This is a genomic window from Aquirufa sp., from assembly GCF_964796385.1.
Genome location: NZ_CBAUBA010000006.1, coordinates 1 through 57,671, shown reverse-complemented (window position 1 = coordinate 57,671; position 57,671 = coordinate 1). Strand labels below are relative to the sequence as shown.

The 57,671-nt window shown below is 38.9% G+C and carries 51 protein-coding genes, 1 tRNA gene and 1 other RNA gene (1 of these 53 running past the window's edge); 25 read left to right on the top strand and 28 right to left on the bottom strand.

The genetic code is table 11. The features are described 5' to 3' along the window. Positions 1-208, top strand: partial view of a VIT1/CCC1 transporter family protein gene (locus AC1W6K_RS03580; RefSeq protein WP_481719597.1) — the 3' end only. It extends 494 nt beyond the left edge of the window; the window shows 208 of its 702 coding nt (coding positions 495-702); the start codon falls outside the window, past its left edge; it ends in the stop codon at positions 206-208. Here AC1W6K_RS03580 and ggt read toward each other — a convergent pair. Further along, entirely contained in the window at positions 202-1,887 is a 1,686-nt protein-coding gene (ggt, locus tag AC1W6K_RS03575) for a gamma-glutamyltransferase (protein WP_481946465.1), read from the bottom strand. The genes AC1W6K_RS03580 and ggt overlap by 7 nt on opposite strands. A gap of 145 nt (positions 1,888-2,032) precedes the next feature. Here ggt and AC1W6K_RS03570 point away from each other — a divergent pair, with 145 nt between their 5' ends. Both AC1W6K_RS03570 and AC1W6K_RS03565 read left to right on the top strand, forming a co-directional pair. Then, positions 2,033-3,280: an aminotransferase class I/II-fold pyridoxal phosphate-dependent enzyme gene (locus tag AC1W6K_RS03570; protein WP_481946464.1), complete on the top strand. Its 1,248-nt coding sequence runs from the start codon at positions 2,033-2,035 to the stop codon at positions 3,278-3,280. Between the two features lie 163 nt (positions 3,281-3,443). Next, complete coding sequence (locus AC1W6K_RS03565) at positions 3,444-3,623, top strand: histone H1 (protein WP_395785160.1); 180 nt, start codon at positions 3,444-3,446, stop codon at positions 3,621-3,623. 58 nt (positions 3,624-3,681) lie between these two features. On the opposite strand, the gene AC1W6K_RS03560 is transcribed toward AC1W6K_RS03565, so the two are convergent. After that, positions 3,682-4,086 (bottom strand): MaoC family dehydratase, encoded by a 405-nt coding sequence (locus tag AC1W6K_RS03560; protein WP_481719600.1) that lies wholly within the window; start codon positions 4,084-4,086, stop codon positions 3,682-3,684. A gap of 57 nt (positions 4,087-4,143) precedes the next feature. Between AC1W6K_RS03560 and AC1W6K_RS03555 the strand changes: the two genes are divergently transcribed. Further along, positions 4,144-4,998 carry a diacylglycerol/lipid kinase family protein gene (locus tag AC1W6K_RS03555; RefSeq protein ID WP_481719601.1) on the top strand — a complete coding sequence of 285 codons (855 nt, stop codon included), beginning with the start codon at positions 4,144-4,146 and terminating at the stop codon, positions 4,996-4,998. Positions 4,999-5,413: 415 nt separating this feature from the next. Further along, complete coding sequence (gene dnaA, locus AC1W6K_RS03550; RefSeq protein WP_481946463.1) at positions 5,414-6,841, top strand: chromosomal replication initiator protein DnaA; 1,428 nt, start codon at positions 5,414-5,416, stop codon at positions 6,839-6,841. Between the two features lie 42 nt (positions 6,842-6,883). Here the strand turns inward: dnaA and recA are convergent, their stop codons facing one another. Then, positions 6,884-7,945 carry a recombinase RecA gene (gene recA, locus AC1W6K_RS03545; RefSeq protein WP_481719603.1) on the bottom strand — a complete coding sequence of 354 codons (1,062 nt, stop codon included), beginning with the start codon at positions 7,943-7,945 and terminating at the stop codon, positions 6,884-6,886. A gap of 149 nt (positions 7,946-8,094) precedes the next feature. Here recA and AC1W6K_RS03540 point away from each other — a divergent pair, with 149 nt between their 5' ends. Further along, positions 8,095-8,889: a DUF3108 domain-containing protein gene (locus AC1W6K_RS03540; protein WP_481946462.1), complete on the top strand. Its 795-nt coding sequence runs from the start codon at positions 8,095-8,097 to the stop codon at positions 8,887-8,889. On the opposite strand, the gene AC1W6K_RS03535 is transcribed toward AC1W6K_RS03540, so the two are convergent. Further along, on the bottom strand, positions 8,886-10,187 hold the full coding sequence (locus AC1W6K_RS03535; RefSeq protein WP_481946461.1) for a cryptochrome/photolyase family protein: 1,302 nt from the start codon (positions 10,185-10,187) through the stop codon (positions 8,886-8,888). The genes AC1W6K_RS03540 and AC1W6K_RS03535 overlap by 4 nt on opposite strands. Positions 10,188-10,346: 159 nt before the next feature. Here AC1W6K_RS03535 and queA point away from each other — a divergent pair, with 159 nt between their 5' ends. The 5 genes from queA (at position 10,347) to AC1W6K_RS03510 (ending at position 17,570) form a co-directional block, all read left to right on the top strand. Further along, entirely contained in the window at positions 10,347-11,399 is a 1,053-nt protein-coding gene (gene queA, locus AC1W6K_RS03530; protein ID WP_481719606.1) for a tRNA preQ1(34) S-adenosylmethionine ribosyltransferase-isomerase QueA, read from the top strand. 17 nt (positions 11,400-11,416) lie between these two features. After that, a complete protein-coding gene (locus AC1W6K_RS03525) occupies positions 11,417-12,112 on the top strand; it encodes a 2-C-methyl-D-erythritol 4-phosphate cytidylyltransferase (protein WP_481719607.1) in 696 nt (231 codons plus the stop codon). Next, positions 12,105-14,474, top strand: coding sequence for an efflux RND transporter permease subunit (locus AC1W6K_RS03520; RefSeq protein WP_481719608.1), 2,370 nt, complete (start codon positions 12,105-12,107; stop codon positions 14,472-14,474). The genes AC1W6K_RS03525 and AC1W6K_RS03520 overlap by 8 nt, the downstream gene beginning before the upstream one ends. Further along, a complete protein-coding gene (locus AC1W6K_RS03515) occupies positions 14,474-15,643 on the top strand; it encodes an MFS transporter (RefSeq protein WP_481946460.1) in 1,170 nt (389 codons plus the stop codon). Before AC1W6K_RS03520 ends, AC1W6K_RS03515 begins: the two co-directional genes overlap by 1 nt. 295 nt (positions 15,644-15,938) lie before the next feature. Continuing rightward, positions 15,939-17,570 (top strand): NADP-dependent glyceraldehyde-3-phosphate dehydrogenase, encoded by a 1,632-nt coding sequence (locus AC1W6K_RS03510; protein WP_481946459.1) that lies wholly within the window; start codon positions 15,939-15,941, stop codon positions 17,568-17,570. A gap of 51 nt (positions 17,571-17,621) precedes the next feature. Here AC1W6K_RS03510 and AC1W6K_RS03505 read toward each other — a convergent pair whose 3' ends face one another. Further along, on the bottom strand, positions 17,622-19,235 hold the full coding sequence (locus tag AC1W6K_RS03505; protein WP_481946458.1) for an ABC-F family ATP-binding cassette domain-containing protein: 1,614 nt from the start codon (positions 19,233-19,235) through the stop codon (positions 17,622-17,624). 100 nt (positions 19,236-19,335) lie between these two features. Here AC1W6K_RS03505 and AC1W6K_RS03500 point away from each other — a divergent pair, with 100 nt between their 5' ends. Both AC1W6K_RS03500 and coaD read left to right on the top strand, forming a co-directional pair. Then, positions 19,336-20,058 (top strand): DUF3822 family protein, encoded by a 723-nt coding sequence (locus AC1W6K_RS03500; protein ID WP_481946457.1) that lies wholly within the window; start codon positions 19,336-19,338, stop codon positions 20,056-20,058. A 4-nt stretch (positions 20,059-20,062) separates the two neighbouring features. Next, positions 20,063-20,521 carry a pantetheine-phosphate adenylyltransferase gene (gene coaD, locus AC1W6K_RS03495; RefSeq protein WP_395785188.1) on the top strand — a complete coding sequence of 153 codons (459 nt, stop codon included), beginning with the start codon at positions 20,063-20,065 and terminating at the stop codon, positions 20,519-20,521. Here coaD and AC1W6K_RS03490 read toward each other — a convergent pair. Beyond that, positions 20,500-21,201 carry an NUDIX hydrolase gene (locus AC1W6K_RS03490; protein ID WP_481946456.1) on the bottom strand — a complete coding sequence of 234 codons (702 nt, stop codon included), beginning with the start codon at positions 21,199-21,201 and terminating at the stop codon, positions 20,500-20,502. The genes coaD and AC1W6K_RS03490 overlap by 22 nt on opposite strands. Before the next feature lie 95 nt (positions 21,202-21,296). Here AC1W6K_RS03490 and pyrE point away from each other — a divergent pair, with 95 nt between their 5' ends. Next, positions 21,297-21,935: an orotate phosphoribosyltransferase gene (gene pyrE / locus AC1W6K_RS03485; RefSeq protein WP_481719614.1), complete on the top strand. Its 639-nt coding sequence runs from the start codon at positions 21,297-21,299 to the stop codon at positions 21,933-21,935. 1 nt (position 21,936) lies between these two features. On the opposite strand, the gene dprA is transcribed toward pyrE, so the two are convergent. Together dprA and AC1W6K_RS03475 are read right to left on the bottom strand one after the other, a co-directional pair. After that, positions 21,937-23,040 carry a DNA-processing protein DprA gene (gene dprA / locus AC1W6K_RS03480; protein WP_481946455.1) on the bottom strand — a complete coding sequence of 368 codons (1,104 nt, stop codon included), beginning with the start codon at positions 23,038-23,040 and terminating at the stop codon, positions 21,937-21,939. Positions 23,041-23,071: 31 nt separating this feature from the next. Continuing rightward, entirely contained in the window at positions 23,072-23,419 is a 348-nt protein-coding gene (locus tag AC1W6K_RS03475) for a MerR family transcriptional regulator (protein ID WP_481946454.1), read from the bottom strand. A gap of 83 nt (positions 23,420-23,502) precedes the next feature. Between AC1W6K_RS03475 and alaS the strand changes: the two genes are divergently transcribed. From alaS to AC1W6K_RS03455, 4 genes are read left to right on the top strand one after another with little or no spacing between them, the layout of a single operon-like run. Further along, positions 23,503-26,130: an alanine--tRNA ligase gene (gene alaS, locus AC1W6K_RS03470; RefSeq protein WP_481946453.1), complete on the top strand. Its 2,628-nt coding sequence runs from the start codon at positions 23,503-23,505 to the stop codon at positions 26,128-26,130. A 1-nt stretch (position 26,131) separates the two neighbouring features. Then, positions 26,132-27,106 (top strand): aminodeoxychorismate synthase component I, encoded by a 975-nt coding sequence (locus tag AC1W6K_RS03465; RefSeq protein WP_481946452.1) that lies wholly within the window; start codon positions 26,132-26,134, stop codon positions 27,104-27,106. Between the two features lies 1 nt (position 27,107). Continuing rightward, positions 27,108-27,707: an aminotransferase class IV gene (locus tag AC1W6K_RS03460; protein ID WP_481719619.1), complete on the top strand. Its 600-nt coding sequence runs from the start codon at positions 27,108-27,110 to the stop codon at positions 27,705-27,707. A 9-nt stretch (positions 27,708-27,716) separates the two neighbouring features. After that, positions 27,717-29,150 carry an ATP-dependent DNA helicase gene (locus AC1W6K_RS03455; RefSeq protein ID WP_481946451.1) on the top strand — a complete coding sequence of 478 codons (1,434 nt, stop codon included), beginning with the start codon at positions 27,717-27,719 and terminating at the stop codon, positions 29,148-29,150. Here AC1W6K_RS03455 and ald read toward each other — a convergent pair whose 3' ends face one another. Beyond that, on the bottom strand, positions 29,151-30,236 hold the full coding sequence (gene ald / locus AC1W6K_RS03450; RefSeq protein WP_481946450.1) for an alanine dehydrogenase: 1,086 nt from the start codon (positions 30,234-30,236) through the stop codon (positions 29,151-29,153). Between the two features lie 204 nt (positions 30,237-30,440). Between ald and AC1W6K_RS03445 the strand changes: the two genes are divergently transcribed. Continuing rightward, the gene (locus AC1W6K_RS03445; RefSeq protein ID WP_481946449.1) at positions 30,441-30,914 is read left to right on the top strand and encodes an Lrp/AsnC family transcriptional regulator; all 474 of its coding nucleotides are present in this window, start codon (positions 30,441-30,443) and stop codon (positions 30,912-30,914) included. Between the two features lie 22 nt (positions 30,915-30,936). After that, positions 30,937-31,306, top strand: a transfer-messenger RNA (tmRNA) gene (ssrA, locus tag AC1W6K_RS03440). Positions 31,307-31,400: 94 nt separating this feature from the next. Here the strand turns inward: ssrA and AC1W6K_RS03435 are convergent. After that, the gene (locus tag AC1W6K_RS03435) at positions 31,401-31,784 is read right to left on the bottom strand and encodes a hypothetical protein (RefSeq protein WP_481946448.1); all 384 of its coding nucleotides are present in this window, start codon (positions 31,782-31,784) and stop codon (positions 31,401-31,403) included. 373 nt (positions 31,785-32,157) lie between these two features. Here AC1W6K_RS03435 and AC1W6K_RS03430 point away from each other — a divergent pair, with 373 nt between their 5' ends. Further along, entirely contained in the window at positions 32,158-33,183 is a 1,026-nt protein-coding gene (locus tag AC1W6K_RS03430) for a DUF6268 family outer membrane beta-barrel protein (protein WP_481946447.1), read from the top strand. Between the two features lie 57 nt (positions 33,184-33,240). Here AC1W6K_RS03430 and AC1W6K_RS03425 read toward each other — a convergent pair whose 3' ends face one another. The 12 genes from AC1W6K_RS03425 to AC1W6K_RS03370 all read right to left on the bottom strand — a co-directional run bounded on the left by AC1W6K_RS03425 (position 33,241) and on the right by AC1W6K_RS03370 (position 44,974). After that, on the bottom strand, positions 33,241-33,720 hold the full coding sequence (locus AC1W6K_RS03425; protein WP_481720913.1) for a DUF2147 domain-containing protein: 480 nt from the start codon (positions 33,718-33,720) through the stop codon (positions 33,241-33,243). Between the two features lie 72 nt (positions 33,721-33,792). After that, a complete protein-coding gene (locus tag AC1W6K_RS03420) occupies positions 33,793-35,187 on the bottom strand; it encodes an aminopeptidase P N-terminal domain-containing protein (protein WP_481946446.1) in 1,395 nt (464 codons plus the stop codon). 8 nt (positions 35,188-35,195) lie between these two features. Beyond that, entirely contained in the window at positions 35,196-36,686 is a 1,491-nt protein-coding gene (locus AC1W6K_RS03415) for a hypothetical protein (RefSeq protein ID WP_481946445.1), read from the bottom strand. A 125-nt stretch (positions 36,687-36,811) separates the two neighbouring features. Continuing rightward, positions 36,812-37,921: a glycoside hydrolase family 88/105 protein gene (locus AC1W6K_RS03410; protein WP_481946444.1), complete on the bottom strand. Its 1,110-nt coding sequence runs from the start codon at positions 37,919-37,921 to the stop codon at positions 36,812-36,814. 3 nt (positions 37,922-37,924) lie between these two features. After that, positions 37,925-38,242 carry an L-rhamnose mutarotase gene (gene rhaM, locus AC1W6K_RS03405; RefSeq protein WP_481946443.1) on the bottom strand — a complete coding sequence of 106 codons (318 nt, stop codon included), beginning with the start codon at positions 38,240-38,242 and terminating at the stop codon, positions 37,925-37,927. 39 nt (positions 38,243-38,281) lie between these two features. Next, a complete protein-coding gene (locus AC1W6K_RS03400; protein ID WP_481720923.1) occupies positions 38,282-39,286 on the bottom strand; it encodes a threonine aldolase family protein in 1,005 nt (334 codons plus the stop codon). Between the two features lie 7 nt (positions 39,287-39,293). Then, a complete protein-coding gene (locus AC1W6K_RS03395; RefSeq protein WP_481946442.1) occupies positions 39,294-41,483 on the bottom strand; it encodes a carbohydrate binding family 9 domain-containing protein in 2,190 nt (729 codons plus the stop codon). Next, positions 41,484-42,587, bottom strand: coding sequence for an Lnb N-terminal periplasmic domain-containing protein (locus AC1W6K_RS03390; protein WP_481946441.1), 1,104 nt, complete (start codon positions 42,585-42,587; stop codon positions 41,484-41,486). It abuts the gene before it with no gap. After that, positions 42,588-43,259 (bottom strand): 16S rRNA (cytidine(1402)-2'-O)-methyltransferase, encoded by a 672-nt coding sequence (gene rsmI, locus AC1W6K_RS03385; protein WP_481720929.1) that lies wholly within the window; start codon positions 43,257-43,259, stop codon positions 42,588-42,590. A 58-nt stretch (positions 43,260-43,317) separates the two neighbouring features. Continuing rightward, a tRNA-Ser gene (locus AC1W6K_RS03380) sits at positions 43,318-43,405 on the bottom strand. A 65-nt stretch (positions 43,406-43,470) separates the two neighbouring features. After that, a complete protein-coding gene (locus AC1W6K_RS03375; protein ID WP_481946440.1) occupies positions 43,471-44,214 on the bottom strand; it encodes a tRNA (adenosine(37)-N6)-dimethylallyltransferase in 744 nt (247 codons plus the stop codon). After that, a complete protein-coding gene (locus tag AC1W6K_RS03370) occupies positions 44,204-44,974 on the bottom strand; it encodes a hypothetical protein (RefSeq protein ID WP_481946439.1) in 771 nt (256 codons plus the stop codon). The genes AC1W6K_RS03375 and AC1W6K_RS03370 overlap by 11 nt, the downstream gene beginning before the upstream one ends. Positions 44,975-45,048: 74 nt before the next feature. Here AC1W6K_RS03370 and kduI point away from each other — a divergent pair, with 74 nt between their 5' ends. Both kduI and AC1W6K_RS03360 read left to right on the top strand, forming a co-directional pair. Further along, positions 45,049-45,879 (top strand): 5-dehydro-4-deoxy-D-glucuronate isomerase, encoded by an 831-nt coding sequence (gene kduI, locus AC1W6K_RS03365; RefSeq protein ID WP_481946438.1) that lies wholly within the window; start codon positions 45,049-45,051, stop codon positions 45,877-45,879. Between the two features lies 1 nt (position 45,880). Beyond that, positions 45,881-47,752, top strand: a complete 1,872-nt coding sequence (locus tag AC1W6K_RS03360) for a glycoside hydrolase family 88 protein (RefSeq protein WP_481946437.1) — start codon at positions 45,881-45,883, stop codon at positions 47,750-47,752. Positions 47,753-47,871: 119 nt separating this feature from the next. Here AC1W6K_RS03360 and AC1W6K_RS03355 read toward each other — a convergent pair whose 3' ends face one another. The 3 genes from AC1W6K_RS03355 to AC1W6K_RS03345 are packed head-to-tail and all read right to left on the bottom strand — an operon-like array spanning position 47,872 to position 51,184. After that, positions 47,872-48,525 (bottom strand): DNA/RNA non-specific endonuclease, encoded by a 654-nt coding sequence (locus AC1W6K_RS03355; RefSeq protein ID WP_481946436.1) that lies wholly within the window; start codon positions 48,523-48,525, stop codon positions 47,872-47,874. Next, positions 48,522-49,274 (bottom strand): carboxylesterase family protein, encoded by a 753-nt coding sequence (locus AC1W6K_RS03350; RefSeq protein WP_481720941.1) that lies wholly within the window; start codon positions 49,272-49,274, stop codon positions 48,522-48,524. Before AC1W6K_RS03350 ends, AC1W6K_RS03355 begins: the two co-directional genes overlap by 4 nt. Next, on the bottom strand, positions 49,274-51,184 hold the full coding sequence (locus AC1W6K_RS03345) for a beta-N-acetylhexosaminidase (RefSeq protein WP_481946435.1): 1,911 nt from the start codon (positions 51,182-51,184) through the stop codon (positions 49,274-49,276). The genes AC1W6K_RS03350 and AC1W6K_RS03345 overlap by 1 nt, the downstream gene beginning before the upstream one ends. A 103-nt stretch (positions 51,185-51,287) precedes the next feature. Here AC1W6K_RS03345 and AC1W6K_RS03340 point away from each other — a divergent pair, with 103 nt between their 5' ends. Then, complete coding sequence (locus tag AC1W6K_RS03340; RefSeq protein WP_481946434.1) at positions 51,288-52,541, top strand: ammonium transporter; 1,254 nt, start codon at positions 51,288-51,290, stop codon at positions 52,539-52,541. Between the two features lie 5 nt (positions 52,542-52,546). Further along, positions 52,547-52,888, top strand: coding sequence for a P-II family nitrogen regulator (locus AC1W6K_RS03335; protein WP_377982844.1), 342 nt, complete (start codon positions 52,547-52,549; stop codon positions 52,886-52,888). 119 nt (positions 52,889-53,007) lie between these two features. Here the strand turns inward: AC1W6K_RS03335 and AC1W6K_RS03330 are convergent, their stop codons facing one another. The 3 genes from AC1W6K_RS03330 to AC1W6K_RS03320 all read right to left on the bottom strand — a co-directional run. Then, positions 53,008-53,691: a spheroidene monooxygenase gene (locus AC1W6K_RS03330; protein WP_481720947.1), complete on the bottom strand. Its 684-nt coding sequence runs from the start codon at positions 53,689-53,691 to the stop codon at positions 53,008-53,010. 262 nt (positions 53,692-53,953) lie between these two features. Then, positions 53,954-55,039 (bottom strand): phytase, encoded by a 1,086-nt coding sequence (locus AC1W6K_RS03325; protein ID WP_481946433.1) that lies wholly within the window; start codon positions 55,037-55,039, stop codon positions 53,954-53,956. A gap of 64 nt (positions 55,040-55,103) precedes the next feature. Next, positions 55,104-57,671, bottom strand: a 2,568-nt coding sequence (locus tag AC1W6K_RS03320; RefSeq protein WP_481946432.1) for a TonB-dependent receptor, incomplete at its 5' end; no start/stop codon positions are given.

Below are 57,671 nucleotides of genomic sequence, written 5' to 3'. Positions count from 1 at the left end.
TATTCCTTTGGCACCTTATTTCTACGTATCAGAACCTGTAGACGGATTAAAGTATTCTGCAGGTGTAACCATTCTGGCTCTACTCGTATTTGGCTATTTTAAAAGCAAAATAACAGGACAAAATCCGGTTATTGGCTCACTAAAAGTTACATCTATCGGTGCCACCGCGGCTGCAGCTGCGTTTATGGTTGCCAAACTTTTTCAATAGGCCTTTACCGTATCATCTCCTCTTGAATCTGCGCCTCCTTGTAATCGGCCATCTGGGAGGACTAATATACCTTCGACTAATCCAATACCACCAGAGGTCTCAAATTCATAACCTTTTGCTTTTAACCTGACCATTTGCTCCTCAGAAAAACGCTTCGCTTCAACGCGTGTATTATCTGGTAACCACTGATGATGAAAACGAGGAAATTCAACTGCCTGTTGCATATTCATCCCCATTTCTAGCGAATTTAAAACAACTTGGAAAACACTTGTAATGATGGTTGAGCCACCTGGAGTGCCAACAACCATCTTTAATTGGCCATTACTTTCAATAATCGTTGGCGTCATACTAGACAACATCCGTTTTCCTGGTTGGATTTCATTGGCTTTGGAACCAACTAATCCAAATATATTAGGAACGCCAGGTTTAGAGCTAAAATCATCCATTTCATCATTTAGTAAAAAACCTGCACCTCCGACGAAGACTTTACTTCCATACGAATTGTTAAGCGTTGTTGTAATTGAAACAGCATTTCCTTCCTTATCTACAATAGAATAATGTGTTGTTTCGGGACTTTCATAACCAGCAAAAGTACCAGCTTGAATGTCTGCACTTTTTGTTGCCTTTGTAAAATCCAAAGATTTCATTCGATTAGCTACATAGTCGGCATCCAATAATCCAGATACAGGAACCTTAAAAAAATCAGGATCACCTAACCATAAAGCACGATCCGCATAGACACGTCTTTCTGCCTCAATCATAACTTGAAGCGTAGAATCTGAACTAGGGCCCCATTTAGATAATGGAAACGATTCAACCATTTTCATCAATTGCGCTAAGGCAATACCGCCACTAGAGGGAGGTGGCATACCAATAATTCGGTAATTTTTATAATTAGAAATAAGAGGTTTACGCCAAACTGCCTCGTATTTCCGCAAATCTTGATGCGTTATTAGTCCATTTTGTTTACGCATTTCCTCCACAATCAAATCTGCTGTTTTTCCTGCATAAAATCCTTTGTTTTTATCTTGAGCAATTCGAATAAGCGTTTGTCCTAAATCAGCCTGTTTAACGAGTTGGCCTTTAACAAACTCGTGCCCATCTAAGGAGATCAAATATGATTTACCGGGATTTTCTCTACTAAAATCCAACCGATTCCGATTTAATCCACGCGCCTCTTTCTCGGTTAATACGACACCGTTTATGGCTAAATCAATGGCAGGCTGAAGAACTTCTGCCCAAGCTAATCTTCCAAACTTACGATGCATGGCAACCATCCCATTTACCGTTCCTGGTACTCCCGATGCAAAGATTCCAATTAAACTTTTACCCGGTATAACATTACCTGAGGAATCCAAATACATATCACGACTAGCTTTTGCTGGTGCTTTTTCCCTGTAATCCAACGTGAATGCTTTACCTTTGGCAGTCCGATATACTAAAAAACCACCACCACCTATATTACCCGCAGCTGGGTGACAAACGGCCAAAGCAAAATTTACTGCCACGGCTGCATCAATTGCATTTCCCCCTTTTTGTAGTATTTGTAGGCCTATTTCACTGGCAATAGGGTGTGTAGAAACAACCATGCCATTTTTTGATTCAATCAAAGGTTTCTGGGTACTTTGTGCGCAAACGGTAAAGCTTACGAACAATAGAACAACTAATTTATGATACATAGTAAGTTTCAGGGTATGAAGAAATAAATGCTTAAAATTAGTTATAAAAATACAAGTTTGGTGAATTCAGGTATGCCGAGAAAAGAAAAATATAAATTACCTTTGTGCCTATAACCCAAATTTTTAATTAAAACGATTAGTTAACGTGGATATTTTCGAAAAAGTAGTCAATAATATGGGGCCAATCGGTGCCCATGCACATTATTCACATCATTATTTTTCTTTCCCAAAATTAACGGGGGACTTAGGGCCTCGCATGACATTTATGGGAAAAGAAATGTTAAACTGGTCTTTAAATAACTATTTAGGTTTAGCGAATCATCCAGAAGTAAGAAAAGCAGACGCAGATGCAGCAGCTAAATACGGTTTAGCCTATCCGATGGGTGCACGCATGATGTCGGGAAATACAGATGAACATGAAGAATTTGAGCGCCAATTAGCTGAGTTTGTTGGCAAAGAAGACTCCTTCTTGCTAAACTATGGATATCAGGGGATTATGTCAGTCATCGAATGTATGGTTGACCATCGTGATGTTATCGTATACGATGCAGAGTCACATGCCTGCATCATTGATGGAATTAGATTACATAAAGCCAAAATGGGTGATTACTATAAGTTTAATCACAATGATATGGATTCATTGCGTAAAAACTTAGATAGAGCTACGAAACGCATACAAGAAACAGGTGGAGGTATTCTTGTGATCACTGAAGGAGTATTTGGTATGTCAGGCAAAGTTGGATCACTCGATAAAATTGTTGAACTTAAATCAGATTATAATTTCCGTTTATTAGTAGATGATGCACATGGATTTGGCACTATGGGTGCCAATGGTCGTGGTGTAGGCGAACATTTAAATTGTACTGAAGGTATTGATTTGTATTTTTCCACATTTGCTAAATCTATGGCGGCCATTGGTGGATTTGTGGCTGCGCCAAAAGAGATTATTATGTACCTCAAATACAATATGCGTTCTCAAACCTATGCAAAGGCACTTCCTATGCCGTATGTAATTGGCGGAATGAAGCGTTTGGAGTTAATTAAAAAGCATCCTGAACTTCGAGATCAACTGTGGGCCAATGTGAAAGCGTTGCAAAAAGGTTTAATTGAAAAAGGATTTGATATTGGGGAAACAACTTCACCGGTGACACCTGTATTCTTGCATGGTGATTATGATATAGCGTCAGTAACCTCTTTAGTTAGAGATTTACGTGAAAATATGGGAATCTTCTGTTCAATTGTCGTTTATCCAGTTGTCCCGAAAGGCCAAATTATGTTACGTATTATACCAACGTCCTCTCATACGATAGCAGATATCAATTACACGACTACGTGTTTTGCGGAGGTTCAAAAAAGGCTCCAAGCGGGTTATTATCGTGATTTAACTAAGTAATTGATAAATTTTAAGCAGTTTTTTCACTTTTTTAACTTTTTTTTGGCTTTTTTTTGCTTAATAATTTGCAGGATATACATTTTTTGCTAAATTTCGCCTTATAAGCGCTTCAAACGGCGAATAAAGACAATCTAATTTTTTTACAACCAAAATTCAACTTATTATGAGCAGATTTGCACAAGTGAAAGATCTAATTTTATCATTAGAGTCAGATTTCGAAAAGTTCTATGACAAAGGAAATCAAGCAGCTGGTACACGCGTTAGAGGTGGCTTGCAACAATTGAAGACTTTATCTCAAGAGATTCGTACTGAGGTACAAAACAAGAAAAACGCAACAAAGTAATTTTTACTTTAACGTTACTCTGTAAAAAAAGCTCGATAAATCGAGCTTTTTTTATGTCCTAAAATAAGTTTGCATGCATAACAGTAGCAATGCCGTCAACCATTATTTTTCCTCGTTCCAATTCAAAGACTTGCGTGCTTAGTTCAGCCGTGTGCTTCATATCATTAATTGATACTACTTGAAAAAAGGCACGATATGTTTGTCCTACATACAAAGGACGTTTGAATTCCGATACCTGCTTTAAATAAACACTTCCGGAACCCGGAAAATCCATTCCCATGACTTTCGAGAAAACACTTGCGATTAATGCTCCGTGAATAATTGGTTTCTTAAATGGCGTAGTAGCAGCAAATGACTCGTCCCAATGCAAAGGGTTGAAGTCTCCCGATATTTTACAAAAATCATTTACTTGCTCTTGTGTAAATGAAAACTCAATTTCAAAACTTGCTCCCAGTTGGATCATCTCGTAAACTATTAAATTTGATAAAATGCGGGTACCTTTGTAAACAAACCGAAAAACATGATTTGTTTTATTTTAAATCCCAATTCCGGAAACAAAAGTAATAGATATCGCATGGGGATTTTGGAAAAACTACAAAAGATTCCAAATAGCCAACTCTACATAACGCAATATCCAGGACACGCTAAAGAAATTGTTCAGAAACTAATCAACGAACATAAAGCTACTCGAATCGTCGCTATAGGCGGAGATGGAACTGTCAACGAAATAGGTGCATGCGTTCAGGGAACCAATATAGCCCTAGGAATCATTCCAATCGGTTCTGGAAATGGACTAGCCAGACATTTGGGAATTTCAATGCAATTTAACAAAGCACTTAAACAAGCTCTTCAAGGAAATGAACATCTTATCGATACATTAAGTTGGAATGATAAACCATTCTTCTGTACAGCAGGAATTGGATTTGATGCGGAAGTCGCCTCCAAATTTGCACGTGGAAATGGTCGTGGGCTATTAAATTACATTAAAGCAACCTTACAAACATTCAAGACCTATCAGTCGACAAAACTAAATCTTGCAAATGGTGAATTAGCAGATCTTTTTTCCTTGACAATTGCCAACGCAAATCAATATGGGAACAATGCGTTTATTTCGCCATTTTCCAACTTACAAGATGCTCAATTTGAAGTAGTTAAAATAAAAAAAGGTAATATTTGGCAAATAGGCCAACTTGGAATTAGTCTATTTTTGAAAACCATAAATAAGCAACATATAGTGGATATTTTCAGCACAGATTCGTTTGAAATACGTGTAGCAATCGGCACCAAATTTCACTTAGATGGAGAGGGCCTACGAACTGAAGATGAAATCATAAAAATAAAAATATTTGCAAAAAATTTAAAAATAATTATTTAGTTAAAATAAACTAGTATTTAAATTACAATTCATTGATTTTCAATAAGTTATATTAAAGTATTTCGACTAAAAATTTCCGCATACCTATAATAAATACGTTTTTTATTCAAAAAAAATGTATTTATTTTTATTTGATTTTTTAAAGGGGAAAAGCCATTAAGCGCCTATATTATTGGACATTTTTTAGTTCCAAATTTTTAGGCAATTTTATTCAAGTAAAATCAACATTTATTTATTTTTTGAAATTTGGAAGACCCCCGAATTTTACTATTTTTGTCTCCCCGCTAAAAAAACGAATTCGTTTTTCGTAGTAAAAAAAACACTTCATTGAAGTTATAAATAAACCAACTTTTGAAGGTTAACCTTTAATTAGTTGGCATGGAATTTTTGTCTCTAAAAATACGTAAACAAATAAATGCAAACTGAATTAAAAGACTTATGGCTACGATGTTTGGAAATTATCCGAGAGGATGTTTCTAGCCAAAGTTTTTCAACTTGGTTTGTACCAATCGTCCCTTTAAAATTTCAGCATAATACATTAACGATTCAAGTTCCTTCCCAATTCTTCTATGAGTGGTTGGAAGAAAACTATGTTGCCGTTTTACGCAAAGCTATTGACCAGACGATTGGTAAACGTGGTATGTTAGAATATTCGATCGTCATAGATAAAGGAGATCGAAAAAATCCACCAATTACGTTTAATCTACCGACTGTATCACAAGGTTTTAATAACCTATCGAACCAGCAAAACGATCAACAGACTTCAACAAGAAATCCATTTCAATTTAAAGATTTAGATTCATTGGCATTAGATTCATATCTAATTCCAAAATATACATTTGATAAGTTTATTGAAGGAGATTGCAATCGATTAGGCCGTGCGGCAGGTATGGCTGTGGCCAATAAACCTGGATTAACTTCATTTAACCCACTGATGATTTACGGAGGAGTAGGATTAGGTAAAACACACTTAATTCAGGCAATCGGAAATCAGATTAAAGAAGAATTTCCAGAGAAATTTGTCTTGTATGTATCAACTGAAAAATTCACAAATCAATTTGTCAATGCGATTCGGAATAATTCAATTGAGACATTTACCAACTTTTACCTTCAGGTTGATGTATTAATTATTGATGATGTACAATTTCTTTCTGGAAAAGAAAAAACACAAGAAACGTTCTTTAATATATTTAATCATTTACATCAATCAGGAAAACAAATAATTCTGTCTTCTGACCGCGCACCTCGAGATTTGGCAGGTATGGAAGACCGTTTATTAAGTCGGTTTAAATGGGGCTTGACTGCTGATTTACAACAACCTGATTTTGAAACTCGTATTGCTATTATACAAAAGAAATTGCAGGACGATGGAATTCAAATCAATTTTGATGTTTTGGAGTACTTAGCGCATTCGATCCAAACGAATGTACGCGAGTTGGAGGGCGTCATCATCTCATTAATGGCGCAAGCCTCTTTAACTAGAAAAGAAATTGATCTGGAATTAGCCAAGTCAACATTAAAATCGATTGTCAACGATCAAGAAAAAGAACTTAGTGTCGACAATATCTTGGAGGCAATTACGACACACTTTGATGTAGATATGCAAACGCTTAAAGGAAAATGTAGAAAAAAACAAAATGTTTTTCCTAGACAAGTAGCCATGTACATGCTGAAGGAGCTTACAAATCTACCCTTAAAATCAATTGGTTATCATTTTGGGGGCCGTGACCATAGCACGGTTATTCATGCAGTACAATCTATTTCCGAGGCAATAGAATCCGACAAGAATGTAGAGAAAACGGTTAAAAAACTCTTTAATCGCTTTAATATAGCATTAAACTAAAAAAAGAGGCTTAGGCCTCTTTTTTTAGTTTACTAGATAAATCTATTCTTCTACAACGACATCTTTATCAATTAAAGCTTTATCGTCACCTTTGACCTTTTCCTTAATCTTTTGCTCAAGCTCATCCATCAATTCAGGATTATCCTTAATCAAATCTTTTACGGCATCACGGCCTTGTCCTAAGCGATTCCCATTATACGAAAACCAAGACCCCGACTTATCAACTACACCTAAATCTACACCCAAGTCAAGCACTTCACCTGCTTTCGAAATTCCTTCACCATACATAATATCAAACTCAACCACTTTAAAAGGAGGAGCCATTTTATTTTTCACAACTTTTACACGCGTACGATTACCTGTAATAGAATCAGCACTTTCTTTGATTTGACCAGCCCGACGAATATCTAAACGAACAGAAGCATAAAATTTCAGAGCATTACCCCCTGTAGTTGTTTCTGGACTTCCAAACATAACACCAATCTTATCACGTAGTTGATTGATGAAAATACAGCAACAACCCGTTTTGTTAATTGTACCAGTCAATTTACGTAAAGCCTGTGACATCAGTCGAGCCTGAAGACCCATTTTTGAATCCCCCATCTCCCCTTCTATTTCAGCTTTAGGAACTAATGCCGCAACCGAATCAATAACAATAATATCAATAGCACCAGAACTAATCAAATGCTCCGCAATCTCAAGTGCTTGCTCGCCATTATCTGGTTGTGAAATCAATAAATTCTCCGTATCAATACCTAGTTTTTCGGCATAAGATCGATCAAATGCATGTTCTGCATCGATAAAAGCAGCTAAACCACCCGCTTTCTGTGCCTCAGCAATACAATGTAAGGTTAATGTTGTTTTACCAGAGGATTCTGGTCCATAAATTTCTACTACACGACCACGCGGTACACCACCAATACCTAAAGCTAAATCCAAACCTAATGAACCTGTTGATATGACGGGAACATCCATAACTTTACTATCTGACAAACGCATCACAGTCCCTTTCCCGTAAGCCTTATCTAATTTTTCCAAAGTAGTCTGCAGTGCCTTTAATTTCTCAGCTGCAAGACCTTGTGCGCTGTCCGATTGTTTTGCCATGTTATATTTATTGATAATTTTGAATGTTCCTTGTAGATTTAATGTCTTTCATCTAAATCCAAACAAAAATAGGAAATACCACGTAATGAAAAAACAAATAAATTGATATTCTGTCGTCAAATAAATCCTTTGTAATTAAAACCAAGCTCTTGCAATTCAAACCATCTTTTTTCAGCAAACACTTACATGTAATTATCATATTATTGGTTACCATCCACCCAAGTATATGCCAAGAAAATTCCAGTATTTTAGCTAACGAACATTTAAAATACCGCATACATCTCGGTTTTATTAATGCCGCAGAAGCAACAATTCACACAAGTGGACAAACGCAACAAGTAAATGGCCAAGAAACTCGAAAAATTGAAATAACGGGTAAAACTGTTGGTATACTAGATATCATATCGCCCGTAGTTGATTATTGGTCTGCTTACCTAGATACCGACTCCCATCTACCAATTAAAACAGAGATGCGTAAAAAGGAAGGTCGATACCGAAAAACAGAAACAGTCATATTTGATCATGCCAATTCAGTAGCTAAAATAAACTCACCACAAAACAAGCCAACAGTCAAAAATTTAGCAATAAATAAATCAACTTTGGATTTAATCGGGGGCTATTTTTTCTTACGCGATAAGCCTTTAGGTGAAATGAAGATAGGCCAAAAGCAGAAAGCCAACATATTAGTTGACGGAATTATCTATGAAATTTGGTTTATCGTGAAAGGATTCGAAAAAATCGAAAGTCCTTGGGGAAATAAAAATTGTATACGAACCACCTTAGTGCTACCAAAAAACAAGATGTTTAAAGAAGAGGATGCAATTCAACTGTGGATAACCAATGACAAATATCAGTTACCCTTCAAAATGGAAGTTAACTTAAAAATCGGGTTCCTTTCGATAGATTTAACCGACTATACGATTGAAAATAAAAATGTATACTAAGCTTTAGCTAGTGCTTTTTTGTATGCCACTAAAACACGCTCTCGTGCCATTTCATGATTTACAATAGGTTTAGCATAACTTAACTCTTGAAATTCTGGTACCCATTTACGAATATATGCCAACTCACCATCAAATTTTTTAGTTTGTAGAGTGGGATTAAATACGCGAAAATAAGGAGCCGCATCGCAACCAGAACCAGCTGCCCATTGCCAACCACCATTATTGGCAGAAAAATCAAAATCTACTAATTTGGCAGCAAAATAGGCTTCTCCCCAGCGCCAATCAATCAATAAATGTTTGACCAAAAAACTCGCTACAATCATTCGAACACGATTATGCATAAATCCGGTCGCATTCAATTCTCGCATTCCAGCATCTACAATCGGATAACCCGTTTGGCCTTGCTTCCAAGCATCAAACTCTTCTTCATTATTTCGCCATTCCATACGATCATATTCTTTGCGAAAAGCATGACCAATGGATATATGTGGAAAATGATGTAAAATGTTAAAATAAAAGTCCCGCCAAATTAATTCATTCAACCATACTTCTGATTTTCCTATCGCTCGCAAAACAAGACTTCGAATCGAAACTGTACCAAATCGCAAATGGACAGATAACCTACTCGTCCCCGGTAATGCAGGAAAATCCCTACGCTCTCCATAATTACGAATTAAATCATCTGCAACTGTTGGCTTAGGAAAAGCCAATCCCGTCGATTCAAATCCAATTGATTCTAAACTCAAAAAATCAAATTTCGCTGATAAATAGTTTTGAAGTACTTCAGAAGGAAACTGAACGATAGGTTCTGCACGAAGGCGCTCTTTCCATTTTCGCGAATAAGGAGTAAATACGGTATAAGGAGTCCCTTGTCCGCTTAAAACCTCATTTTTTTCAAAAATCGCTTGATCTTTATAGGTATGAAATTTAATTTGCTGAGATTCAGCCCAACGCATAATGACATCATCGCGATCACACCCATACTTCTCATAATCATGATTAGTGTAAATAGCACGAATCGTATAATGAGATTGTAAATTCTTAAATGCCTCCAATGGTTGCGCATGTAACACACAAAGATCTCCACCTTGTTTCTGAATATTCGACTTTAATTCAGATAAAGAATTATGAATAAACTCAACTCGGGCATCCCGGTGATCTTCCAACCGTTCTAAAATAGTGGGATCAAAAATAAATAGTGGCAATACGGGATTTTCTCCTTTCAGAGCTGCCCAAAGGCCATGATTATCCGTAATTCGTAAATCACGCCGAAACCAAAAAATAGAAACTGACTGCATAGGATAGTTCTTACTAATTTAAAACCTGACTTTTTTCAAATTGTTTAAAATATACCTTGACAAGCCCCCCTTCAAAAGTGTATATTTGTAAAATTGCAAATTTTATGCACCAATTGCGCACGCAATTGGAATCATAAATTCATTTCAAACCCCATCCGAATGAAATTATCTGAATTCAGATTTGATTTACCACAAAACTTAATTGCTTTAAACCCCACAGAAAATCGCGAAGACGCTCGCATGATGGTCATTAACCGAAAGGAAAAAACTATTGAGCATAAGAAATTTACAGATATCGTAGATTATTTTGGAGATGGAGATGTTTTAGTAACGAACAATACCAAAGTTTTCCCTGCCCGTCTTTATGGAAACAAAGAGAAAACAGGCGCTCAAATCGAAGTTTTTTTGTTACGTGAATTAAACCGCGAACACCGTTTATGGGATGTATTGGTCGACCCAGCAAGAAAAATTCGAGTAGGAAATAAATTATATTTTGGCGATTCAGATTTAGTAGCTGAGGTTATTGATAATACCACATCGCGTGGCCGTACGATTCGTTTTTTATACGATGGCGATCATGAAGCGCTCATGGCGGCAATTCACGAATTAGGTGAAACGCCACTTCCAGATGAGATTCGTCTTAAGCGCGCGGCGACAGAAGAAGATCGTGACCGTTTTCAAACAATTTATGCAGAGCACGTGGGTGCGGTAGCAGCACCAACTGCCGGATTACACTTCTCCAAAATTATCATGAAGCGTATGGAGTTAAATGGAACCCAATTTACGCCACTTACTCTTCATATCGGATTAGGAACTTTTCGCCAAGTAGATGTTGAAGATCTTACAAAACATAAAACCGATTCAGAACATTTTATGATTAACCAAGATACATGTGATTATGTCAATCAAGCTATTGATGGCAAAAAACATGTGTTGGCCGTAGGAACTACAGTTATGAAAGCCTTGGAGTCATCTGTATCAGCTAGCGGTCACTTAAAACCGATTGATTCTTGGACAGATAAATTTATCTTCCCGCCGTACGAGTTTAAAATACCAACTGCCCTTTTAACAAATTTCCATTTACCTGAATCTATTTTATACATGATGTCATGTGCTTTTGGTGGATATGATTTGGTTCAAGATGCATACCAACAAGCCATTAAGGAGAAATATCGCTTTTTCAGTTACGGCGACGTAATGTTAATAATTTAATTGTAAATGGGTTTATTTTGAAAAAAATAGCAATTATAGTTGCGGGAGGTAGCGGACAACGCATGAATTCGTCGGTACCGAAGCAATTTTTACTGCTTCAAAATAAACCCATTCTTTTTCATACCTTGGCAGCATTCAAAGCCGCCATTCCAGATATTGAATTAATTCTAGTCTTACCACAAGATCAATTTGATCATTGGGCCACACTAGGAAAGAAATATCCTGAAATTCTTACACAAACTCCTCACAAATTAGTTGCCGGAGGAGAAACCCGATTTCATTCGAGCTTAGCTGGTATTCAAGCCATTACCTATGGGACTGAATGTTTAGTTGCAATCCATGATGGCGTGCGTCCATTGATAAGTAAACAAACGATCCAACACGCATTTGAGGAAGCATCCAAATACGGCAATGCGGTCGTTGCAATGCCATCAAAAGATTCAATTAGAATGTGGAACGACGAAAAAAAAGCTTTTATAGCTGTAAATCGTGCCGATATACGTGTTATTCAAACACCTCAAGTTTTTAAATTAAACACGCTACGAAAAGCATACGCAAATGGATATAATTCCCATTTTACAGATGATGCGAGTGTTGTTGAAAATATAGGAGAACATATTCATGTAGTAGAAGGGACATATGCCAATATTAAAATAACAACGTCAGAAGATTTAGCGTTGGCTGAAATATTAAAAGGAGAAGTCAATGAATAAATCATGGAATTGGATTGGGACTCAAATCCTCAAATTCAAATTAGCCATTCTAGGTGTTTTATTTTTTACGACGATATGGTTAGCATACACAGCTAGCCAAATTCAACTTAGCTATGAATTAGCTAAAATTCTTCCTCAATCGAACGAACAATTTCAGTTGTACGAATCATTCAAGAAGAAATATGGTGAGGATGGCAATGTAATGGTCATCGGATTGGAAAATCCAAATTTGTTTAAACCAGCTGAGTTTGATGCATGGAATAACTTGTTTACCGAAATCAAAAAAGAGGCAGGCATCAAGTCCATGTTAGCATTACCCAATCTACCTGAAGTCTATATTGATACGACAAGAAAAATCTTTAAAACAAGACCACTGTATGTGGGGTCAACAAATAGCTCGCAAGCTGAATTAGATTCATTAAAATCCAAAATCAACAAATTACCGATTTATCGAAATTTCCTTTTCACAGAAGATCTCCGGGTTCATTTGATGTTGATTACGCTTGATCAAAAGACTATCAACAATAAAAATAGAATTTCACTCGTAAAAAAAATCAAATCCCTTGGTGAAAACTATTCAGCTAATACAAAAAATAAGTTGCATTATTCTGGAATGCCATTTATCCGTACAGAATATACGTCACAAGTAACGAATGAATTGGTATTATTTCTGTTGTTGGCAATCGCAGTAACTTCCCTCATTTTATTTTATTTTTTCAGGTCAATTCAAGTTGTCTTTTTCGCACTAATCGTAATTCTAATTGGCATCGTAGCCTCACTCGCAACTATAGTTCTTTTTGGATTTAAAATCACACTATTATCGGGATTAATCCCCCCACTCATTGTGGTAATAGGCGTACCAAATGTAATTTTTTTACTGAACAAATACCACGAAAACTATGCTGAAACTAACGATAAAGAAGCATCACTGCTGGGGAGTATAGCAACTGTGGGCCGAACGTTATTTTTAGCGAATATTACTACGTCTATTGGATTTGGTGTATTTGCATTTACGGGTTCGGCCTTGCTGGTGGAATTTGGCATAGTCGCATCATTGAATGTCATGTTCACATTCTTATTGTCTTTGGTATTGATTCCTATCTTTTTTAGTTATTTAAATCCACCAAAGGCGAAAGATTTAGCTCATTTTGAAAGTAAGAGAATTAATCGATTCCTAACGCGCGTTGAATTTTGGGTATTTAAGCGTCGGAAAGTCATCTATAGTATCATTGGTTTTTTACTTGTTGTTTCTCTGTATGGTTTAAGCAAAATAGAGGCTGTAGGCTATATCGTTGACGATTTACCAAGAGAAAATGCTATTTATACCGATTTGAAATTTATCGAAACACACTTCAAAGGCGTTATGCCATTCGAAATTTCAATCGATGCACATGAATCAGACCGAGCACTTTCACCAGAAATCTTGGCAAAAATTAAACGAACTGAAAAACTAATAGGTCAACACCCTGAATTTACGCAGGGTCTCTCTTTAGTTACGGCAACAAAATACCTTTATCAAGTCTATCGGGGCGGAGATCCCAAATATTTTACCTTACCGGGAATTGATGAACTTTCAAAATTAAAAGATTTCCAAGGTAGCTTACAAGGGAAACAAAATTTATTCGCAGGTTTCTTAGATAAAGAAAAACGATTTACGCGTATAAGTTTTCAAATGGCCGATATTGGAACTGTCCGTACGCAAAAACTGTACGATGAGCTTCAGCCAAAAATTGATACTATTTTTCGAACTGATAGTGAATCAGGTGATATCTTACCTGCAAGTGATGCGCGGGCCTATGATGCAAAAATTACAGGAAACTCAGTAATTTATGCATTTCAAACAGCTTATTTGCAGACAAACTTGATAGAAAGCACAATTACGGCCATTATACTAATTTGTATTTTAATGGCACTTTTATTCCGCAGCTGGAAAATGGTCATTATTTCAACCATCCCATCCTTAATACCATTACTTATTACGGCGGGGTTGATGGGATTCTTTCACATCGCATTAAAGCCAAGTACAATTCTAATTTTCTCTATTGCCTTTGGTATTTCAAGCGATGGAACCATATATTTTTTAACGCGATACAAGGAGGAGTGGTTTAAAAATTCAAATAATGTTGCCAAAGCAGTACAAATCACCATTCAAAAAACAGGTGTTTCCATGTTCTACACAGCCATGATCTTGTTTTTTGGGTTCTTTATTTTCACTGCATCAACCTTCAAAGGGACACAAGCACTTGGAATTCTCGTTTCCATCACGCTACTGATGGCTATGATTTGCAACCTTATTTTGCTACCAGCCTTTTTAATGGGTATGAATAAAAAAGAGACCAAGGCCTTCATCGAAGAAATTTAATGGGAAAACCTGCGTCAATTTATACGTTGAATTTTGTACTTCTGTGTGTAAGTAATTTCTTGTTCTCAGCTAGTTTTTCAATGATAATTCCTGAATTACCTGATTATTTAGCTAGCCTTGGTGGGAAAGAATATATCGGATATATCATCGCATTATTTACACTGACGGCAGCATTAAGTAGGCCATTCTCAGGGAAATTGACTGATCATATCGGAAGAATTCCTGTTATGGCATTTGGTTCATTGGTATGCTTTTTATGCGGCGGACTCTACCCAATTATCCATACAGTTCAAGGGTTTCTATTTTTGCGATTTTTGCATGGTATGTCCACGGGAACAAAGCCAACAGCGACAGCAGCGTATGTTGCGGATATAATTCCTGAGAATAGAAGAGGAGAAGCGCAAGGAGGATTAGGGATATTTACGGCTACCGGCATGTCTATCGGCCCTGCAATAGGCAGTTATTTAGCTAGTGAAATAGGCCTCCGAGAGATGTTCTGGATATCATCAGTTTTTGCCTTGTTATCAATTTTGATTCTATTGCGCATGAAGGAAACTCTTCCCAAATCCATGAAATCAAAATTATCAAGTAAAATATTTAAAATTGGTTGGAGCGATGTATTTGAACCTACTATATTACCCGTTTTTTGGATTATGTTATTTGTTTCCTTTTCATCTGGTGTTGTAGTTACCTTAATGCCAGACATTTCCAAAATAATTGGATGGCACAATAAAGGACTATATTTCACCATCTATACCATTTCATCCATCGTAGTCCGGATATTCTTTTCAAAAACATCGGATAAATATGGCCGTATTCCCGTCCTGCTCTATTCTGCACTCGTTTTAGCGGCAGCCATGTTTCTAATGGTTTTAGCACCTAGTCCTTTGACGGTCATTAGCTCAGCTATTCTATTCGGCTTTGCTTGGGGCTTTAACACACCTACCTTAGCAGCCTGGACAACAGATTTAGCCAATAAAAATCATATGGGACGTGCCATGGCCACGATGTATATTGCGTTGGAAATAGGTATTGGACTGGGAGCTCTTTTTGCGGGCCAAGTATATCAAGGATTCGCTAAAAATATTCCTTTGCCATTTCTAATGAGTGGAATTTTAGCTATTATCGCCTTTATTTCTCTTTTAAAATACCGACACAAACTGGCATAAAATGACATTTAGCGAATATTTGCAATCTAAAAAAATCGACGAAATAAGCTTTTCTGCTAACGATAGTAGCACTTTTCACGCATGGAAAAATCTATTTGAACAAATAAGTGTAAGTAGCTTTACCGATCAAAAGAAATTTAAAATCAATCAGATTAGACGCAAATTTCTATTGATATCAGAAAAATAAATGTTAAAAAATAGTAAATTTTTAAAAAATCATATAACTATTAAAATTTTTACTTGTTTGATTTGATAGCAATGTACAAAGCGAAGAACTTTGTATTAGAAAAAAAAGATGAAGCAAATGCAAGCAAGTGAATTAGAAAAGCTGTTTCCTGATGCAGCAAGTATCCCAAAAGAATTTGACCTAACTAGTCCCATTGAGCAACGTGAATACTTAGTCAATGGTGAAATGCGTCAATGGTCAGGAAAGACTCAAGATGTTTGGTCCCCTATTTATATCAAAACCAACAAAGGTTTAGAGCAAAAACGAATTGGATCTTATCCAATCACAGATGCTACAGATGCTATGGAGGTGTTGTATGCAGGAGTAAAAGCCTATTCCAATGGTCGGGGTGAATGGCCTTCTATGTCGGTAAGCCAACGAATCGAGTGCGTGGAGAAATTCACGCAAAAGATGATCCAAAAACGGGATGAAGTTGTCAAATTACTCATGTGGGAAATTGGCAAATCACTGGCGGACTCTCAAAAAGAATTTGATCGGACAGTTCAATATATTTACGATACCATCGGTGCGTTAAAAGATATTGATCGTACGTCTTCAACATTTTTAATTGAAGAAGGAATTATTGGCCAAGTAAGACGCTCACCATTAGGCGTAGTTTTGTGTATGGGACCATTTAATTACCCCTTAAACGAGACATTTACAACGCTTATCCCAGCCCTGATAATGGGTAATACGGTTTTATTTAAACCCCCAAAACACGGCACTTTATTGCATTACCCATTACTTGAAGCATTTAAAGATTCTTTCCCTGCCGGAGTAATTAATACACTATACGGTCGTGGAAACTCCATCATACCTCAACTCATGGAATCTGGGAAAATTGACGTTTTGACCTTGATTGGATCTTCAAAAGTTGCCGATAAGCTTAAGAAAATGCATCCAAAGGTGAATCGTCTGCGTGCGATTTTAGGTCTAGATGCGAAAAATGCAGCGATTGTAACCGAAAGCGCACAATTAGATGTAGCCATCAATGAGTGTTTGTTAGGGTCATTATCATTCAATGGTCAGCGGTGCACTGCGATCAAAATTATCTTTGTGCATAAATCATTGGCAGAAGCATTTAACAAAGGATTAGCTGAAAAAATTGAAGCCCTAAAATTAGGGATGATGTGGGAAACTGGTGTACAAATCACACCGCTACCCGAACCTAATAAACCTGCCTATTTGAAGGAGTTAATCGAAGATGCCAAATTACACGGTGCCACGGTTATCAATAAACATGGTGGAGAAAACTTCAAGTCAATCTTCTTCCCTGCTCTATTGTATCCTGTCAACAGTAAAATGAAAGTTTGGCATGAAGAACAATTTGGGCCGGTGGTTCCTGTTGTTCCTTTTGAAGATATTTCTACCCCAATCGATTACATTCACGAGTCATCACATGGCCAGCAAGTCGCAATTTTCGGTACGGATGTGAATCAAATTTCAGCTTTAATTGACGAAACAGTCAATCAAGTATCGCGCGTAAATGTAAACGCACAATGTCAGCGTGGACCAGATTCATTCCCATTCACGGGCCGTAAGGATTCCGCCGAAGGAACACTATCCGTAACAGCGGCCTTGCGATCGTTCTCGATTCGTACGGTGGTGGCTACGAAAGCGAACCAACTGAATAAAGATATTGTCAATCAAATTGTTGAGAACCAACAATCAAATTTCTTATCAACACGATTTATCTTGTAGCTTAACCTGTAAAACATAAAAAAGCCCTTGAAAATTTCAAGGGCTTTTTTATTATAGATTAGCTCGCTGCACTTTAACCGCAGGGTCTGTGATGAATTCATCGTAGGTCATCAACTTATCTAAATTTGATTTAGCGCCTAACTCAATTACTCGATTAGCCACTGTATTAGTTAATTGATGATCATGACATGTAAATAACATGGTGCCAGTGAACTCAACCATACCATTATTTAGGGCAGTTATCGATTCTAGGTCTAAGTGATTTGTAGGCTCATCGAAAAGAAGCACATTGGCACCGGACAACATCATTCGCGAAAACATACACCTTTGCTTCTCTCCTCCTGATATCACCGTACATTTTTTCAAGGCTTCTTCACCAGAGAACAACATACGGCCTAAAAATCCACGAATAAAACTCTCGTCTTTTTCAACTGAATATTGACGTAACCAATCGACTAAATTCATGGAATCATCCTTAAAGTAGTTGGCATTATCATTCGGTAAATAGGTCTGAGTGGTCGTTACTCCCCATTTAAAATCTCCAGAACTCGCTTTACCTTCACCCATCAAAATATCAAATAGCGCAGTAATGGCTAATGAATCTTTGGCTAAAAAAGCAACTTTATCGCCTTTATTAATCGTAAAAGAAAGATTTGAAAATAAAGGAACGCCTTCCTCCGTAGTGGCCGACAATTTTTCCACACTCAATAACTGGTCTCCCGCCTCACGCTCTGGCTTAAAGTTGATGAACGGATATTTACGAGAAGACGGTTTTATATCATCCACTTGTAACTTTTCTAACATCTTTTGACGTGAAGTCGCTTGCTTAGATTTCGCCACATTAGCAGAGAACCGACGAATAAATTCTTCCAATTCTTTTCGCTTCTCATCCGTTTTTTTATTCTGATCGGTACGTTGACGTGCGGCCAACTGAGAGGACTCGTACCAAAATGTATATGTACCGCCATATAATTGAATCTTTCCGAAATCTAAGTCGGCAATATGTGTACACACATTATCCAAGAAATGACGATCGTGAGAAACTACAATAACAGTATTTTTGAAGTTTTGCAAAAAGCCTTCTAACCATAAAATGGAATCAATATCCAAGTTGTTAGTTGGCTCATCCAATAATAAAATATCAGGATTTCCAAAAAGTGCTTGGGCTAAAAGTACTTTCACCTTTTCAGAACCATTTAAATCACGCAACAAAGTGTAATGAATGTCTTCTTTAATACCTAAGCCACTCAATAAAGTAGCTGCTTCCGATTCGGCTTCCCAGCCATTTAATTCAGCAAACTCTGCCTCTAAATCTGCAGCTTTATTTCCATCTGCCTCAGAAAAGTCCTCCTTCATGTAAATGGCATCCTTTTCAAGCATGAGGTCATATAAGCGCTTATTTCCCATGATGACAGTTTGTAATACGGGAGATTCTTCAAACTCGAAATGATTCTGTTTCAGGATAGACATTCGCTCTCCCGGATTCATACTAATATTACCAGTTTGAGATTCAATTTCACCGGAAAGAATTTTCAAGAAAGTGGATTTCCCTGCACCATTTGCACCAATAAGACCATAACAGTTTCCTTCCGTAAACTTGATGTTTACTTCCTCAAATAAAACTCTTTTCCCAAAGCGCAGGGATACGTTAGACACAGATAACATGAAGAATGGATTAAATAGGCCGCAAAATTACTCAATTTGTACCTAGAAAAAAAGGCTAAATCATATCTTAATTGCTATTTTTTTTGCAATTTCGGGCAATTTGAAAAATCAACCTGTGAAAGGAAATACAATTCCACTTCAAGCTAAAACTCCCATTTCACTTTCGATACAACTCGAGAAAGCAGGTCTTCGTTTCAAAATTGATTCAAATGATGCTTTGTTTCCTTGGAATTCTACACAAGTATCAATTAAAAATTGGCTTTTAGATCAATCAATTCAAATCCGATTGATTCAACATATTTCTGTTGAACTAACAACCGAGTTATTTTTACTTACGCCTTTGGAATTTGATTCACCTATTTACCGACTTGGCTTCTTGGAAAAAGCACTAGGTGAAGGTGTAATCGACGGCCATGAAGTACATGAACAGGCTGTAAATTTTGCTCAGGCGAACCTTTTATTCTTAATCCCGAGTGTTTGGAAAGACTATTTAGTGTTGACTTTCCCCCTAGCACAAATTCACTATTCACATTTATTAGCTAATGAATTAGATAAAACAAAGGCTTATATTTATCCGCGAATACAGCTACATTTATTTGAAAAATCAGTACTAGTGATTTTGATTCAACAAGGCCAGTTGCAACTAGCTAATGTTTTTCCATACGAATCGCCAACTGAACTTGCATTTTATCTGCACTCCATTCGAGAAGCTTATGAAATTCAGTGGACAATCGAAACATTTCAATTACGTGGACCTGAACACACAAATTCAATTTTAAGACAAAGCTTGATTGAGCTGGAGATTCCTATCGAATTAATTTAATATGATGCCAAAAACAGCATTTTTTCCCGGATCTTTTGATCCATTTACCAAAGGTCATGAAGATATTGTCTTGAGAGCCTTGGCTTTATTTGATGAGGTTGTTATCGGTATAGGTCAAAATTCAAATAAGTCACGCTATTTTTCATTAGACAAAATGAAACATTACATCGAGACTACGTTTAAAGATAAACCAGTTCGGGTAGTTACCTATCAAAACTTGACGGCCAATGTGGCGAAGGAAGTGGGAGCTAAATTTATCATCAGAGGACTTCGAAACACAACTGATTTCGAATATGAAAACTCAATCTCACAAGTAAATAGACATATCAACCAAGAATTAGAAACTGTATTCTTGATTACATCACCACACTTAGCGCCAATTAGCTCAACGATTATACGTGATTTGCATCGATATGGAAGTGAAATAGGGGAATACTTACCTTATACCTTAGATGGTATTTGAGCTTGATTTACGATGAATTGTTGGATTACATAACGGATCGAACTATACGTATCCGACACGACCTTATTCATTTTATCTTGTGCAATCCATTCGACACGTTCAATATTTTCCTCTAATTGTGGCTTTAATTTTCCCGACTGCTTGGATTCCATTACATACCACTTTGTTTTTTTCAAAATGCGTTCATTCTTGAATGAATAGGTATGATATGTGGTACATACCTTTGAAATTAGGTCTGCTGCCACATTACACTCTTCAAAAACTTCACGAACCGCTGCTTTTCTAAAATTTTCATTTTTCTCCAATTTCCCTTTCGGCAAATCCCATTTACCTAAGCGGTAAATCCAAAGAACCTCATTTTGCGGATTAAGTACGACACCACCGGCTGCTTCAATAACCTGATAAAGTGAACAAATCCGCTTCTGCAGCTCTTTCTTTTGATCCGTCAAAATATATAAGGAATGAAAATCAAAAGGCTTGTCGGCATGCAACTCGGTAATAATTTTTTCCATCTGGTCTGGCCCCACGTTCAATAAGCATGTGTGCCCCTTGAAATCAGCAATTTTAATCGGCTTCAAACGAACATCTAAAATCACATCGTAATCTTCCATGGGAGGATACAAACTATTTTTTGATTTCTTGATAAGGCGTATGGGGCGATCGTTGATAAAAATGACCATGAATGGATTTTAATTTTGGCAAAAATAGAATTAAATACTGATAAGATAATCTGAATACTTATTTTTGTGAAATCAATTATTGAAGAAACTAAAGCATGCAGAATTTAACTATTTCACAAGAAGTCGCACATCATCTTTTACGCATTCAAGCGATTCGGTTACGACCAGACCAACCGTTTACTTGGGCATCAGGCTGGAAGTCACCTATTTATTGTGACAATAGAATCTCACTTTCAGATCCTGAGGCTAGAACCTACATCAAAAACAGCCTTTCGGCAGCAATTAAAGGCTATTTCAAGGACGTTGATGTCATTGCAGGAGTTGCCACAGCGGGGATTGCACAGGGCGCTTTAGTGGCCGATTTATTGGATTTACCATTTTGCTATGTACGCCCAGAGCCCAAAAAACATGGCATGGGAAACCAAATTGAAGGCAGTATCAAGCCAGGTCAAAAAGCTGTATTGATTGAAGACCTAATTTCAACCGGTGGAAGTTCCCTTAAAGCTGCAGATGCCTTACGCTCGGAAGGTGTCGAAGTACTCGGTATGGTTGCCATTTTCACCTACGGTTTTGAAATTGCTTCTGAAAATTTCAAACATGCGAGTGTCCCATTTTATACACTCAGCAACTACGATGTGCTTGTAGAAGAAGCGGTTAAATTAGACTATATCTCAGAAACACAATTGGTCACCCTGCAAGATTGGCGTGTGAACCCAAGCGAATGGCGTAAATAAGCTATTTTATCCGATACATATAACCAGGTAAGGCTTTCACCAAACCTTGGAACTCCAGATTTAATAAGGTAATCGCCAAATCGGTTACCTTTTTTTGTGCCCGCCAGGCAAGTTGATCTAACGTGCATTCCCCTTCTTTGACTAAAATTGCCATGACTTGAGATTCGTCATCCGTCAACCTGCTCCAGGAAACCTGTTTTTTCGGCTGAATTCGATCGCCTGCTTCTCCCCAATTCATCTGCAAGGCTAATGCTTCCCAACTCGTATAAATGGTCGCTTTATGTTTTTGAATTAAGGCATTACACCCTTCAGAAAATATTTTTTCCAAATTTCCTGGAACAGCAAAAACTTCTCGATGATAATTATTGGCATAATCTGCCGTGATTAATGCCCCACCCTTTTCAGCTGCTTCAACGACTACAGTCGCATCTGTCATCCCGGCTATGATTCGATTACGCAATGGAAAAAAACGCGGATCAGGCTTTTGATGTAAGGGGTATTCCGATAAGACGCCGCCACATTGTACCATTTGGTCCAAAAAACGCTTATGCTTAGCCGGATACACATAATTAAATCCACCGGCCAACACAGCTATATTCTCTAGCCCTAAGTCAATGTAATGCTTATGCACTTCAATATCAATTCCATAAGCAAGCCCGCTCACAAATACGACCGGACAGCCGATTGATTGTTCAATTAATGATTGAGTCATCCTTTTTCCATAATCCGTGGCCTTCCGTGTGCCCACAACCGCTAAGCTACGCGCTTGATTTAAATCAGAACTTCCTTGAAAATACAGGACCAATGGCGCATCATAAATATGTTTTAATCGATCCGGATATAAATCATCTAAATAAAAAAGGATGGTAATTTGACTTGAATCGCATGCCCGCAAAATCGATTCTGCTTCATGTAAGTATGTCTTTTGAAAAACAGACTCAGCCAAAATAGGACCTATATGAGGAATTTTTTGCAGGTCAATGCGTGAAGCTTGAAAAATAGCAGAAGCAGAGCCCGCATAAGAAACGAGCCTTCGTGCATTGACTACACCGATTTGCGGAATACGCGACAGGGCAACTTGATAGAATTTTTCGGACGATTGCATGGACTAGGATTTCCACGAAACTACGCACAGACTATTCTAATTCCTGAGATAAAACTTGTAAAAAATTACGAATATCAGTTAACTGATTTATTACAACTTGATTGGGATTTTTAACAGCCCCTTTGTTATTAAGCGCTTGTTTAGCTCCTTCAATAGTCAGGCCTTTGACATCGATCATGTCCACTAACACCTTGATTTTATCAATATCAACCTGCGTATACTTACGAATTCCAGTTCCTGTACGCTTTGGTAATAAGTGTGGAAATTGTGCTTCCCAATACCGCAACTTGGATGTATTGACTTTAAATAGCTTGGCTACTTCAGAAATCGAATAATATTGCTTATCTAAATCCATGCGAGGAATCAATAAAATCAACAAAAAAACCTAATTTTGCGATTCTTGTCAAAACAAAAATAAACAAGAGGACGCATTAAACCAATCCATTACCAAAATTAGCCCAAATGACTTCTTCGGAGATCCGCCAACAGTTCTTAGATTTTTTTCAATCTAAAGGTCACTTAATTGTTCCTTCAGCCCCATTGGTAGCTAAGAATGACCCTACCCTATTATTTAATAATTCAGGTATGTCACAATTCAAGGATTTTTTCTTGGGTAATGGAACTCCTCCGTCGAAACGTATCGCAGACACGCAAAAATGTCTTCGTGTTTCGGGAAAGCACAACGACCTCGAAGATGTAGGATTCGATACCTACCACCACACCATGTTTGAAATGCTTGGCAATTGGTCATTTGGTGATTATTTTAAGCAAGAGGCTCTTACGTGGTCCTGGGAATTACTGACAGAAGTATTCAAATTACCTAAAGACCGTATCTATGTATCCGTTTTTGAAGGTGATAAAAAAGATAGTGTACCTTTCGATCAGGAGGCTTTCGATATCTGGAAAGCGATCGTAGGTGAAGACCGCATCATCTATGGAAATAAAAAAGATAACTTCTGGGAAATGGGCGAAACAGGCCCATGCGGACCTTGCTCAGAAATCCATATCGATTTACGCAATGCAGACGAGGTTGCCAAAGTTTCCGGAAAATCATTAGTCAATGCAGATCATCCGCAAGTCGTTGAGATTTGGAACAATGTATTCATGCAATTTGAGCGTATGTCGGACGGTTCATTAGTTCCACTACCCAATAAACACGTAGACACGGGAATGGGATTTGAACGCCTTTGCATGGCGATTCAAGGGAAGCAATCCAATTATGATACCGATGTGTTCCAAGGAACCATTCAATATTTAGCCCAAAAAGCAGGTAAGCAATACGGTGCAGAAAAATGGGCAGATATAGCACTGCGTGTTATTGCTGACCACATTCGTGCGATCGCTTTCTGTATAGCTGATGGCCAGTTGCCATCTAATGCCAAAGCTGGCTATGTTATCCGTCGTATATTACGTCGGGCTGTTCGTTACGGATATACCTATTTAGGCTTCAAAGAACCTTTTATGCACGAATTAGTCCCTTTATTGGCCAAACAATTCACCGGTGTATTTGATGAACTAATTGCCCAAGAAGCATTCGTTGCCAAAGTGATTTACGAAGAAGAGGTATCTTTCTTGCGTACCTTATCCACAGGTCTAATTCGCCTTGATAAATTAATGGAAGACTGCTCAGGCAAAATTCTTTCAGGCGATGACGTGTTCGAACTAAATGACACCTACGGATTCCCGATAGATTTAACGGCATTAATTGCGCGTGAAAAAGGCATGGATATTGACGAAGCTGGATTTAACAAGGCTTTACAAGAACAAAAAGCACGCTCACGTAAAGACGCAGGGGCAAGTGCCGAAGATTGGATGATTGTCCGTGAAGGAGAAGAAGTTTCATTTGTAGGCTACGATGAATCCCAAACAAGCACACAGGTTTTAAAATATCAAAAGATTCAAAATAAAGGTGGAGTACAATATAAAGTTGTCCTAGAAACAACTCCATTCTATGCAGAATCAGGCGGACAAGTAGGTGATACAGGAACCTTGACGTTCAAACCTTCTGGTATCACTTTACAGGTACTTGACACTAAAAAAGAAAACGACTTGATCGTCCATTTTTTAAGTGATGCGCGCATTGAACAAGTAGCTGGAGATGCAGAGGTGATCGCTCAGATTAATACTCATCGGAGAAGAACAATTACACAAAACCACACAGCGACACATTTACTACAAGCTGCTTTACAAGAAGTATTAGGTAAACACGTGGCACAAAAAGGCTCCCTCGTCAATGAGGCCTTGTTGCGTTTTGACTTTTCTCATTTTCAAAAAGTCACCGACGAAGAAATTCAACAAATTGAACAAATCGTTAATGCCAAAATTGCCGAGAACATTCCCTTGTTAGAGGAACGCAATGTACCAATCGCACAAGCGAAAGAAAAAGGAGCCATGGCGTTGTTTGGTGAAAAATATGGAGATTTTGTCCGCGTTATTACTTTTGACAAGAAATATTCGGTTGAACTTTGTGGGGGTACGCACGTGCCATCAACAGTTGAAATTGGCTTATGTAAAATCATTACGGAAACATCTGTTGCGACGGGTGTTCGTCGGATTGAGGCGATTACGTCCCAACAAGCCTATGCGCTTTTAAGCGAGCAAGAGGCTGTAATTAGTGAATTAAATGCTTTATTAAAGGCTCCAAAAGATTTGGTTAAGGCGGTGGCAAGCTTGATTGAACAAGCGAATAGCTTACAAAAAACGGTTGCAAATTACCAAGCTAAAGAAATCGGAGGTTTAAAAACTGAATTGGCTAAGCAAATAAGCATACAAAATGGAACGCCAGCTTTAATCGCTCAGGTAAACGTACCCAATGCAGATGCATTGAAAAATGTAGCATTTGATTTGCAAACAGAAGCTGGAAGTTTATTCTGTTTGCTCGTAAGTGAAATAGATGGCAAAGCTAGTTTGGCCTTAGCCATTTCGAAAGATTTAGTGGATTCAAAATCACTAAATGCCGGAACTATTGTTCGTGAATTAGCGAAAGAAGTGCAAGGTGGCGGTGGAGGCCAAGCCTTCTTAGCCACAGCTGGTGGACAAAACCCTGCAGGATTAGCTAAAGTTCTTGAATTAGCGCATAACTATTTATAGGATGTTCCCATCCATTCCTCTCGTGCCTTTTGCGGAAGTATCTGAACAAATGGATACGTGGGGAATGCTAGGTATACCCTTCCAATTTTTCATCAGTTATGATGGGACACAGGCTTGGGCTGGATCTAAGCAAGAGGCCGAAAACCTAGGTATACAAATTCAAATCCGACAAAAACCAAGTGGTAGTGGGCAGACTGTGCATTTAGCAAAATCCCCAATTTCCCTTGAAACCTATCGGCACAAATTTGAATATGTCCAACAGGAACTAAAAAAGGGAAATTCGTTTTTGGTTAATTTAACAGTTGAAACACCTATTCAAGTTAATGTGCCTCTACAAATCATTTTTGATCAAGCACATGCGGCTTACAAGATGAAATGTTCGGAGGAATTCATCGTGTTCTCGCCTGAATGTTTCATACAAATTAAGGATCACAAAATTTATAGCTATCCAATGAAGGGAACGTCTTCTGTACGACTAAATCCGTCCAAAGACACCTTAATGGCAGATCAAAAAGAACAAGCAGAACATGCCACGATTGTAGACCTAATCCGCAATGATTTAAGTCGGGTGGCCTTCCCCATTCAGGTAGATTCCTATAAATACACGGAACAAATAAAAACGAATGAAGGTGATTTGTGGCAAATGTCATCGCAAATTTCTGGATTTCTTCTTCCTGAATTAAAGGGAAAAATTGGATCTATTTTGCGCGAATTACTACCTGCAGGTTCCATCACAGGAGCTCCAAAAACATCAACTATGCAAATCATCGCTGAGGCTGAGCAATATGATCGTGGCTTTTATACGGGAATCATGGGTGAATTTGATGGCCAAAATTTAGACTCTGGCGTTATGATTCGATTTATTGAATATAAATCGGGCCAACTGATTTTCAAAAGTGGCGGTGGAATTACCGTTTTTTCAGAACTTGAAAAAGAATACAACGAACTCATTCAAAAAGTATATCTCCCCTTTTAATATGTTTTCATTTTTAGAAACTATTTGTGTACAAAACGGTCAAGCCCAACATCTTGACTTCCATCAAATGCGTGTCAGCGAAACATTTGATGCATTTTTCCCAGAGTGGGAACCTTTTGATGTACACGAAGAGATTTCAAAAATTGTCTTACCCGAAACAGGAATACATCGCTTACGGATTACGTATACAGAGGATCCACAAACCGTGGAGCTATTTCCATATGAAGCTAAAGTGATTCAAAAATTCACTTTGGTGGATAGCGGCGAGATCGATTATGGCTTCAAATGGGCTGAAAGAGGGTTTTTCCGGCATATTTTGGAGGCACACCCCTTGGCTGATGAAGTGATTTTTCATAAAGATGGAATTATTCAGGATTGTACCATCGCTAATTTAGCTTTCTTGAAGGATGGTGTTTGGTATACACCTGAAGCTCCGATGCACTGGGGAACGACACGTGCCCGCTTATTAGTTGAAGACCAAGTAGAAGAAACTGATATTTTAGTATCCGAATTAGATCAATACGAGCGAATTTGCTTGATTAATGTTTTTCGGCCGCTTTCAATCGAAAACTCCATTGCGCTACCCGGGGCTATTGTGTAAATTTACCCTATGAGTATTGCCAAAAGTCCAGCTTTCTTACTAAATCAAAAATTTCCATTCGAACCTACGCCATCGCAGTCGGCATTATTTTCGCAATTGGACAAATTTATTGTCAACGAAGATGAGTGGTCGGCATTAACATTCATCATCAAAGGATACGCAGGAACGGGTAAAACCACGGTCATTTCTACCTTAATTAAAATTTTAGGCACCTTCAGTTATAAAACGCAGCTATTAGCACCTACTGGCCGGGCTGCTAAGGTGATGGCTAATTACTCCAAAAAGAAAGCGTTTACCATCCATAAAAAAATCTACCGACAGGTAAGTAACCCGCATTCGGGAACTTTATCCTTTCAACGCATGCCTAACTACGCGACGAATACCGTATTTATTGTAGATGAGGCATCCATGATTACGGATGATTCTGATTTTGGCCAAAATAGTTTATTGACCGATTTGATTGAATATGTCTTTACCAATCCGGAAAATGGACATACAGGTAATAAGCTAATCTTTGTGGGTGATACGGCTCAATTACCTCCTATAGGTAAAATTCTTTCGCCTGCCCTTTCCGCGGATTACATTGCAAAAGAATTTCATATGGAGGTTAAGGAGCATGAACTAACGGATGTCATGCGCCAGGATATTCATTCCGGGATTTTGTACAATGCGACAAATTTACGTGGCTTGTTGGCTCAAAATTCAACTGAAATCAAATTCAATACGGCTTCATTTAAAGATATTTTCCGCATGACGGGGGAAAAAATGGAAGATGGCATGCAGTATGCGTATCGTAAATTTGGGAAAGAGGAAACAATCGTTTTAACGCGATCCAATAAGAGTGCGGTTCAATTCAATGAGTTCGTTCGGCGGACCATTCTGTATCAAGAAGATGAGATTTCATCGGGAGATTTATTGATGATCGTGCGTAATAATTACCATTGGTTGGACGAAGACTCACCAGCTGGTTTTTTGGCCAATGGCGACTTTGTGGAAATCATGAAAATCAAGCGCGAGGAAGAAATGCATGGGATGCGGTTCTTAACCGTAAGTTTGCGGCTATGTGATTACGAAGAGCATCCTGAAGTAGAAGCCAAAATCATGCTTGATACCTTGCATTCATCTGAGTCAGCCTTAAGTAAGGAGGCTAATAAAAAACTGTATGATTCTGTTTGTGAGGATTATGCGCACATACAAAAGAAAAAGGAGCGTACGGAGGCAATACGAAAGGACCCGTACTTGAATGCGTTACAGGTTAAATTTGCTTATGCATTGACCACTCACAAATCTCAGGGTGGCCAATGGAAAGCCGTTTTTATCGATCAAGGCTATTTAAAAGAGGAACAAGTGGATGCCGAATATATTCGTTGGCTTTACACTGCCATCACCCGTGCGACGCATGAGGTGTTTCTTGTCAACTTCCACGCCAATTTTTTCCTGTAACTACAACGAAAAAGCCGCCGCTAAACCAGGATGGTATAACTTCCCATCGTAGATCGTCAAACCTTTATTTAGAGCCTCATTAGACGAGCAAGCATCTTGGTAGCCTTGATTCGCTAATAAAAGTACGTAAGGCAACGTAGCTTGCGTCAATGCCATCGTAGACGTTTGCGGAACTGCGCCAGGCATATTAGCAACACAATAGTGCAGAATTCCATCTACTTCATAGACAGGATCTTCGTGGGTAGTTGGATGACATGTTTCAATACAACCACCTTGGTCCACAGCCACATCGACTAGCACCGTACCTGGTTGCATGTGCTTTAAATCTTCCTTTTTAATAAGATGTGGTGCCTTAATTCCATGCAGAAGCACGGCACCTACAATTAGGTCGACATGTGGCAAATGCTCTTGAATGGCATGTGAAGTGGAATGTTGGGTGTGGACGTTAGCAGGCATGACATCACTCAAATAGCGTAAACGAGCTAAATTGGTATCCATAATGGTGACGTTAGCACCTAAACCGGCAGCCATACGTGCGGCTTGTGTGCCAACAACCCCACCTCCCAGAATTAATACATTGGCAGGTTTTACTCCAGGAACGCCGCCTAGCATTTTCCCTTTTCCACCTTGCGGTTTACCTAAAAAATAGGCACCAACTTGGATAGCCATCCGACCAGCTACTTCCGACATCGGAGTTAATAAGGGCAAAGATCTATCAGCTAATTCGACGGTTTCGTAAGCGATGCACGTTGCCTTACTTTCTATCATGGCATGCGTCAGTTCTTTAGAGGCCGCAAAATGAAAGTAAGTAAATAGGATTTGCTTCGGCTTGATGAGTGGATATTCAGAAGCCAAGGGCTCCTTTACTTTAACAATCATATCTGCGATGGCATAGACCTCTTGAGGAGTTGCTAAGATATTGGCACCAACAAGTTCGTAGGATGAATCAGAAAAACCGGAACCTACACCAGCTTGAGTTTCTATGTAGACTTGGTGGCCAGCGGCAATCAAACTTTGAACACCGGCAGGCGTAAGTCCAACGCGCGATTCTTGTTTTTTTATTTCTTTGGGAACGGCTATAATCATGATTTGGTTAGGTTAAAAAAGAACAGCCAACGAAAAATTCGCTGGCCGTTACCTTTGATGAAGTATAATACATTACAAATATATGCACTACCATAAAATTTAAGGCCAAAAACCTTTAAATAAGGAAATTATATGCCGTTTTGGTATATTAACAGAAATTATCACGATTATTTGTACATTTAGAACATCAAAACCGAAAACTTTATGGCAGTTAAAACGACTATTGATCAATTAGATCTCCAATTATTAAAAATAATACAGGCAAATAGTCAAAAAACAATAAAAGAGATTGCGGAACAAGTAAACCTTTCGCTGAGTCCAACACATGACCGATTAAAGCGTTTAGAAATGGAAGGCTATATTAAAGGCTATGTAGGCATATTGAATCGAAAAAAATTAAATCTTGGCTTATTAGTTCATTGTCAAGTTACACTTGAAAAGCAGAACAGAGAAAATTTTAGTTCATTTGAAGCTTCTATTACGGAGTTTCCAGAGGTTATATCTTGCCACTTGGTATCAGGTAATTTTGATTATTATTTAAATGTGGTTAGTGCGGATGTGGAAAGTTATAATCGATTTTACCAAGAAAAATTAGCTGTATTACCTTCCGTGGCCCATATTAGTAGTTTATTTGTCATGGATGAAATTAAGTCCACAACAGCTCTTCCGCTAGTTTAATTGCGTATATTTACAGCCTTATGGGACTGACCGGTTTTGACAGCTTAAGCAGATCGGTTGTAAGCACGTCGGGAGTTGGGGGTATTTCCTGTTTAAAAAACCTTCGAATTATAGCTGGCAATACTTCGTATGCCATGGCTGCTTAGTCTGATAGACTAATCAATTGCCATCGTTCCACCCCGGCCAAACTCTGCCGCTAGGGATCCTGGAGCGTCGACCATGCAGAGTCGATGATTGCGATTTCATTAAGCGATCATTAGTATCTAGTGAATAAGTGGTCAATAAGGTCTGATCTGAACCTGTTGGCCATCGAAAATCGATCAAATCTAAACGTGTAGAAAGCTTCCGGTTTCTAGGTTTGGACGAGGGTTCGAATCCCTCCAGTTCCACAGAAAAAGCCACTCTCAACAAGTGGCTTTTTAAATTTAATTGTCCCGTCCTAAAATAAGTTGGCGCCAAATCGTGTGAAGACAAAACATAATTAGTTCATTTTTTATGAAATTTATATCCCAAACCAACGGACCAAATCCATTTATTTACGGCTTCACGATGAAAAAATGGCATAATTATTACCAAATTCTTATAATCGACGCGCGGCGATACACCTAAACGAGTCCCAAGTTTGCCATCGGATACATATATTGACGGCAAAGCCCCAACACCAATTTTCCAATCCTTATTAATTGCCAACAACAAACTTGGACCACCCACATTGATTAAGTAAAAATCTTTACCAACTGAAACGCCTAACATTCCTTCTAAGCCAAAATCAATTTTTGAGCTTGCCTCCGTTTTCATCAGTTCTTGTGCACGAGAAAAATTGGAAATAAAGACCATGACAAAAATCAACACGCATTTAATTGTATTCATTTCAATATTTAATTTAAAAGTTTAAACCTATAAATTTCTGTAGTTTAAGATGCGATTTTGCAAATTGTGATGCCATCTTGTTAACGAGGTAAAAGTATTTATTAAATTCCGTTCATGTATCATTGTGAAATCAAAAATATAAATTTGAACAAATAATTTTATAAATAGCTTAAGAAGGTTTTCTACTGTCTGTTTAATTGCTTTAATGACTACAATTCATAATTTAAAAGTTAAAATAAAGTAGAGATCTTAACACCAACTACACAGAAATAAAAATAGAAAATTAATAATCAGTCAAAATAGACCTTAAAACCCTTCTAAATTTGAAAATTTTACCAATATATTTACGTGCATAAAAAGCAACCCTATCGCTATGAAGAAAATGATTACCTTAGTACTACTCGCTGTTTCTACAGGAGTTTATGCACAGACTGACACTACTGAAGTTTTCGAAGATTATAGCCAATATGGTGACCCTGAAGGAGTTACCAGATTTTGTACGCAAAAAGTTTTAAATCAAACTCCCCAGCGAATCATTAGCATTGGGTATGATTATAATGCTGGATTTCACATGCCAGGCATACGTTTCAGCGAATTGAACACTTCTCCGCAAGAGTTTCATGTAAACCGTGTCAATATGCTTCGCGCGCAGGTTAATGTGCCTGTCATTGCCACGAACAAATTTATATGGCAATTGGGCGCCAATTATTGGAGCTCAAAATTTGAATTCGAGAACAATAAAGCCAATAATCCATTTGTATCCAGCCTTCAATCTAATGCCTTAGTGAGCACAGGCATAAACACGACCATTTTTAAACCTCTCAATGAGCGGAATTTCTTAATTCTTCAAGCGAGTGCTGATATCAATGGCGTATTCCCCAAGCTTGGCGATATTGATTCAAAAGCGTTAACCTTAAGCGCAACAGGAATTTACGGTTGGAAAACCTCCGAATCAAACATGATTGGTACCGGTATCGCCCGTACCTACCGTGCCGGAAGATTGATATATGTTCCGGTAATACTTTGGAATAAGACCTTCAATGATCGCTGGGGAATTGAGCTTTTGTTACCTGCGAAAGGATTTTTACGCTATAATTTCTCTACATCAAGTATGCTACAAGTTGGCTTTGAATTAGAAGGAAATCAATTTTATACCAAATTACCTCAAAGTAAAAATGGTGAAGGTTTCATTCAGCGAGGAGAATTTAAACCTCGCATTATGTGGGATAAAAAAATCACAGGCTTCCTTTGGTTTAATGTGCAAGCGGGATTACGCTATAACTATCGTTTTGATGTCATGAATAAGTTTGATGGCAAGGAAGATGCCGACAGGTTTTTTACGAGCCCGATGGGCAACCCGATGTACATAAACTTTAGTTTAAACTTCGTTTCACCCTAACATAAAAAAGGCTTCAAAAATTTGAAGCCTTTTTTTTATGTCATAAAGAATATCGGTTTATTTAACTTGACGCGTCCAAGTATCCGTTCTACCAATTAACGAAACGCCGATATATCCACGAACCTCTAGCGTATTTGCATTGATTAACTTCATCGTAGATGAATACGTATTACCATTCTTTGGGTCATAAATATTTCCCTCATCCCACACATTATTTTCTTTAGGAACAAATCCCCAAATATTAATCAAGCCTAAAACAGGTCTTTTTTTGGCCGTTTCATCTGATTGATTTTTGTCTAATTTGGGTTTACCCGTTTCAGGATCTATCGGCTCCTTCAACCAAACTACCTTTCCTTGGTATTTCTCACCATTCTTGTAAATACGAACCATCGCATTACCCTCACCTGTTTTCCAAACTCCTACAATGGCATCGGGATTATCTGGCAAGGTAATAAAAGACGAAGTAGTCGTCAAAACAAGTAAACTAAATAATCCAAACATCATGGCTCGGAAATTAATCGATAATTTATTTTTCATTTGTCAATTTTTTTAGATGAAATAAAATTAAGAAACTAAACTAATAACACAAATACATGAAAATATTTAATACTACTCAAAGCGACTCCGCTCCTTGATTAATTTTTCAATTTCTGCCGTTGACCGAGGTGAACCTGCCGACAAATTCTCATTCCCTGTTTCGGTAATCAGAATATCATCTTCAATTCGCACACCAATATTCCACCACTTTTTATCACATTTACTTCCAGCAGGAATATAAATCCCTGGTTCAACTGTAACAATAACACCAGGAGCCAACATCCGCGGCCCTAAATCATGTACGTCCAACCCCACATGATGCGAGGTGCCGTGTGGAAAATATTGACGGGCTTCTTGTTTAGATGAGACAATACCTAGGCCAACTAAACCCGTATAAATCACCTCGCGCGCCGCAGCATCTACTCGGTCGTGCGGAATGCCTGTTTTACACATTTGAATACCTGCATCTTGCGCCTTAAGTACCAAATCATATATAAGTTTCTGCTCAGGCGAAAACCGACCATTTGCCGGAATCGTACGCGTTACATCCGCCGTATACCCATGGTATTCGGCCGCGCAATCACTCAACAACAAATCACCCGCATTCACCTGTTTCAAATTAGTCGTATAATGTAAAACACAGGAATTTTCAGATGCACCCACAATACTTGGATAACCAGGATATTCAGAGCCACTCGACTTAAAATGGTACTCCATAATGGCTTGCGCTTGATATTCCTTCATTCCAGGGTGGATTGCTTTCATGACTTCGCGATGGCCCAACGAACTTATTTGGCTTGCTTTACGCATCAAAACAATCTCCTCGGGCTGCTTAATTCCCCGCAAAGAGCTTAAAATTTGAATCGTAGCACGCGATGCCAACGGCTTTTTCAAGGAGACTAAACTACTATCCACGACATTCGCCATGCGCGCTAAGGGATCTAATCTTCGCTTATACTTCGTAAAAATAGCCTCATCCCGGTATACTGAATAAATGGAATCAACCGTGGACAAATCAAGTGTATTGGCATTAAACTGATCATTAGCGAAAACATGTTGAATCTGATATGTCTTCTTCACTCCAGCTTCACCTAATATTTTACCCGTCCACATTTCTTTGAAAGCATCTCGCTTTTGAACAAAAATAAACTCAGTACCCGTTTGGTTTAAGAGGGTAACCGGACGCTTAAACATCACCAAAACGGCATTTGGCTCCTGTAAACCAGTGAAATAGTAAAAGTTCTTATTCTGCGCATACTGATAATCAACATCATCATTTCGTACACGAACCTGAGATGCAAAAAATATAGCAACACCCTTATCTGACATAGCAGCCTTAAAAGCCTCACGTCGACCTGCATGAAAAGCAGGACTCAGATAATCTTGCGGATAATCAGCCGGATTTTGCGCTGAGATCAATAAAGGACTTAAACAGAGTGCCAGAAATAGCACGAATTTATGCGACATAGGTATAGCTATTTAATACGAAATGTAATAATTGGATTTGCGGGAAAGGTCCGATCTACCAAAACCGAATCTACCTTGTTTTGGATTAATAACCAATTTTGATCCCAAACCTCCATTGACCCAGACACATTTATAATGGGCAAATTTAACTTTTTGGATAGCGCAAATAAACGGCCTGTTTGAACTGAATCACGTAAATCTACCCAGGTAACTACCGCTTGATCTGAATCTAAATTGCGTAGATAGTAATAATTCCAACTATCAAAATTGACGATTACGGGTTTCGCAACCTTTGTCTTTTTTACTAAATCACGGTAATCTGTTCGAAGCGATTCATGTGCTTGTGAATGAACCAAATTATATCCAAAAACAAGCATATTTAATGCTAACCAAACCATCAAGCTTTTCAGGTAAACTGGACGCCGACCATCAAACCAAAAGCCCAATAAAGGAATGAATAAAAATACCGTATGATGTCCAAAACGAATTTTACCCAACACTAAATACGTCAAAGCCATGACAACAAATGCAGCCAGATACCACCTAGCCTTAGCATCGGCATGTTTGAATTCCAATACAATTAAGCCAACAAATACAATTCCAAACCAACTTAAACCATTCCAAATGTTGGCCTGAATGAAATCATAATAATTCAAATGGCGCAGCACATAAAAGCTAAAGTCAAATTGGTTTACAAGCGTATTTAATACGATTCTCCGTTCCTCCCAAAAAGTATAATCACCAGATGACGCTAATGCCTTAATAAATGGGAGTTGGAAATTCGCCAGTTCCACTGACTGAAATTGACGAACACGAATATCGGCCAACAAATAAACCAAAACGAATAAACTAAACGCCGCTAAGGCAAGGCCCATTTTAATTAGAAAGTCAGGTTTAAATATTGCCTCAAACGAACATCGATTCAATGAGAAAACTAACACGCTCGGCATTAAGTAGACAAAAAACAATTTGTCATAAAATGCTAAGGACCACACGAAGGAAAGACATAGGGCAGCAAGCCAACCGAACCTTGGGTGCGCGAGTTTATTGATCAAATGAAAACTAAGTACAAAAACCACTAACGCTACATTGACCGGGCCAGCATCCCGCAATACAGCGATGTAAATTGGCAACAACAAAAACAAAAACCATTTTCCAGCGCTTGACATCGAAAATGTCCGTAGGATCAAGACATAAAATAAAGCTAACGAAAGCAAGGAATAAGCCATTTTAGCTTCAATTATAGGCATTGAAACATAAAAGGGCCAAAGTAAAATCCCTTGCAAATTACCCGTATATAAAAATGGAAAATAGACCGAAAGGCCTAAAGGAAAGAACTTTTCGTAAGCACCAAATCCCTCCTTAAACGCATTAAGTTGGAAATTTGGCAATTGATAAGCTAATGAATGGAAATGCAAAAATTCATCTTGGTGGAATGGTAAATAGGCATAAAGGATCCATGCTATAAAACCAAAAACCAACCAATAGATTAATTTCATATAAATCTAAAATTCTTTGTAGAGCGAACAAAGATAGAGAAAATAAAAAACACCAAAAACTGAGCTATAGATGTAGTGGTCAAAACCCACAAGGAACCTCCCCTTTCTAAATGAACTAATTATTCTTATTTTGCTTTTAACAATTCAGAACCGGCTAGCAAGAAACAACCTAGACCAAAATCTTCGAAGTTGGGCACATGATCAAACGTCACTGGCTGCGAATCTTTAGGCTCTTTCCCGGTACCTTGGACAAAACCCAAAAATCCATTTGGATGTACACATGATGACATCCCCTTCCAAGCTTGATCAATGATTGGTCTATATTTTTTGGCAGGCAATATACCTTTCCGGACTCCCCAAGCCATACCATATACAAACAAAGACGTACCAGTCAATTCCGGCCCTCCATAATTAGTTGGGTCCATCAAAGAAACATTCCAAAACCCATCCGCCCGCTGCAAAGGAGGCAAGGCCTCAGAAAGTGCAATAAAATCGGCAAGATACTCCGCACGGTGTGGATCATTTTCCGGTAATAAATCGAGCGTTCGAACTAAAGCGGCATATACCCAAGCACTTCCGCGTGACCAAAAGCAATTGGCACCATTCGGCTCTTTGTAGGGAGGAACAAAATCTTTATCCCGCCACCACAGTTTTTCAACCGGATTGTAAAGACCCTTTCCGCCATGTTTGTATTTGGTAAACGCATACAAATCATACATCTTCTGAAAATAACGCGGATCTTTATAAATCACACCTAAACGTGTATAAACGGGCATGCTCATTTGTAAACAATCGATCCAAGACCAATCGTCCGATTTTTCCGTAATGACCATGTTATCAATATTGGCTTTAATGGGCTTGATGCGCGCAGAGTCGCCTGACATGAGGAACAAATCCATATACACCTGCCCACATGCCTGATCATCTGCATTGCGCGTTTTTACCCCATTTCGCAATCCCCACTGATGAAATTCACCCCAATCAATCATGTATTTTAAATCAGACGCCTTGGGATCTAGTTTATATAATTCAATCAAACCCTCATAATAAACTGATCGTGTCCAAATGTTAGATGGTCTTGTCCGATCAGGGCTAACAATCACTTGACCAACATCCGGCCATTTCTGTTGGAAATAACGATTAGCCAAATGCATCTTCGCCAGTACTTGCTTTTTATTTGGCGCAGCTACAAGCGAAAAAGAGGCTAAAAAACATAAAAGAATAATCTTTTTCATCAATTAAGGAAGGTGAAATACAGATGGAATATCAATGGCCACTGGTGAATTATCTGGATTACTTTGCATAATATCACCCATATACTTCCACCAGCGCTGCATAACTTCCTGCGCAGGAAGCTGATCTAGTTTACCTAAATCAGGAGCCTCTAGATAGGCAAATAAGGAAAGTGTGTCCGAATCCAAGAAAATGGAATAATTCTGAATACCGACAGCATGTAATAGGTCTACGAGTTCAGGCCAAATCAAATCATGCCTACGGGCATATTCGGCTTCAAAACCGGGCAAAAGAAACATTTTAAACGCTTTTCGTTGCATCATATTAGGTTTCTTTTAAAAGAAAGAAGTTGGCAAAAACTACTAAATAATTTGAGCCTTAAATGCAGATAAAGCTGCATCGTCAAAATTCAAATGCGTAACAAAGCGAATGTACTGTGGCCCGAAAGGCGCACAAAAAATGCCCTTGGACTTTAAATCAGCCACTTGGTCTACCGAGCGAATGCCTTCCTTTAATTGAACAATGACGATATTGGTTGTTACCGGAAGAATGGAGTCTACCCAAGGTAGTCCGACACAAATATGGGCTATTTCTTTCGCTCGGGCATGATCTTCTTGCAAACGCGTGACGTGATGATCAAGCGCATAGATCCCCGCCGCAGCTAAAAATCCCGCTTGGCGCCATCCCCCACCTAATCGTTTACGCACACGCCTCGCTTGTTTGATAAATGTATGCGAACCCAACAAAACTGAACCTACGGGAGCGCCTAAACCTTTCGATAAACAAACAGAAATCGAATCAAACCATGCACCAAATTGCTTGGGCGTTTGACCCGTTACAGCCATCGCATTGAAAATTCGTGCCCCATCGAGGTGTATTGGGATGTTTATATGCCGACAAAAATCTGAAATTTCCTGTAAGCTTTCTGAGCTATACACACTCCCACCACCTTTATTGACCGTATTTTCAAGACTTACTAATTTACTTTCACACGCATGAATATCGTCTGGAGAGATTGCTGCTTCGATTTGAGCACGTGTTAAGCGACCTAAATCACCTTTCAACAACTTAACGGAAGCGCCTGCATTCGCCATAATGCCCCCACCCTCGTATAAATAAATGTGTGACAACTCATCACAAATGACCTCTTGTCCCTTGCTTAAATGAACTGACATTGCGATTTGATTCGTCTGCGTACCAGAAACACAAAAAAGTGCGGCCTCCATACCAAACATAGCGGCCACCTTTTGCTCCAAAGCATTAACGGAAGGATCCTCACCAAAAACATCATCCCCCAACGGCGCGGCAAACATAGCCTCACGCATAGCTTGAGTTGGCAGGGTAAACGTATCACTTCTTAATTCCATATGCATATTAAAACTGCTTTAGATAGGACAATTTAGCTAAAAAACTTTGTTGCTTTTGTTGGGTCCCATCAGTTCCTTGGTAATTCAACGAATTAAATACTAAATACACAAATGAAAGCGGCTGATATTCCCAGGATAAACGTATGTTCAGAGATTTTAAATCATCTGTCGTATTTTTTTGGTAAAATCCAATTAGCTGGACCCGTGGATTGATTGCCATGCGGGTTTCCAAAATCAGTAAATTGACTTCTTTCGTCTCTCGAGCAGCACCCATATTCTCAAATTTGCTCCAATTCCATGATAAACCCAGGTTTATATGCGAGATGGGAGCTAAACGAAACTTTGAATCTAGTGTCTGTAACGTTCCATTAAAGAAACCGCCCCAACCGTATTCAGTGGAACCTGAATATTTGGCACTTGGATCACTCGACAGTAAAAACCCCTTACGGAAATACGAATAATTTCCAGGGTTAATATCAATCCCGACTGGGCTGAAGGTTTCTTCCAAATTTTGTGCAGTCGCTTCCACATAACCACCAATAATTCCACCATTTTGAAGATCAAACCAAAGCGGCCCTGAAAGCGCACGCTGCTCAATAATATTACCCGTTTTTAAGCTGTGATACACCTCGGTGTAAATTCCTGGGCCCCAACTACGCACAAATGAAGGCAACCATTTCCCGCGAACATTAAAGTCAAATCCTTGCGAATTGGATAAAATACCGCGTCGGGATACAAAGCCCATGCTTGGATTATACTTTTCTGACACTAAGGTCTGAGTCCAATAAGCCCGAATAAAATTACCGGAATATAGAAACTGACTATACTCGGCTACGCCTTGATCACCTGTCCGACTATCCTGCGTAAGCGTACCCATACCACTAAATGAAAACTTATCATTAAATCGAACGAAGGCATCAATAGCCCCTGTGGATTGCACGGCCAATGGAGAAGACTTGGTGGTAAAGATTGCCCCAATCCTATTTTGTTTACCAAAATTCTCTGAATAACGCCCCACAAGGAAATTAGCATACGGATCGCCATCTCCTTCACCTTGTCGCATTAAAATACCCCCAAGGTTTCTTTTTTCAGACCGATAAACGAAACGAGTACCGGCAGTAATGGCAATGGGATTAACATTTTGGTCTAAACCAATCGTCCGACTAAAAAAAGGTTGTATGTACATCGAACCTCCTATCACCTGGTCAACAGGCGCTAAACCAGCAGAAAAAAGAGATGCATTTTCTAGAAAAAACTGTCGGCGCTCTGGAAAAAAGACCGAGAATCGAGAAATATTATTAACCTGTAAATCCACATCTGCTTGCGCAAAATCCGTATTAAAGGTAATATCCATAACAGACGTAGGACTTATGGCCCATTTAATCTCTCCACCTAATTTTAAGTCGGCATTACGCGCATTCCCTATTTCAGTTCCTTCCGATTTAGTTGACACTTGCAGTAAATAAGGATTAAATCGGATATTCGTTGACGTGGGTGGAGGAGGAATAATCCCCGATAATTTTCCCGCATAATCCATGCGCAATGCACTCATCGAACGCGGATGCGGCGACCAAACACTTACTTCATTACTTGATCTTCTTACCCGAAAGAAATTAATCCCCCAATCTTGCGTCTTATTTCCATCTGTTTTGGGATAACGCAGGGTCTGCCAAGGAATGGCAAATTCTGCCACCCAAGATGAATCACTTCGTTGGGTCCTGACACGGTACAATCCATCCCAATCAATATCATAGGCACGATCATCAAAAGCTAATAGATCTCGCTGCGCTCCATAGGCATTCGATTGCAAAACAAGCGCATTCCGCTTATCATTGAATCCATCAATTGCAATACCGAATAAGTCGTTCTCAGTAAAGGTATAATCTCGTTTTAAATTAGGAGCACGAAATGCATTTTTGCCTACAGTGTCTTTTAGGATAGCAGCTACATAAAGAAATTGGTGATTATAAAGCATTTTCACCGTTGAATGAAAGGAAGCCTTGAGCCCTTGAAAAGGCTCCACTTGAAAATCCAGATTTACAGATGGCGCGTTTTGCCACTCAGTTTCATCCAAAAGCCCATCCGCTTTTAAACTGCTTTCAATTTTTAATGGCTGAAATTCTTTCTGCGGGATTAGCGGCTTAAAAACCTCCTGTGAAAAACCACAAAAAGAGATGAGAAGAAAAAGATAACGCATTTATTTTTTGATGAAGGATAAGCTAAACAATCGGATAAAAACAGGCAATCCGACTAATAGCATAGGCCAAAACTGTAAACCGCACCAGACGATTCCTAGTAGACTAAAAACCGTAACCAATTGAATGTAAAACTTCCACTTGACTGGATTCTGCACAAACCAAATCACGAGTGGAAAATTCAAAGGGAACAACATGAGCGAAGCTGGATTGTAAGCCATCACTTCATGATTGGTCGCAGTGCCTAAGAAAAATATGAACCAGGCTAATAAGCCAAAAACAGTAAATAAAGCTACATCCGCGGCAAAAGGAAAAGAATTTTTGTACGATAAAAAGCCAACAAGTAAAGTTAGCAAACCCAAAATCACAAAGGGCCCAGCAAAATCAAAACCAGCTTCCTCCTTAGGTTGCGCATCAAACATACTGATTGGATTCGCAGAAAGACCTTTAGCCAAATTCGTAGCTGAGGATAAATTATCTGGCAAATAACAAGATTGTGAAGCTGTGGCTTTTACATTAGAAGGAACACCTAACGCCAGATTCATTCCCAAGGTCACCCAAGAATTAGGAGCTAAGTACTTGTTCATCCAATCTCGATATGATTTTCCCTCGAGCGTAGGATTTTGCGTCCAGCTGTATTTTCCAGGCGCATTTTTTTCAATCATATCCCGTATCCGAGTGGAACAATTGTCATAGAAGAATTTATACGCATACTCCTTGTTCTCGGGCAATAAATTCGTTTCCAAATCCCGTAAGATTGCATTTTTCTGAAGCGAATCTAGTTCAAGTTTTTGGGCAATCATCCCACGCTTTTCATACTGCATATTGAAATTAAACTCATCCTGCATCGAATGAACCGAAATGGTATAGGGTAAAGTCCCCATCAAAAATTTCAAATAAAAATTCTCTGTATTGAAATCAAACGTGCCATAGCTATAGGCTCGATCAATGCCATTGGTCGGGTCATTAATCCATAAAATCGTATGACCAAAAGCCGAATGCAACTCCTTTCCAGGTGCCACAGTAACTAAAACCACTTCCGCTTTAGAACTCAATTGAGCTTTAGCCGCGATAGAAATCAGTAAAAAAAATAGGAGCTTTTTCATTTATTTTCCTGCAATGACAATCACAATTTCACCACGTACTTTATCTGGATGGGCACTAAAATAAGCCAATACCTCGGCTGCTTTACCACGAACCATTTGCTCATGCATTTTACTCAACTCACGAGCGACCATAACTGGACGTTCAGCACCCACAAATTCAACCATTTGTTCCAATGCCTTGATTAAACGATGGGGCGATTCATACAAAACCGTTGTCCGCTCCTCTTCCGCGATAGCCTTCCATCGGGTTTGTCGGCCTTTTTTATGTGGCAAAAACCCTTCAAAAACAAAACGGTCGATCGGAAATCCTGAATTGACTAAGGCAGGAATTACGGCCGTAGGTCCCGGCAATGTTTCCACTTCGATACCTTGTTCTAGGCAGGCTTTCACCAATAAAAATCCAGGATCTGATATCCCGGGAGTTCCTGCATCTGAAATCAATGCTAATGATTTGCCCTCTTTTATTAATTTGACAATGCCCGCAACACCTGCATGCTCGTTGTGCGCATGATGCGCATAAAGAGGTTTGGAGATATTTAAATGCTTTAATAATGTTCCCGATGTACGTGTATCTTCCGCTAAAATCGCGTCCACTTCACTTAGCACGCGAATCGCCCGTAAGGTAATATCTTCCAAATTGCCGATAGGCGTAGGGACCAAATATAATTTCATAATCGAAATTTAGCCAAAATTGATAGAAACAAAAAAAGCGAAACTTGCGCTTCGCTTTTGGTAGAGAGTGAGGGATTCGAACCCCCGGACCTGTAACAGTCAACAGTTTTCAAGACTGCCGCAATCGACCACTCTGCCAACTCTCTGTCCCGTAATGAGAATGCAAAAGTAAGGTCTTTTTGTACATTTTGCAATATGTGAACTGATAATTTTAGATATTTTTTAAGACAAAATCGCTTTTAGCTTGAAAAGCTAGCGTATCAGGAATCCACGAAATTAAAATACCTGCCTTTTCCATCTTACGAAAATAGGTCATCTGTCGCTTTGCAAACTGATGAATGGCCACCTCTAATCCCTCCTCAAAACGTTCACGCGATATTTCCCCACGTAAATACTGAACAATCCATTTATACTCCAATCCCAAACGAATAAAATCTGCTTCCGCTGCGCCTTGAGCTAATAATCCTTCCACTTCCTCAATTAAACCCGCTGCTAGCCGAGCTTGGAATCGAGCAGAAATTCGCGCGCGACGAAGGCTTACTTCCGGATTCAAACCAAAAACACGATAAGTCAAATCAAGCGCAATTTGCTTATCTAAAAAATTAGGTAGATGAGAAAATGAATAATTGGCCAACAAAGCCTCGATATACAAACCCGTCCCACCGCACAAAATAGGCTGTTTTCCACGTCTGAGTACCTCTTTTATCGCATCGATGGCCTCTTTCTGAAAATGTGCAACAGAATAATGATCACCCAACACATGATTATCAATCAGATGATAAGGTACATCACCGTACTCAAGTAGATCTTTCCCTGTACCAATATCCAGGCCTTTATATATCTGCCGCGAATCAGCTGAGATTATTTCACCATTTAAGCGTCTAGCTAGGTCAACTGCCAGTGCCGTTTTACCACTCGCGGTTGGCCCCAATAAAACCAATAGGCTAGTTGGCATAATAATATCTCAATTTTAAATTCCCTTTCGTCCAAACTTCTGCATCCACAGAAGCAGAAACACGTTTACCTTCTACTAATTTGAATAACAAAGGAGGCGTTTGTTCCACCACTTTAAATCCGAGGCTCAAAAACCCCTTTCCCGAATTCCAATCCAAATCAATATACGTCATGACATTTTGTACGGGATGAATCGCACGATAAGCATCCAAAAATTTAGTGATACCACCAACTAAACGAATGGATGGAAGCGTGGCTAATTTTATTAACTCACCTGACAACTTTCCTTCCATGCCTGCTTCCTTCATGACGATAGGTTTCCCAAAAACTGCCACCGCGACTAATGGATTTCCCTCCCAGGAAAATTCACTACGAATCCCGCGAAATTGTCGGTGAGGTGGCACTACACAACCTACATAAAGTGCTCCTTTAGAAAATCCCATGAGGTGATTGGCATCCAAAAAATTGCGCGCAGCCTCAGCAGAAATAGGTACGATGCAAGTATCTCGAGCAAAAACGGATTTTAATGGCTTGGTTAATCCGGTCAAAAATTGCATCACTTGTGAATACCGGGCCACCCAAATATCCTCCCAAATTTCTATGGTTCCGGAATGATTTTTCGTAGGTAAACGTGCGTCCATCCCAACATAATTCGCAAAGATTTCAATTCCTAAATCCGCATGAATCCAGTGATCCAATGTAAATCCGACACGCCTAAAACCGAGCAGATGAATGTTTTGATTTAAATCTTCCTGAAACATTTTGACAGAATAAGTCCTAAAGATACAGTAGAAAAGAACGTAATTTAGCTTTGAAATAAAAAACTAACATCATCATGGATTACAGATTTGAGGTGAGTAGAAAAGAAGTATCAACTTTTACAAATCAAGAATTACGGGATAACTTTTTGATTGAGCATGTATTTTCCGCCGATCACATTAATCTTACGTATACAATTTACGACCGCATGATTATTGGCGGAGCCATGCCGGTAGCACAAACCTTGCATTTACCTAATCCAGAAAAGCTTCGCGCGGAGTATTTTTTAGAGCGGCGCGAATTAGGTGTTATTAATGTAGGTGGAAAAGGTACAGTAACCGGCGATGGCGTAGATTTCTCCATCGACAAGTTAGGTGCAGTTTATGTTGCGCGCGGAACCAAAGAAGTTAGTTTCCGTTCTGAATCGAAAGAAAATCCGGCTCAATTTTACATTTTATCTGCACCGGCTCATGCTGTTTTCCCATGTGCCAAATTAGACAGAGAGCAAGTTCAAACTGTTGTTTTAGGAAGTTTAGAAACATCTAACCACCGAACAATCTACAAATACATTCACAATCAAGGCATTCAATCCTGCCAACTAGTGATGGGCCTTACCATTCTGGAACCGGGATCCATTTGGAATACAATGCCGGCCCACGTACATGACCGTCGGATGGAAGCCTATTTATATTTTGATGTAACTCCTGGACATGCCGTTTTACATTTGATGGGTGAAACCACGGAAACAAAACACATGTGGGTACATAATCACCAAGCGATTATTTCTCCTCCTTGGTCGATTCACAGCGGAGCAGGTACCAAAAACTATTCGTTTATTTGGGGAATGGCGGGTGAAAATAAAGATTACACCGATATGGATTTTGCTGAAATTTCTGACTTACGTTAATATGAAAAAATCAATTTTCTCAATCCTCCTGCTGATAGGGGGATTTGTTTTACATGGCCAAAACTATTCGGAAAGAATGTCGGCCAGCATCATGCATACCCATCCCGATTCGATTACCGTCAAATTGGGTAAACCTGCCGGATGGGATTACGAGCAAGGACTTTTGTTGAAAGCTTTGGAAAAAATGTACCAGCGCACAGGAGACGCCAAATATTTCAACTACATCAAGAAGAACATCGACAGCTTTGTTGATGAGCAAGGAAACATTCGCACCTATCATTTCAATGAATTTAATTCGGACAATATTACGACAGGGCGCATGCTGCTGTATTTATATCAAGAATTAGGGGATGTCCGTTATAAAAAAGCGGCCGACAAGCTACGTGCCCAAATAACAGCGCAGCCACGCGATTCAGATGACGGCTTTTGGCACAAGCAACGTTATCCAAATCAGATGTGGCTAGATGGTCTGTATATGTTGGAGCCATTCTATGCAGAATATGGCACCATAACAGGAGAAGATAACTGGGCGGACATTATCAAGCAATTTGAATTGATGTATAAAGGTGCATTGGATGCTAAAACGGGACTTTTAATTCATGCCTATGACCAAGCGCGCGTCCAACCTTGGGCCGATAAAAAAACGGGGCATTCGCCTAATTTTTGGGGAAGATCGATGGGATGGTATGAAATGGCCTTAGTAGAGGTGTTGGATTACATGCCGATTAATCACCCAGGGCGCAAGATTTTAATCAAGCAATTGCAAGATTTATCTGCCGCTTTGCTTAAAATTCAAGATCCTACTTCTGGTCTTTGGTATCAAGTACCTAATTTCCCGGGTAGAGAAGGAAACTATTTGGAAGCTTCTGCCGCGAATATGTTTATTTATGCTTTTGCTAAAGGATCACGCAAAGGTTATTTACCAGCAACCTATCTTAAAGCAGCTCAAAAAGCTTATGCAGGCGCATTGAAAAACTTTATATCAACAGATGCTAATGGATATATCCATTTGGAGAAAACGGTAAGCGTTGGCGGTTTAGGTGGCGTACCGTACCGAGATGGATCGTATGCATATTATTTAAGTGAGCCTTTGAAACAGGATGACCTAAAGGGAGTTGGGCCTTTCATCCTCGCATCATTAGAAATTGAAATTGCCAAAGAACTGGGTGTGGGTAAGGGCAAGAAAGTAGTTTTAGATTATTTCTTTAATCATGAGACTAAAAATGGCCAACGGTTTCACTATACGTGGGAGGATCGCAAAGATTCAGGTTTTCATTTATGGGGAATTCAATTTGAGCAGTTGGGTGCCTCTTTAGATTCGTTGGGTGTTTCACCTACCCGTGAAAACTTGAAAGGCGCATCTGTGTACATAATCGTAGATCCAGATTCCCCTAAAGAAACAGCGAAACCGAATTACATGAATGCCAAAGCTGCAGATGAAATTGAGGCTTGGGTCAAAGCAGGTGGAAATTTAATTTTATTGGCTAATGATACAACGAATTGCGAAATACCTCAATTCAATATTTTGGCGCGCCGTTTTGGAATTGAGTTTGTAGCGCCCAACTTAAATTTTGTTCAAGGACGAAATTGGGATCAAGGAACAGTGTTCATCGAACCGGGTAATATCGTATTCGACCCGATCAAAAAGGTGTATATCAAGGAAATCACTACCCTAAAATTATCGGGAACTGCTAAGTCAATAGCCTCACTTCAAGGCTATTCGGTCATGGCCGTCGCTCAAGTAGGCAAAGGGAAAGTATTTGCCTTAGGAGATCCGTGGTTGTATAATGAGTATACGAATAACCGGAGAACGCCGCTGGAATATGAGAATTTCTTGGCGGCTAAAAAACTAGCCGAATACATGTTGAAATAAAAGAAAGCCCGGGAGACCGGGCTTTTTCTTTTATCAGTTTTGCTGATATAAATACCATGACTTCCCCTTAGCTTTGGCAAAGCTTAAAGCTTTGCCAAAGCTCAAGCAAGAAGTATGCTTTATGGAAACTGAAATCCCGTCATTTTTTCAATGCGATCTTTACTTACGCGATATTGATTCCAGTTTTTTGAGAGGGTACGCTCGTTCGGAAACAGCACATAAAATACCTCTGTGGGGCTATAAACAGCTTTCCAAACATACATGGGAATAGGAACACCCGAGGCGAGCCTGCCTTTTGCTCCGATTCCGCCTGAATAAATCAATAAAGATTGACCTTTTTTCAAGACTAATTTGCGGCAATAAGCTTCAAGAAATTTGAACGGTCCACGATTCAATTCAGGTGTCTGAGGAAGCATATTAGACATCAAGAATGTTTCCTCATTTAATACGTCAAAGGAAGTACGATCTTCTGAATTACACAAATGCCCGCGATCATAACCTGACTCACGGTAGTCATCATCATCTACGCGCTTAAATCCACGCGGCAAATCAGAATCCTCTCTAAACCGGTTCGATCGATCCACGGGTCCTATGTCTGAAGATCGAAGTGTCCAACCAACCCAATTGGCCCGACCCTCTACCCCATTATACGACATCACATATCCTTTTTTGACTGCTAAATAATTAGTGGTAGAAGCAGTCGAGGCCCCCGAAATATTGGGGACCCCGGTTGGCAAAAACGAAAAGAGAAAAAATAAAAGATTTAAAATCATTTACGATGGCTGAAAATCCAACTTAATAAATCGGGTTGCTTGAATGCATTATCCCATGAATTATGATTGACTTTGGGATACTCCGTATACCGAACTTCGACCCCTTGATCTTTGACAGCTTGAACCAATTCCCGTGAATGACGTACAGGAACCACGATATCCACATCTCCATGATGGACCCACAAGGGCACTTTTTTAGCATATTTAGCTACATAAGTTAAATCAGCTCCTCCACAGATGGGTGAAGCAGCAGCAAACATCTTCGGATTGCGCGAAATTGCCTCCATCGTACCCATACCTCCCATGGATAAACCCATGATGTAGGTACGATTTTTGTCATGCTTAATTGATTTAACCAAATCAATGACCGCTTGTAAAGGCCAATTAATTGGCGCTGTATAATCAAAAACGAATGTAGTTGGGGTAGTTGACCGATTAATTTGAACGGAAGACCAATACGAATCCTTCGGGCATTGTGGAAAAATAACGATGGCAGGGAAATTAATTCGGTTGAGTGAATCCAAAAATACATTTTTACCGTATTTCATTTGTGCCTCATTATCATCCCCGCGTTCACCTGCGCCATGTAAAACCACTAATAAAGGGTATTTTTTACCTGGTTTGTAATCTTTAGGATACAGGATTTGATACGGCAAAACTTTACCATCTGCAACCATATAACTATTTTTCTCAAATTGCCCGTTTGCTACAAACGTAAAAGCAATAAAAAGGAATAGGTATTTGATCATTATTTCGCGCGTTTAACGATATCGTCAACAGTTAAATCCATCGTCCTACCCATAGCTTTATTACCTCGATAGGTAACAATTTTCATCACGGTAGCGTCTTTAGGAACAACGACTGCTCCATTTGCCGCTGGATAAAACTGATCTGGATAGGAATGATCGAAGCTATAATGAATGGTTAAGCCACTAATTTCGGTCGTTGGCAATACCGTCAATTCACCCAATGCATTCCGACTTACCTGAATAATAGGTTCATACATACTAGGCGCGTATTTCTTTTGAGCTACATCAAATCGCGCCATATGAGACTCGACACGTCCTACAAAATTATCCCAATTACGGTTTTGGGGTTCAGACCAAAGTGCCTCTGCTATGGCAAATGAACGCGGGTAGGTCATATATTGCAAATGACGGTAATTAAACAATTGCTCCGACCAAAGATTCGCTTGGCCACCTTTCACTAATTTGGCATCAACTCCAGCAGGAACTGGTTCAAAAGCATAGGAATCACGTAAACGTACCGTTTTGTAAACGGGTGGCTCGATAGCCTTATCTCCTTGCATTAGGTCGATATACACATGGTTATTGGGTGTCATGATAACTTCGTGGCCATCTTTAGCCGCTAAAATTCCGCCATCCATACCACGCCATGACATCACAGCTGTATTTTTTGGCAATCCACCTCCTTCAAGAATTTCATCCCAACCCATCATGCGCTTACCTTTGGAAGTGATGATTTTTTCTAATCGGCGAACGAAATGAGCCTGAACTTCTTGTGAATTTTTCAAACCCAATTCTTTACGCATAGCTAAAATCTGCGGATTTTTATCCCAATAGTTTTTGGGACATTCATCGCCACCCATATGGATGTACTCAAATGGGAATAAGGACGAAACTTCACCCATCACTTTGTCTAAAAACGTATACACCTTTTCATTCGCAGGACATAAAGTATTGTCTTGTAAAGCCTCTGGATGTCCATGTGACCAATCAATAAAAGGCTCGCCTGAAATTACTTGGTAATTAACCGCTTCCGGTGTGCAAGATAACTCTGGATATGAGGCCACAGCTGCCATCGAGTGGCCTGGAACATCGATTTCTGGCATGATGTTTACGAAACGCTCTTGGCCATATTTAACAATTTCTTTAATTTCTTCTTGCGTATAAAACCCTCCGTATGTACGTGGTTCATTGGGAAGCGGTTTAGAAAAGTCCGTAAAGTGTCCTACTTTTTTGACATTAAACGCCCCTTTTTTCGTCAAATTAGGGAATGATTTAATCTCCACACGCCAGCCCTCATCGTCTGTTAAATGCCAATGCAACACATTGTATTTGTAAGCAACCATTTCATTAATAAATTGCTTCACTTCCTCTTTTGTGAAGAAATGACGGGAAACGTCTAGCATCATGCCGCGCCAAGCAAAACGGGGCGCATCTACGATGTTCACATACGGAACTTTCCAAGAAACACCTGCAACAACTTGTTTCGATTCAATTTCCTTTGGTAATAATTGAATCAAAGTTTGAATACCATAAAAAATACCAACAGGCTTATTGGCCCGAATATGAACACCCTTTGCATCAGATATTAATGAATAGCCCTCATTTCCTAACGCTGGATCAGACTTTGAATTTAGTATAAAATGGATAGCGGCCATAGAAGCCGAAGAACCTTGATCGGTTAACCATTGAACTTTTTTACCGGCGACTTGTGTCAACTTCGAAGTTAGATGCCCATAAATGGTGGCAAGTTCAGGGGATTTAGGCCCAGCAAGGACGAGGGAATTTCCAAGTGTATATGCCCCTTTGCTAAATGTTACTTGTGTGGGAGCAGGAATGATGGCTGGATTTTGGGCCAAAAGACTTGTAGATAAGATACAAGTCATCCCCAATAAAGTTAATTTTTTAAGCATGTTGAATAGGTTTAATTAAGAAATTAAAGTTGACGCTAATTGCCATAAATTCCAAATCGTTTTTTATTTTTGCAGGTAATACGCATTATATACGAACAAAACCATGAACGAATCTGCTACCCTTGCTGCTCAGCAAGTGGAATTAACACACGCTATTGATACGGTTTGGGTTGCCCTGTGTGCAGCTCTTATTTTTCAAATGGAAGGAGGTTTTGCCCTTTTAGAGGCAGGATTTGTCCGTTCTAAAAACGCCGTAAGTATTATCGCCAAAGTCATCATTGACATTATGTTTGGGGGTATCGCCTTCTATTTAGTTGGCTTTGGAATCGCCTACGGAAAATCAAATGGCTACTGGGCTTTTGACACAGGAATAATGGAAGGGGATTTAGGATTAGGATTGACCATTTCCAATTCTCTTTTCTGGTTCATTCAAATGGGATTTGCGGTAGCAGCTATTTCTATTGTTTCTGGTGGTGTGGCTGAACGCATGAAAATGTGGGCGTATGCTATATATGTTATTATTTTCAGTGCCATTTTGTATCCTTTAGCTGCCAACTGGGTTTGGAATCCAAACGGTTGGTTAGCACTACGAGGCTTCAATGACTTCGCGGGTTCTGCTGCCATTCACTCGATGGGTGGATTTGCAGCGTTAGCAGGTGCCATAGTATTAGGACCTCGTTTAGGAAAATACAATGAAGACGGAACTGCGAATGCAATCCCAGGTCATAACTTGACTTTATCAGCCATAGGAGCATTCATCTTATGGTTTGGATGGTTTGGATTTAATCCTGGCTCTACGTTAGGAGCTGTAGGTAAATGGGATTTAATCGGTTCGGTTGCTACCAATACATTTTTAGCCTCTGCAGCTGGTGGTGTAGCCACGATGCTTTACACATTTATACGTTACAAGAAGGTTGATATCACGATGGTTATCAATGGGGTATTAGCGGGTTTAGTAGCTATAACTGCAGGTTGCAATGTTGTTAGTGCTGATTCAGCACTGATTATTGGATTAATCGCAGGTACGATTGTGGATATAGCGGTCGTGGTAATAGATAAGATGAAAGTAGATGATCCGGTAGGCGCCGTTGCCGTGCATGGTGTTAATGGTTTCTTTGGAACGATTGCTGTGGGTCTATTCTCCCAAAAGAATGGATTATTCATCACCGGCGAAAGTGCTCAATTCATCACGCAGCTGATTGGCGTATCTGTTATATCCGTATTCTCATTTGTCTTAACTTATGCCATCTTTATGGCATTGAAAAAAACGATCGGAATTCGTTTAAGTCATAAAGCAGAATCAGCTGGAATTGACGCCGTTGAATTTGGAGTAGAAGCATATACAACATTTGAATAAGAACGATGAAAAAGATAGAAGCAATTGTTAAGCCGTCCAAATTAAAAGCCATCCAAAAGGGCTTGATTGACGCAAATATTCCGTGTATGACTGTGGTTCCGGTTCGTGGAGCTGGGCTCCAGCAAGGGTATTCGGAGATTTACCGTGGCACTGAAAAGTCGATGATTTTATTACCCAAGGTGATGATTATCTGTGTTGTGAGCGATGAAAACTTAGAAAAGTGTATCGATGTCATCTTGGATAATGCCTCCGAAGGCAATGTGGGTGATGGGAAAATCTTCATCTATGATGTGCAAGACGCGATTCGGATAAGAACGAAGACCAGAGGGGTTGAGGCGATAAGATAAGGTGAGAGGTAAGAAGTAAGAGGTGAGATGTACCATTTTATGCTGGCTAGCATTTATATTTTCAAGATGTAGATGCTAGCCAGATTTAATTTATAATGAATAACATTTTACTTTACCTCTTACTTCTTACCTCTAACCTCTTTTACCACCCTCATCCTAATAAACATCTCCTCGCTATACCAATCATACTGCCGAGTCTTCTTGATCATCGGGGCATGTTCTTTGCTCTGATACGCAAACTGATCTAAGTTTGACGCAGATTCCCAAAGTGAAAACGTTGCTTGCTCAAATAAAGGCAACTCCCCTACGCCTTTAGCATATTTTAAGCCTTGTTTTCCTTCTAAATGTTTACTCGCAGAAGGTACGTTCCACCAGAATAAAAGGGCTTTATGCCAACGAATACTTGCGCGCGTGATGACCGCGACAGGACCTTCCCAAGAGTCATCTTGATTTGAGAAATCAAACGGCTGCAGGGAATTCCAAGTCCCCTTCCCCTTGAATGGAATAGCATCCCAACCCGAAATTTGATCTGAAAGGGACGAATAAGATAACCAACGCGCATCATGCTGAAAAAATTCACTGGCCTGTTCAGGAGATTCCCAAACGCCCAGCCATGCATATAAACCGAAATTAGGCCAAATCGAAAACCCATTTCCCGCACCCGTGCCCAAATGCTTCGAAAAGACAAGTCCAGGCGCTGACCATCCCGAAACGAGCGAGCGGCCCATTTCCGCAAACGCATGACGCTTGGCAGAAAAGCCGCTAAACTCCAAAAAACGAATGGTAATGAATTGACCCGACATACACTTATTTAAGCCAACGAATTTACACGTATTGAATTTGAAATTGACATACTCCGTCCAATTTTAAATTATAACTAAATATTTAGTCGAAATAATAGTAGAAGATGGAGAGAAATCTATATTAAAATACGCCTAAAATGTAACCAAAGTATTTAAAAAATTACCTCAACAAATTAAGCCTATTAAACTCATTCTTCCCAATTAGCTATCACGCCTTCAGAAAATGAATGAACTGAATTAAATTACTATCTATAAACACGTATCATTTGAACGGAATAGATGTTTTCGCATCAAAAAAATGCTTCACAGAATAAAATTGAAATGTCTTATTATTAGACATAGCCACAAATAGACCATTTTTGAACCTTTTATTAAGTTTATAACTTATTATTTCACTGCCATCACTTTCGTTAGTTTGTGTCTTAATAATCTTAATTAATTCATGCTTATGCTTATCTGCCAGCTCACCCTCTCTTCTGAAAATATGAAATTGATTAGCTTGTTGGTCCGAAACTAAAATATACCCTTTCTTCGCAGAAGTCTTGTATATGGATATCCCTTCATGATCTTCAGTGAAACCCGTTCGAGCAAACAAGGCTAACTCTTTACCCGAACTATCTGGATGTGCATAATACTTTCGAACACCGACAGTTTCATCAGAATAGTAAACGAAGCCTAACTCATTATCCACCGCAATGGATTCAATTTCCTTCAAGCCCGAATATTGACCAAACTTTCTGACCAATTTACCTCTAACAATTCCTCTGTCATCTTCATATAGTAAATACTGAAATAAATAACCTTGTAAAGGCCCATCTTTACGACTCACTATTGCATAAATCTGTTGAGTCTTTTCATCTGTAAATAATGCAACTCCCATGGGTGAACGCTGAATTTCACCCTCAAAAACTTCAATACCACCTGCATCAACCAACTGCAAATCGGGCAACTTTATGACACGAATTTTATTTGTATTTCGTTCGGTGCATACGGCAATATCAATTTTACCTTTCCCATTGCCAATAAGTCCATAAGCAACATCAATATTGTTAGGTCGATTAATTCCAAGCAGATTTTTTTGAACCATATTTTTGCCAAAAATATCAAAAACATAAATACCTCCTTGGCCAGTCTTTCCACCCTTATCAGTACCAATGATTAAGCTTTTGGCAGGATTTTTTCGATTATAATATATGGCAGGATCATCTGTGTCGAAGCTTACCGTATCACTTACTAACTCAGGGAAAACTTCTACTATAGGAATTTTAGAGATTTTATCTTGCGAGATAACACTAAAGTGAATATTTAGCAGGCAAGCAAACAACAAAATTGCAAAACGAATATTCATCGAGTGTAAAAATAAAAAACGTTTGCTATATAAATAGCAAACGTTTGATAGGAAGTTCTATTTGTTACTTTTTACCAAAAAGGTCATATTTTAATCCAAATCCAATTCTTGAATTATACATTTCTTCTTGGTATGTTCTTTCTCTAATACCTTGGTAATATCGCAATGGTTGGTTAGTAAGATTATTTGCTTCAAAATAAATTCGGAGATTTTTGTTAAATGCATACGAAGCGTTTACATCTAAAAATGTCTGCTTATCATAAAAAATATCTCCAAAAGAATCTCCACCAATTGAATCAATGTAATCACTTGTCATATTGAGTGAAACTCGAACAACCAACTTCTTATTTTCAAATGATAGCGAACTATTAAACATGTGATTTGCCGTTCCAGGAAGAGCTAGCTTATCATTTTCTCTACCTTCAATTCCAGTAGTGGTAGAATTTGTATACGTATAGTTTGCATATACTCCCAAACCCTTCCAAATTCCTGGTAAAAAGTCAAGCTGTCTCTGAAAAGAAGTTTCAAACCCATTAACACTTGCAGTTCCACCATTTTCAGGTCTTGTAGCACTTACTAATTGACCATAGATTGGATCTGTTACATTAAGAGTTGTCTTGTCATAAATAAAATCCTTTAAATTTTTCTGGAATACACCTGCAGAAAACAAACCAATTGACTCAAAATATTTTTCGAACATCAAATCGAAATTCATCGCTTTAGTGGCTTCGAGATCAGGATTACCTCTGCTTAAAACTTGATTGTCCGGACTATAATTTACAAAAGGAACTAAGCTATAATATCCGGGACGAGCTAGTGTGTTTGTCCAAGCCGCTCTTAATATTGAGCTTTGAGATAGATCATACTTTATATGAGCACTCGGTAAAATATTCAAATAAGACTTAGATACATCTGCAATCGGACTTGCGATTTCTTCATCCTCATCAAAACTATACCCATTATATTTAATCGACGTATTTTCCATTCTAACACCTAAAGTAGACATCAATTTAGGGGAAATCTTAACGTCAGCCATGGCATAACCCGCGCTTATAGTTTCCGATGCCTCATAATTTGAAGTGATATACTCAGCAATTTCATCCGTTTTTTTGAAAAGGGATGGATTATATAAATCCAACTTACCGACGTATTCATTTTTCACAAATGCCCCAGGTACATACTGTGGACCATTTAAGAAAATACGCTCATTTTGATTTGAGGACGGTAATTGACCAAATGTATTTCCTGTCGCGCCCAAATTTGCAATGGGAGAATAACTGTCATATGAATTGATTCGCTCTTTATTCTTATTACGAACCCTAGCACCAAATTTTATTATGTTTTCTTTACTAGCTAATGGAAGTTCAAAATCTACTTTAGCATTCAAATCACGCTCTGAAGTAAAATTATTTGCTTCGTAAATTTCATTTAGTGCAAGCGAATTTGCACTGTTTTTATCAACCAAATTTACCACATACTTAAATGGATCTCGCGCATCCACGCGTACATTGGCATTACCTCTGTGCGTAATATATCGCTCATTAGGTCTGTCCTCCTGAGCATATGCATACGTTCCTGACCATGTCATCTTTAATTTGCCAAAAAAGTCTTCACCTGACAAAGTTACATTAGCTACTCTTTGGTCCTCTAAACGAGTATTTTGATTTCTATCATTATCAATACCCCCTTTTGTCTGGATACCTACACGTCCTCGAACTTCATACAAATTCTTTGAAATATCTTTGAATGAAGATGCTACAACAGGCGTATTTAACCTATCAACACGTAAACGATACCTATTCTCACGATCGTCTCTCCAATTATACATAGCATTTAAAAAAATCGTGTGTCCTTTGGCCAACTGATAATCTAATGCCAATGAACTACTTCTACGTATACGCTGTACATCATATTTTCTTAAATCAAAACCACTTAACACAACAGGATAAGCAGGGTTTTTCGTCTGAGCCCAAACGCCCTCAAAATTGTCTGAACCAAAAATATGATCGTTGTAGGACCCAGAAAATACAAAACCTAATTTGTCCTTAAATACCCTGTTACCAACAACAAAGGATAGGTTCGTAATAGGTTTATTGGTTAAGAAATTAACACCTCCACCTAATGTTCCCGACACACGTAGTGCATTTGGAGCCGTTCTAGTAATTAAATTGACTGAACCTCCAATGGCGTCAGCATCCATATTAGGTAATACTGCTTTGTGAACCTCGATAGTTTGAACCATATCAGAAGGAATTAAATCCATCTGAATATTTCTATTGTCCCCTTCTGCGGACGGAATCCTCTCTCCGTTCAATGTAACTGAATTTAATCCAGCAGCCATTCCCCTAATAATAATATTACGAGCTTCACCTTGATCATTTTGCATCGTTATTCCAGGAATACGTTTCATAGCATCACCTATATTTGCGTCTGGAAATCTACCAATTTGGTCAGATGATACTACATTCGTAATGTTGCCATTATTTCTTTGTTGGTTTATCGCCTTTGCCTGCCCCTTTAATCTATCCCCAACAACGATAACTTCCGTCCCCTCAAGCGCTTTCTCTTCCAAAATAAAAAGAAGTTCTATTATACCAGCATCCAAATCTAGCTTTTGAATTACTGTCTCGTA

What these genes read in the sequence shown, in the direction of transcription:
- AC1W6K_RS03345 (WP_481946435.1), bottom strand. Translation starts at nt 51,184, where the DNA reads ATGCTTAAAAAATTAACTTTATTGGGGATGACTTGTATCTTATCTACA.
- AC1W6K_RS03490 (WP_481946456.1), bottom strand. Translation starts at nt 21,201, where the DNA reads ATGGTCATTTTTATCAACGATCGCCCCATACGCCTTATCAAGAAATCA.
- AC1W6K_RS03460 (WP_481719619.1), top strand. Translation starts at nt 27,108, where the DNA reads ATGTTTTCATTTTTAGAAACTATTTGTGTACAAAACGGTCAAGCCCAA.
- dnaA (WP_481946463.1), top strand. Translation starts at nt 5,414, where the DNA reads ATGCAAACTGAATTAAAAGACTTATGGCTACGATGTTTGGAAATTATC.
- recA (WP_481719603.1), bottom strand. Translation starts at nt 7,945, where the DNA reads ATGGCAAAACAATCGGACAGCGCACAAGGTCTTGCAGCTGAGAAATTA.
- alaS (WP_481946453.1), top strand. Translation starts at nt 23,503, where the DNA reads ATGACTTCTTCGGAGATCCGCCAACAGTTCTTAGATTTTTTTCAATCT.
- ald (WP_481946450.1), bottom strand. Translation starts at nt 30,236, where the DNA reads ATGATTATAGCCGTTCCCAAAGAAATAAAAAAACAAGAATCGCGCGTT.
- AC1W6K_RS03430 (WP_481946447.1), top strand. Translation starts at nt 32,158, where the DNA reads ATGAAGAAAATGATTACCTTAGTACTACTCGCTGTTTCTACAGGAGTT.
- AC1W6K_RS03355 (WP_481946436.1), bottom strand. Translation starts at nt 48,525, where the DNA reads ATGATTTTAAATCTTTTATTTTTTCTCTTTTCGTTTTTGCCAACCGGG.
- AC1W6K_RS03370 (WP_481946439.1), bottom strand. Translation starts at nt 44,974, where the DNA reads ATGTTTCAGGAAGATTTAAATCAAAACATTCATCTGCTCGGTTTTAGG.
- AC1W6K_RS03415 (WP_481946445.1), bottom strand. Translation starts at nt 36,686, where the DNA reads ATGAAATTAATCTATTGGTTGGTTTTTGGTTTTATAGCATGGATCCTT.
- kduI (WP_481946438.1), top strand. Translation starts at nt 45,049, where the DNA reads ATGGATTACAGATTTGAGGTGAGTAGAAAAGAAGTATCAACTTTTACA.
- AC1W6K_RS03375 (WP_481946440.1), bottom strand. Translation starts at nt 44,214, where the DNA reads ATGCCAACTAGCCTATTGGTTTTATTGGGGCCAACCGCGAGTGGTAAA.
- pyrE (WP_481719614.1), top strand. Translation starts at nt 21,297, where the DNA reads ATGCAGAATTTAACTATTTCACAAGAAGTCGCACATCATCTTTTACGC.
- AC1W6K_RS03395 (WP_481946442.1), bottom strand. Translation starts at nt 41,483, where the DNA reads ATGCGTTATCTTTTTCTTCTCATCTCTTTTTGTGGTTTTTCACAGGAG.
- AC1W6K_RS03400 (WP_481720923.1), bottom strand. Translation starts at nt 39,286, where the DNA reads ATGGAATTAAGAAGTGATACGTTTACCCTGCCAACTCAAGCTATGCGT.
- coaD (WP_395785188.1), top strand. Translation starts at nt 20,063, where the DNA reads ATGCCAAAAACAGCATTTTTTCCCGGATCTTTTGATCCATTTACCAAA.
- AC1W6K_RS03350 (WP_481720941.1), bottom strand. Translation starts at nt 49,274, where the DNA reads ATGATCAAATACCTATTCCTTTTTATTGCTTTTACGTTTGTAGCAAAC.
- AC1W6K_RS03435 (WP_481946448.1), bottom strand. Translation starts at nt 31,784, where the DNA reads ATGAATACAATTAAATGCGTGTTGATTTTTGTCATGGTCTTTATTTCC.
- AC1W6K_RS03335 (WP_377982844.1), top strand. Translation starts at nt 52,547, where the DNA reads ATGAAAAAGATAGAAGCAATTGTTAAGCCGTCCAAATTAAAAGCCATC.
- AC1W6K_RS03425 (WP_481720913.1), bottom strand. Translation starts at nt 33,720, where the DNA reads ATGAAAAATAAATTATCGATTAATTTCCGAGCCATGATGTTTGGATTA.
- AC1W6K_RS03420 (WP_481946446.1), bottom strand. Translation starts at nt 35,187, where the DNA reads ATGTCGCATAAATTCGTGCTATTTCTGGCACTCTGTTTAAGTCCTTTA.
- AC1W6K_RS03505 (WP_481946458.1), bottom strand. Translation starts at nt 19,235, where the DNA reads ATGTTATCTGTGTCTAACGTATCCCTGCGCTTTGGGAAAAGAGTTTTA.
- queA (WP_481719606.1), top strand. Translation starts at nt 10,347, where the DNA reads ATGAAATTATCTGAATTCAGATTTGATTTACCACAAAACTTAATTGCT.
- AC1W6K_RS03465 (WP_481946452.1), top strand. Translation starts at nt 26,132, where the DNA reads ATGTTCCCATCCATTCCTCTCGTGCCTTTTGCGGAAGTATCTGAACAA.
- AC1W6K_RS03445 (WP_481946449.1), top strand. Translation starts at nt 30,441, where the DNA reads ATGGCAGTTAAAACGACTATTGATCAATTAGATCTCCAATTATTAAAA.
- AC1W6K_RS03520 (WP_481719608.1), top strand. Translation starts at nt 12,105, where the DNA reads ATGAATAAATCATGGAATTGGATTGGGACTCAAATCCTCAAATTCAAA.
- AC1W6K_RS03555 (WP_481719601.1), top strand. Translation starts at nt 4,144, where the DNA reads ATGATTTGTTTTATTTTAAATCCCAATTCCGGAAACAAAAGTAATAGA.
- AC1W6K_RS03535 (WP_481946461.1), bottom strand. Translation starts at nt 10,187, where the DNA reads ATGCAGTCAGTTTCTATTTTTTGGTTTCGGCGTGATTTACGAATTACG.
- AC1W6K_RS03560 (WP_481719600.1), bottom strand. Translation starts at nt 4,086, where the DNA reads ATGATCCAACTGGGAGCAAGTTTTGAAATTGAGTTTTCATTTACACAA.
- ggt (WP_481946465.1), bottom strand. Translation starts at nt 1,887, where the DNA reads ATGTATCATAAATTAGTTGTTCTATTGTTCGTAAGCTTTACCGTTTGC.
- AC1W6K_RS03510 (WP_481946459.1), top strand. Translation starts at nt 15,939, where the DNA reads ATGAAGCAAATGCAAGCAAGTGAATTAGAAAAGCTGTTTCCTGATGCA.
- rsmI (WP_481720929.1), bottom strand. Translation starts at nt 43,259, where the DNA reads ATGAAATTATATTTGGTCCCTACGCCTATCGGCAATTTGGAAGATATT.
- AC1W6K_RS03455 (WP_481946451.1), top strand. Translation starts at nt 27,717, where the DNA reads ATGAGTATTGCCAAAAGTCCAGCTTTCTTACTAAATCAAAAATTTCCA.
- rhaM (WP_481946443.1), bottom strand. Translation starts at nt 38,242, where the DNA reads ATGATGCAACGAAAAGCGTTTAAAATGTTTCTTTTGCCCGGTTTTGAA.
- AC1W6K_RS03390 (WP_481946441.1), bottom strand. Translation starts at nt 42,587, where the DNA reads ATGAAAAAGCTCCTATTTTTTTTACTGATTTCTATCGCGGCTAAAGCT.
- dprA (WP_481946455.1), bottom strand. Translation starts at nt 23,040, where the DNA reads ATGCAATCGTCCGAAAAATTCTATCAAGTTGCCCTGTCGCGTATTCCG.
- AC1W6K_RS03340 (WP_481946434.1), top strand. Translation starts at nt 51,288, where the DNA reads ATGAACGAATCTGCTACCCTTGCTGCTCAGCAAGTGGAATTAACACAC.
- AC1W6K_RS03360 (WP_481946437.1), top strand. Translation starts at nt 45,881, where the DNA reads ATGAAAAAATCAATTTTCTCAATCCTCCTGCTGATAGGGGGATTTGTT.
- AC1W6K_RS03515 (WP_481946460.1), top strand. Translation starts at nt 14,474, where the DNA reads ATGGGAAAACCTGCGTCAATTTATACGTTGAATTTTGTACTTCTGTGT.
- AC1W6K_RS03410 (WP_481946444.1), bottom strand. Translation starts at nt 37,921, where the DNA reads ATGAAAAAGATTATTCTTTTATGTTTTTTAGCCTCTTTTTCGCTTGTA.
- AC1W6K_RS03325 (WP_481946433.1), bottom strand. Translation starts at nt 55,039, where the DNA reads ATGAATATTCGTTTTGCAATTTTGTTGTTTGCTTGCCTGCTAAATATT.
- AC1W6K_RS03330 (WP_481720947.1), bottom strand. Translation starts at nt 53,691, where the DNA reads ATGTCGGGTCAATTCATTACCATTCGTTTTTTGGAGTTTAGCGGCTTT.
- AC1W6K_RS03565 (WP_395785160.1), top strand. Translation starts at nt 3,444, where the DNA reads ATGAGCAGATTTGCACAAGTGAAAGATCTAATTTTATCATTAGAGTCA.